The sequence below is a fragment of the Streptomyces sp. NPDC021225 genome, from assembly GCF_044332865.1.
Classification (GTDB): Bacteria; Actinomycetota; Actinomycetes; order Streptomycetales; family Streptomycetaceae; genus Streptomyces.
Genome location: NZ_JBIRPV010000008.1, coordinates 173015 through 230685, shown reverse-complemented (window position 1 = coordinate 230685; position 57671 = coordinate 173015). Strand labels below are relative to the sequence as shown.

Here is a 57671-nt window from a genome sequence, read left to right as displayed (position 1 = left end):
CAACAGCAGCGGACGATCCACGTCCCGGTCCCGGCCGTACGTCGCCAGCAGCGCCTGCGCCTCAATCGGGTCGCCCAGCCTTGTGCCCGTTCCGTGCGCCTCCACCGCGTCCACGTCCACCACAGACAGGCCCGCGCTCGCCAGCGCCTGCCTGATCACCCGCTGCTGCGACGGACCATTCGGTGCAGTCAGGCCGTTGGACGCACCGTCCTGGTTCACCGCCGAACCCCGCACCACCGCCAGCACCTCGTGCCCGTTCCGACGCGCGTCCGACAACCGCTCCAACACCACCACACCCACACCCTCGGACCAGCCCACACCATCAGCCGCATCCGAAAACGCCTTGCACCGACCATCCGGCGACAGCCCCCGCTGCCGCGAAAACTCCACAAACGCGGCAGGAGTCGACATCACGGTCACACCCCCCGCCAACGCCAACGAACACTCACCCGACCGCAACGCCTGCCCCGCCAGATGCATCGCCACCAAAGACGACGAACATGCCGTGTCGACCGTGAGCGCCGGGCCCTCGAAACCCAGGGTGTAGGACACGCGGCCCGATGCCATGCTCCCCGCGCTGCCATTCCCCTGATAGCCCTCGAACTCGCCACCATCGAGAAGATCGGCGTAGTCGTTGTACATCACCCCGGCGAACACGCCCGTCCGGCTGCCCCGCAGCGACACCGGATCGATTCCGGCCCGCTCGAACGCCTCCCACGACGCCTCCAGCAGCAGGCGTTGCTGCGCATCCGTCGCCATGGCCTCACGCGGACTCAACCCGAAGAACGCCGCATCGAATTCCCCCGCATCATGCAGGAACCCACCCTGCCGCGTGTAGGAAGTGCCCAGGTGGTCCGGGTCCGGATCGTACAACCCCTCCACATCCCAGCCCCGGTCGGCCGGGAAGCCCGACACCACATCCGCCCCCTCGACCACCACCCGCCACAGATCCTCCGGAGAACGCACCCCACCCGGATAACGGCAGGCCATCCCCACGACCACCACCGGGTCATCGGATGCCGCAGGGACGGTGTGCGTCGGTGCCGAGCCCTCGGTTTCGGCTCCGAACAGTTCGTCGAGGAGGTGATCGGCGAGCGTGGTGGGCCTGGGGTAGTCGAAGACGAGGGTGGCGGGCAGTCGGAGCCCGGTCGCGGCGTTGAGGCGGTTGCGCAGCTCCACAGCCGTCAACGAGTCGAAGCCCAGATCCTGGAACGACCGAGCGGCCTCGACGGAGTCAACTCCTGCGTGGCCCAGGACGAGCGCCACCTGACCGCGCACCAGGCGCAGCAGGGCGTCACGCCGCTCTTCCCGATGGGTCAGCGTGCTCAACCGCTGGATGAGCGAGGCGGCTGCCCCCGAGCCGGTGACGGCGGCACGGCGGGCCTTGGCCCGGATGAGTCCGCGCAGCAGCGAGGGGACGTCGTCCTGGGTGCGCAGCGCGGACAGGTCGAGCCGGACGGGCACAACGGCGGCCTCGCCGCTCGCCAGGGCCGCGTCGAACAGCGCCAATCCCTGTTCGGCCGACAACGCGCGCATGCCCGAGCGCGCCATCCGCCTCGTGTCGGCCTCGCTCAGCGCACTGGTCATCCCTCCGGTCGGCTCCCAGGGGCCCCAGGCCAGCGACACCGCCCGCAGCCCGGCGTCCCGGCGGTGTCCGGCCAGAGCGTCCAGGAAGGCGTTGCCCGCCGCGTAGTTGGCCTGTCCCGCGGCGCCGAACACGCCTGCCACCGAGGAGAAGAGGGCGAAGACGGAGAGATCCATGTCCCGGGTCAGCTCATGCAGATGCCAGGCCGCGTCCACCTTCGGCCGCAGTACGGCCTCCAACCGCTCGGGCGACAGCGACTCCACCACTCCGTCGTCGAGCACACCTGCCGTATGGACGACGCCGCGCAGCGGATGCGCCTCGGGCACCCCGGCCAACACCTGTGCGAGCTGGTCGCGGTCGGCGGTGTCGCACGCTTCCAAGGTGACATCCGCGCCGTGAGCCGTCAGCTCGGCAACGAGTTCCCCGGCGCCGTCGGCCGCCGGGCCGCTGCGGCTGACCAGCACCAGATGGCGTACGCCGCACTCGAACACCAGGTGGCGGGCCACCAGTCGGCCCAGTCCTCCCGTGCCCCCGGTGATGAGTACGGTGCCGTCGCTGTCCCACGCGAGGGCCGACCCGCCGGGTGCGGGGACGCGGGCGAGCCGGCCCGCCCGGATCGCGCCGTCGCGTGCGGCCAGTTGCGGCTCCGCGGAGGCGAGGGCCTCCAGCAACAGCGATCCCGGTGTCCTCTCGCCGTCGACGGCACGGTCGTCGGTGGTAGGGCCGGGTGTGGAGTCGAGGTCGATCAGGCCGAACCGGCCGGGATGCTCGGTCTGGGCCGAGCGCACCAGGCCCCACACCGACGCGGCGGCGAGGTCGTCGGCGGTCGTCGCGCCACGAGTGACGAACACCAGCCGGGAATTTGCCCACCGCTCCTCAGCCAGCCAGGTCCCGAGGCGTGCCAGCACGCTGGTCGTCGTGGTCCGGACGCGTTCCACCACGGGCGGCCCGGAGTCGGCGTCGGCCACGGGCACCAGGACGACGCCCGGTGCCACGTCCCCCGACACGGCCGCCAGGGAGGCGAGGTCGGCGTGCGATTCCACCGTAGCGCCGCCCTCCCCGACCAGTGCGGCCAGACCCAACGGGTCCGGGCCGACCACCGCGATACGTTCGTCGACGGGGGCCGCCGCAGGGGTCGGCGCCCAGTCCAGGCGGAACATCGCTGTACGCGCCACGTCCGGGACACCGTCACCGCCCTCCCCATGCTCGGCCGGGAGCTCGGCCACCACCAGGGAGTCCACGGTGGCCACCGGGGCACCGGACGGATCGGCGAGCGCGATCGACAAGGCGCCGTCCGCGCGGCGCGACAACCTCACCCGTACCGAGGCGGCGCCCACGGCCCGCAGCGAGACTCCCGACCAGGAGAACGGCACGGCACTCGAGCCCGTGTCGGGGCCGGCCAGGACGGCCACGTGCAGGGCGGCGTCGAGGAGCGCGGGGTGCAGCCCGTAGGCGGCCGCTTCGGTTTCCATGCGCTCCGGCAGTTCCACCTCGGCGAAGAGATCCTCGCCCGACTGCCAGGCGGCTCGCAGGCCTTGGAACACCGGGCCGTAGCCGAAGCCCTCGGCCGCCCGGCGCTCGTAGAAGCCGTCCAGGTCCAGCGCCGCCGCCCCGGCCGGCGGCCACACCCCCGCTTCCGGCGCGGCGTCGCCGGGTTCCGCGTCGGACGGCGTCGCGGTGGAAGTGGCGAGGGTGCCGGTGGCGTGCCGCAACCACGGTGTGTCCTCCGCGCCCTCGGGCCGGGAGTGGACGCTGAGCGGGCGGCGGCGGCCCGTCTCATCCGGCTCGCCCACGGTCAGCTGGAGCTGTGTGGCGCCCTGTTCGACGAGCACCAGCGGCGCCGCCAGGGTGAGTTCCTCCACCCGGTCGCAACCGACCTGGTCACCCGCCCGGAGCGCCAGCTCCACCAGCGCCGTCCCCGGCACCACCAACCGGCCCATCACGCGGTGGTCGGCCAGCCACGGGTGCGACCGCGCCGACAGAAGGCTCGTGAACAGATGTCCTCCGGCCCCCGCGAGCTCGACGGCGGCGCCCAGGAGCGGGTGATCCGCCGTCCCGAGGCCCGCCGCGCGCACATCACCCGCACGGCTCGCCGTACCCGTCGGCCAGAACCTCTCGCGCTGGAAGGCGTAGGTGGGCAGGGCCACTCGCCGTGCGCCCGCGAACAGTGCGGACCAGTCCACCTCCACACCGTTGACGTGCAGCCGGGCCAGGGCGGTCAGGGCCGACCGCTCCTCCCCCCGGTCCTTGCGCAACACCGGCACCAGCACCGACTCCTCCGGCGCCGACTCCCGCGCCAGGGCGGAGAGCACCCCATCCGGCCCGAGCTCCACAAAGACGGTGGCGCCGTCGTCGGCCAAGGTCCGTATCCCGTCCGCGAACCGCACGGCCTGACGGACGTGATCCACCCAGTAGTCGGCGGAGCACAGCTGCTCCTCCGTCGCAAGGCCGCCCGTCAGGTTGGAGACCACCGGAATGGCCGGGGACCGGTAGGACAACCCCTCGGCCACGGTACGGAACTCGTCCAGCATCGGATCCATCAATGGGGAATGGAACGCATGCGACACCCGCAACCGACTCGTCTTCCGCCCCTCCGCGGCGAACCGCTCCGCGATCTCCAGCACCTGCCGCTCCGCCCCGGACACCACCACCGAACCAGGACCGTTGACCGCGGCAATCGACACCTCATCTGACAGCAGCGGCACCACCTCATCCTCGCCGGCCTGCACCGCCACCATCGCCCCACCCTCAGGCAACCCCTCCATCAACCGACCCCGGGCCACTACCAACGCACACGCATCCGCCAGCGAAAACACCCCCGCCACATACGCAGCAGCAATCTCCCCGACCGAATGCCCCACCAGATAATCCGGAACAACCCCCCAGGACTCCAGCAGCCGGAACAACGCCACCTCAACCGCGAACAAGGCGGGCTGGGTGAACTCGGTACGGCTCAGCGCGACTTCATCCTCGCCCCAGACCACATCCCCCAACGCCACGTCCAGCGCCGACACCACCTCGTCCCACGCCTCGGCGAACACCGGGAAGCGCTCATACAGCTCACGCCCCATCCCCAACCGCTGCGCCCCCTGCCCCGCGAACAGGAACGCCGTCCTCCCACCATCAGCCACCGAGCCCTCGACCACACTCCCATCGGACTCACCCGCGGCCAGGGCCGCCACACCCCGTAGCAGGCTCTCCTGGTCCTCCCCCAGCACCACAGCCCGCTGGTCGAACGCCGACCGGCCTGCCGCCAGCGACAGACCCACATCCCGCAGCCCCAGCTCGGCACCTGCCGTCACGTGCGACAGCAGTTGCCTGGCCTGAGCACGCAACGCCGCCTCCGACGCGCCCGACACCACCCACGGCACCAGACCGGTGCCCTCAGAGGACTCCTCAGGCACGGTTCCCACCGCATCAGGAAGTTCCGGCTGCTCGACGATCAGGTGGGCGTTCGTGCCGCTGATCCCGAAGGACGAGACGCCGGCGCGGCGCGGGCGCTGCCCGGTCCCCGGCCACTCCACCGCCTGCGTGAGCAGTTCGACCGCGCCCGCCTCCCAGTCCACCTCGGACGACGGGGCGTCCACATGCAGCGTCTGCGGCAGCACCCCGTGCCGCATGGCCATCACCATCTTGATCACACCCGCGACACCCGCCGCCGCCTGGGTGTGGCCGATGTTCGACTTCACCGAGCCCAGCAACAGCGGACGATCCCCGTCCCGGTCCCGGCCGTACGTCGCCAGCAGCGCCTGCGCCTCGATCGGGTCCCCGAGCCTCGTTCCCGTACCGTGCCCCTCCACCACATCCACATCCGAAACAGACAGCCCACCACTCGCCAGCGCCTGCCTGATCACCCGCTGCTGCGACGGACCGTTCGGCGCGGTCAGGCCGTTGGACGCGCCGTCCTGGTTCACCGCCGAGCCCCGCACCACCGCGAGCACCTCGTGCCCGTTGCGCCGTGCGTCCGACAGCCGCTCCAGCACCACCACGCCCACGCCCTCGGACCAGCCCACACCATCAGCCGCATCCGAAAACGCCTTGCACCGACCATCCGGCGACAGCCCCCGCTGCCGCGAAAACTCCACAAAGGCGGTAGGAGTCGACATCACCGTGACGCCGCCGGCGAGCGCGAGCGAGCACTCCCCCGCCCGCAATGCCTGCGCCGCCAGATGCATGGCCACCAGCGAGGACGAACACGCGGTATCCACGGTCACCGCCGGGCCCTCCAGGCCCAGGGTGTACGACACCCGACCCGAGGCCACGCTCCCCGCGCTGCCGCTGGTCTGATAGCCCTCGAACTCCGGACCCCGCAGCAAGGTGCCGTAGTCGTGGTACATCACCCCGGCGAACACGCCCGTCCGACTGCCCCGCAACGACACCGGATCAATCCCGGCCCGCTCGAACGCCTCCCACGACGCCTCCAGCAACAACCGCTGCTGCACATCCGTAGCCACCGCCTCACGCGGACTCAACCCGAAAAACGCCGCATCAAACTCCCCCGCATCATGCAGGAACCCACCCTGCCGCGTGTAGGAAGTGCCCAGGTGCTCCGGGTCCGGGTCGTACAACCCCTCCACATCCCAGCCCCGGTCGGCCGGGAAGCCCGACACCACATCCGCCCCCTCGACCACCACCCGCCACAGATCCTCCGGAGAACGCAGCCCACCCGGATAACGGCAGGCCATCCCCACGACCACCACCGGGTCATCGGACACGACCGGCAGTGCCTGGGCGGGGACCGAACCGTCGGTCCGGGTACCGAACAGCTCGTCGTGCAGGTAGTCGGACAGCGCGACGACCGTCGGGTAGTCGAAGACCAGAGTGGCGGGCAGCCGGAGCCCGGTGGCGGTGTTCAGACGGTTGCGCAGGTCCACCGCCGTCAGTGAGTCGAAGCCCAGTTCCTTGAAGGAACGGGAGACACCGACCTCGCCGGAGCCCGTGTGCCCCAGCACCAGCGCGACCTGGCCGCGTACCAGGTCGATCAGCGCCTCCCGCCGGTCGGCGTCGATCCGACCGCCGAGGCGCTGGACGAGGGTGGCGGCTTCGCCCGAGGTCGGCAGGGCATTGCGGCGGGTGCGGGTCCGGATCAGGGAGCGCAGCAGCGGCGGAACCTCTCCACGCGCGCGCAGCGCGGACAGGTCGAGCCGGACGGGGACGACGGCGGCCTCGCCGCTCGCCAGCGCCGCGTCGAACAGCGCCACGCCTTCTTCGGCGGACAAGGGCGGCATGCCCGCACGCGCCATGCGTTCCATGTCCGCGTCGGTCAAGCCACTGGTCATTCCGCCCGTCCGGGACCACGGGCCCCAGGCCAGCGACACCGCCGGAAGCCCGGCCGCACGTCGATGCTCCGCCAATGCGTCCAGGAACGCGTTGGCCGCGGCGTAGTTCGCCTGTCCTGCCGAGCCGAACGTGCCCGCCACCGAGGAGAACGTCACGAAGGCCGTCAGATCCAGCGCGCGGGTCGCCTCGTGCAGCGCCCACGCCGCGTCGACCTTGGGCCGTGCCACCTTGGCAAGCCGCTCCGGCGTCAGCAACTCGAGTACGCCGTCGTCCAGGACGCCCGCCGTGTGGAGCACGGCCCGCACCGGTCGGTCCGGCGGCACGTCTTCCAGCAGGGCCGCCACCGCAGCGCGATCCGACACATCACACGTCACTACGCGCGCATCGGCGCCATGCCCGGTCAGTTCCGCGACGAGTTCGGCCGCCCCGGCGGCCGTGCCGCCGCTGCGGCTGGCCAACAGCAGATGGCGGACGCCGTGCTCGACGACCAGGTGCCGGGCCAGCACACCGCCCAGTCCCCCCGTGCCACCCGTGATCAGCACCGTGGCCTCGGGGTCCCACTCCACGGCCGTGGACGTGGACGTGGCCGGGTCGACGGCAGGGGTACGCACCAAGCGGCCCGCCAGGACGGCGCCGCCCCGGACGGCCGTCTGCGGCTCGTCCGCCCCAAAGGCCGCGGCCACCGCGGTGGCGGACAGCTGCCCGCCGTCGAGGTCCACCAGGGCGAACCGGTCCGGGTGCTCCGTCTGCGCCACTCGGACCAGGCCCCATACGGACGCGGCCGCGAGATCCTCTCCCGTGGTCGCGCCGCGCGTGACGAACACCAGACGGGACGGCGCCCACCGCTCGTCCGCCAGCCACGCCTTCAGTACGCCCAGAATCCTGGACGTCACCTCGCGCGTGGAGCCCACCACATCGCCCTCGGACCCGGTCACCGGCATCAACACCACGGCCGGCGGTGCGTTATCCGCGGCCGCGAGGGCGGCGAGGTCTTCACAACCGACGACGGCCAGCCCGGTCGTCCGCAGTCCCTCGACGAGTCCGCCGTCATCGCGCCCGACGACGGCCACGGAGGCGGGTGGCACGACCGAGGCGTGCACCGGTGTCCAGTCGAGGCGGAAGAGCGAATCCGCCGCGGACCTGCCGCCTCCGCCGGTTGGTTCGGCCGACATCACGCGCAGGGCGAGCGACTCCACCGAAAGTACCGGGCGCCCGGACGGATCGGTGGCTTCCAGGGACAGGGTGTCCGGACCGGCCGACGACAGCCGCACCCGTAGCGCGGACGCTCCCGCCCCGTACAGACGTGCTCCCGACCACGAGAAGGGCAGCACACCGGGCCGGACCCCGGTCCCCGCCCAGGTGGCCGCGTGCAGCGCGGAGTCGAGCAGTGCGGGATGCAACCCGAAGGCAGCGGCGTCCGTATCGGGATCGTCCGGCAGCGCTACCTCGGCGAAGACGTCGGCACCGCGCCGCCAGGCGGCCCGCAGGCCCTGGAACAGCGGCCCGTAGTCGAAACCGCGCTCGGCGAAGCGCTCGTAGCAACCGGTCAGGTCCACCCGCTCGGCACCCTCCGGCGGCCACACCGGCCAGGCTGGCCCGCCGCTCGAGTGACCGGACGGCCCGGCCACCGAGAGCACCCCGTCGGCGTGCAGCACCCACTCGTCCGACCGGCCCTCCGGCCGGGAGTACACGCTCACCGGGCGACGGCCCGCCTCGTCCGGCTCGCCGACAGCCAGCTGCACCTGCACAGCGCCCTGCTCCGGCAGCACGAGCGGCGCCGCCAGCGTGAGTTCCTCCACCCGGTCGCAACCGACCTCGTCGCCCGCGCGGACCGCCAACTCCAACAAGGCGGTGCCCGGCACCAGCACTCGCCCCGACACCCTGTGATCGGCCAGCCACTCATGCGACCGCTGCGGCAGCGACAGCCGTCCGGTGAACAGCCGCCCTTCGGAACCTGCCAACTCCACGGCCCCGTTGAGCAGCGGATGCTCCGCCGCGGTGAGGCCGAACGCCACGGCATCTCCGACCGACGGTGCCGTGCGCGGCCAGAACCACCGGCGCTGGAAGGCGTAAGTGGGCAGCTCCACCCGCCGGGCGCCCGCGTACAAGGATGCCCAGTCGGCCTCCACGCCGTCGACGTACAGCTGCGCCAGCGCGGTGGCCACCGCGCTCTCCTCACCCCGGTCCTTGCGCAGCGCCGAGACCAGCACCGCGCCGTCCGACGCCGTCTCGGCCGCCAGCACCGTCAGTGCGGAGTCCGGTCCGACCTCGAGGAATCTGCGTACGCCCGCCTCGTTCAATACCGTGATGGCATCGGCGAACCGTACGGTCGCCCGCACATGCTCGACCCAGTAGTCCGCCGAGCACATATCCACGTCCCCGGCAGGCTCACCCGTCACCGTGGACACCACCGAAATCACCGGAGGCCGGTAGGACAGCCCCTCGGCCACGGTACGGAACTCGTCCAGCATCGGATCCATCAACGGGGAATGGAACGCATGCGACACCCCCAACCGACTCGTCTTCCGCCCCTCCGCGGCGAACCGCTCCGCGATCTCCAGCACCTGCCGCTCCGCCCCGGACACCACCACCGAACCAGGACCGTTGACCGCGGCAATCGACACCTCATCTGACAGCAGCGGCACCACCTCATCCTCACCCGCCTGCACCGCCACCATCGCCCCACCCTCAGGCAACCCCTCCATCAACCGACCCCGCGCCACCACCAACGCACACGCATCCGCCAGCGAAAACACCCCAGCCACATACGCAGCAGCAATCTCCCCAACCGAATGCCCCACCAGATAATCCGGAACAACCCCCCAGGACTCCAGCAGCCGGAACAACGCCACCTCAACCGCGAACAGAGCGGGCTGGGTGAACTCGGTACGGTCGAGCAGCTCTGCTTCAGGGGTATCGGCCTCGGCGAACAGAAGCTCACGCAGAGGACGGCCCAGACGCCCGTCCAACTCCTCAACAACGGCGTCGAGCGCATCCGCGAAAACCGGATACCGGTCGGCCAGTTCACGCCCCATACCAGGGCGCTGGCTGCCCTGACCAGTGAAAAGGAATGCAGTGGCGCCCGGCCGCGGAGCCACCGAACCGTACACCACATCGGCCCTGGGCTCCCCTCCTGCCACAGCCGCGAGACCCTGCAACGCACCGTCCCGATCATGGGTCAGCAGCACGGCACGGTGCTCGAAACCCGACCGAGACGACGCCAACGACAGCGCCACATCAGCCCTGCCCCACCCGGACCGATCAACCAGATGGGACCGCAGACGCTCCGCCTGGGCACGCAACGCCAGCTCCGTCTTGCCCGAAACCAGCAGCGGAACGACAACAGGCCGGCGCGGCTCCTCGAGGGCCGGAGCGACCGGCTCGGACGGGACGTGCTCCAGGATCACATGCGCGTTCGTGCCGCTGATGCCGAACGAGGAGACACCAGCCCGGCGCGCCCGCGCCACCTCGGGCCAAGCCCTGTGTGCGGTCACCAACTCCACAGCGCCGGCTGACCAGTCCACATGAGTGGACGGCGCCTCCAGATGAAGCGTCCTGGGCACCTCCCCATGACGCATCGCCATCACCATCTTGATGATGCCCGCAGCCCCCGCCGCCGCCTGCGTATGACCGATGTTCGACTTCACCGACCCCAGCAGCAGCGGACGATCCCCGTCCCGATCACGACCATAGGTGGCCAGCAGCGCCTGCGCCTCGATCGGGTCCCCGAGCCTCGTTCCCGTACCGTGCCCCTCCACCACATCCACATCCGAAACAGACAGCCCACCACTCGCCAGCGCCTGCCTGATCACCCGCTGCTGCGACGGACCGTTCGGCGCGGTCAGGCCGTTCGACGCGCCGTCCTGGTTCACCGCCGAACCCCGCACCACCGCGAGCACCTCGTGCCCGTTGCGCCGTGCGTCCGACAACCGCTCCAGCACCACCACGCCCACGCCCTCGGACCAGCCCACACCATCAGCCGCATCCGAAAACGCCTTGCACCGGCCATCCCCCGACAACCCCCGCTGCCGCGAAAACTCCACAAACGCGGCAGGAGTCGACATCACCGTCACACCCCCCGCCAACGCCAACGAACACTCACCCGACCGCAACGCCTGCCCCGCCAGATGCATCGCCACCAAAGACGACGAGCACGCCGTATCCACCGTGACCGCCGGGCCCTCCAGGCCCAGGGTGTACGACACCCGGCCCGACACCACACTGCCCGCGCTGCCGCTGGTCTGATAGCCCTCGAGTTCCGGACCCCGCAGCAAGGTGCCGTAGTCGTGGTACATCACCCCGGCGAACACGCCCGTCCGACTGCCCCGCAACGAAACCGGATCAATCCCAGCCCGCTCGAACGCCTCCCACGACGCCTCCAGCAACAACCGCTGCTGCACATCCGTAGCCACCGCCTCACGCGGACTCAACCCGAAAAACGCCGCATCAAACTCCCCCGCATCATGCAGAAACCCACCCTGCCGCGTATACGACGTGCCCACGTGGTCCGGATCCGGGTCGTACAGCCCCTCCAAGTCCCAGCCCCGGTTGGTCGGGAAGCCCGAGACGGCGTCCTCGCCGCCGACCACCAGCCGCCACAGGTCCTCCGGGGAGCGCACCCCACGCGGGTAGCGACAGGCCATCCCCACGACCACCACCGGGTCATCGGCGACAGGGACGGGGACGAGCGTGGCGTGGGCCGTGTTCCCCTCCTCCGTCGTGTCCGTCGCCTCCGGGCCGAGCAGTTCCTCCAGCAGGTAGCCAGCGAGTGCCTCGGCGGTCGGGTAGTCGAAGACGACGGTCGCGGGCAGCCGGAGGCCGGAGGCGGCGCCGAGCCGGTTGCGCAGTTCCACCGCCGTCAGGGAGTCGAAGCCCAGGTCCTGGAAGGCGCGTGTCGGGGCCACGATGTCCGCCGTCGCGTGTCCCAGCACCAGCGCCACCTGCGTACGGACCAGGTCGAGCGCCGCCTCCGAGCGCTCCGCCCGAGGCAGGGCGGCCAGTCGGTGCGCGAGGGAGGCGGAGGCGCCAGGCCCAGAGGCCGCCGAGCGGCGGAGGGGGGTACGGATGAGCCCTCGCAGCAGCGGCGGCACTTGGCCGCGGGCCCGCAGCGCGGGCAGGTCGAGCGGCACGGGCAGCAGGACGGGCTCCGACGCGGCGAGGGCGGCGTCGAACAGCGCCACGCCCCGCTCGGCCGGCAATGCGGGCATGCCCTCCCGGGCCAGGCGGCGCATGTCCGCCTCGGTCAGGGTGCTGGTCATCCCTCCCGCCCGGGTCCACGGCCCCCAGGCCAGCGACAGCGCGGGCAGCCCCGTGGCGTGCCGGTGTTCCGCCAGCGCGTCGAGGAAGGCGTTGCCGGCCGCGTAGTTGGCCTGGCCCGCGCCGCCGAAGGTGCCCACCACCGACGAGAACATGATGAACGCGGCCAGGTCCAGGTCGCGGGTCAGTTCGTGCAGGTGCCAGGCGGCGTCCGCTTTCGGGCGCAGTACGGCGGTCATGCGCCGCGGGGTGAGGGTCTCGATGACGCCGTCGTCCAGTACGCCCGCGGTGTGCACCACGGCCGTCAGCGGGTGGCTCAGCTCCACACCGGCGAGCAGCTCGGCCAGGGCGTCGCGGTCCGCGATGTCGCAAGAGGCCACGGTCACCTGGGCGCCGAAGGCGGTGAGTTCGGTGGCCAGTTGGTCGGCGCCCTCTGCGGCGCGGCCGCGGCGGCTGGCCAGGAGGAGGTGCCTGACCTGGTGTTCAGTGACGAGATGACGAGCCAGTACGCCGCCCAGCCCCCCGGTCCCGCCGGTGATGAGCACGGTACCTTCGGGGTCCCAGTCGGCGCCGGGCCCGCCGGGTACGGACACCCGGGCCAGCCGGCCGACACGGACCGCGCCGTCGCGGATCACCAGCTGCGGCTCGGCGCTGCCGAGGGCCCCAGGCAGCGCCGCTGCCGACTCAGGTATGTCGTCGAGGTCGACGAGGACGAAGCGGTCGGGGTGTTCCGCCTGCGCCGAGCGCACCAGGCCCCACGCCGTCGCGGCCGCCACGTCGTGGGCGCCTGGCGGGTCCCCGGCGACCCCTCGGGTGATGAACACGAGCCGGGCCCCGGCCAGGCGTTCCGCCTCGGCCAGCCAGGTCTGCACATGCGTCAGCACCTGGGCGCTGAGGTCGTGAGCAGTGGCAACGACGTCGTCGGCCGCGTCGGGCGCTCCGGCGAGCGGGATGAGTACGGCACCCGGTACGGCGGACTCGTCCCCGGCCTCCCTGGCCGCCTCGGCAGCCGGGGCCACCTGGGCGAGGTCGGCGTACGGGCGTACGGCGTGGCCCGCGGCCTCAAGCGCTTCGGCGAGCCCGAGGGGGTCGGGGCCGACCACGGCCAGCGGCCCGGGGCCGGTGGGGGGATCGGCATGGTCGGCGGTGGCGGCCGTCCAGTCGAGCCGGAACAGGGAGTCGCGCTCCGCCGCGCCTGCCGCGGTGTTCAGTTGCCCGGCGGACAGGGACCGCAGCGCCAGGGAGCCGACGGTGGCCACCGGGGCGCCGGAGGTGTCGGCGAGGTCGACGGACACCGCGTGAGGACCGACTGGGGCGAGCCGGATCCGGACGGCCCTGGCGCCGCTCGCGTGCAGGGTGACGTTCTCCCACGAGAAGGGCAGGGCTGTGGGCGGTATGTCCCCGTCGAGCAGCGCCACCGCGCGCAGACTGGAGTCGAGCAGCGCCGGATGCAGCCCGAAGCCGTCGGCGTCCTCCGCTTCCGCCCCCAGCGTGGCGCCGTCCCCGGCGTCGGGGAGTCCGACCTCCGCGAAGACCTCCGCGCCGCGCCGCCATGCCGCGGTGAGCCCCTGGAAGAGGGGGCCGTAGCCGAAGCCGTCCTCCTCGAGCCGGTCGTACAGGCCGTCCAGCGCGATGGGCACCGCCCCCGTCGGTGGCCACTGAGCCGCCTCAAATGCGGTGTCGGGCGCGGTGGCGTGCGTACCGGTGGTGTGCGTACCGGTGGTGTGCGTACCGGTGGCGAGCACGCCGTCGGCGTGCCGGGCCCACTCCTGGCCGACCGCTCCATCAGGCCGCGCGGATACCGTCACCGGGCGGCGGCCGGCCTCGTCAGCGGCGCCGACCCTCAGCTGCACCTGGATCGCGCCGTGCTCGGGGAGCGCCAATGGCGTGGCGAGGGTCAGCTCCTCCACCCGGTCGCAGCCGACCTCGTCACCGGCGCGGATCGCCAGTTCGAGGAACGCGGTGCCGGGCAGCAGCACGGCGCCCGCGACGGCGTGCTGTGCCAGCCATGGGTGTGTCCGCAATGAGAGCCTGCTGGTGAACAGCGCTCCTTCGCCATCGGCCAGTTCCACGGCGGCCCCGAGCAGCGGATGGTCCGCGGAGCCCAGCCCGGCAGCGGTGATGTCGCGCGCCGGGCTCGACAACGCGGACGGCCAGTAGCGCTCGTGCTGGAAGGCGTACGTCGGCAGCTCGACGCGGTGCGCGCCGCGTCCGTCGGCGCTCCCCGCCAGGAACGCGGCCCAGTCGGGGGACGTGCCGCGCACATGCAGCCGGGCGAGCGCGGTGGCCGCTGACAGCTCCTCTGGGTGGTTGCGGCGCAGCAGCGGTATGAGGGCCGCGTCGGTGGTCAGGGACTCCCTGGCCATGGCGGAGAGTACGCCGTCGGGGCCGACTTCGAGGAAGGTGTCGACGCCCGCGCTTTCGAGTGCCCGGACACCGTCGGCGAAGCGTACGGCGGCCCGGGCGTGGCGTACCCAGTAGTCCGCGGACGCCGGCTCGTCGTCGGTGACGGGTGTTCCGGTCACCATGGACACCATGGCGATCCGCGGCGCGTGGTAGGTCAGTCCCTCGGCCACCGCCCGGAACTCGTCCAGCATGGGGTCCATCAGCGGGGAGTGGAAGGCGTGCGAGACCGCCAGCCGCTTGGTCCTGCGCCCGCGCGCGGCAAGTTGGTCCGCCACGTCCCGTACGGAGTTCTCGTCACCGGCGACGACCACGGCTTCGGGGCCGTTGACGGCGGCGATGCCGATCAGGTGTTCGCGGCCCGCCAGCAGCGGAGCGACCTCGCCCTCGGTGGCCTGGAGCGCCACCATGGCGCCGGCCACGGGCAGGGCCTGCATCAGCCGGGCGCGTGCCGCCACCAGGGCGCAGGCGTCCGGCAGGGTGAGCACGCCCGCCGCGTGTGCCGCCGCGAGCTCCCCGATCGAGTGTCCGGACACGAAGCGGGGTGTGACGCCCCAGGACTCCACGAGCCGGAACAGCGCCACCTCGACCGCGAACAGAGCGGGCTGGGTGAACTCGGTACGGTCGAGCAACTCTGCTTCAGGGGTATCGGCCTCGGCGAACAGAAGCTCACGCAGAGGACGGCCCAAATGCCCGTCCAACTCCTCAACAACGGCATCGAGCGCATCCGCGAAAACCGGATACCGGTCGGCCAGCTCACGCCCCATACCAGGGCGCTGGCTGCCCTGACCAGTGAAAAGGAATGCAGTGGCGCCCGGCCGCGGAGCCACCGAACCGTACACCACATCGGCCCTGGGCTCCCCTCCTGCCACAGCCGCGAGACCCTGCAACGCACCGTCCCGATCATGGGTCAGCAGCACGGCACGGTGCTCGAAACCCGACCGAGACGACGCCAACGACAGCGCCACATCAGCCCTGCCCCACCCGGACCGATCAACCAGATGGGACCGCAGACGCTCCGCCTGGGCACGCAACGCCGACTCCGTCTTACCCGAAACCACCAACGGCACCACACCAGGCCCAGGCGGCTCCTCGACGGCCGGGGCAACCGGCTCGGACGCGACGTGCTCCAGAATCACATGCGCATTGGTCCCGCTGATGCCGAACGAGGAAACACCGGCCCGGCGCGCCCGCGCCACCTCGGGCCACATCGTACGCTCGGTGATCAGCTCCACGGCACCCGCAGACCAGTCCACATGAGTGGACGGCGCCTCCAGATGAAGCGTCCTGGGCACCTCCCCATGACGCATCGCCATCACCATCTTGATGATGCCCGCAGCCCCCGCCGCCGCCTGCGTATGACCGATATTGGACTTCACCGACCCCAGCAACAACGGCCGCTCACGCCCCTGCCCATACGTGGCCAGCAGCGCCTGCGCCTCGATCGGGTCGCCCAGCCTCGTCCCCGTGCCATGCGCCTCCACCACATCCACATCCGCCACGGACAAACCGGCACTCGCCAACGCCTGGCGGATCACCCGCTGCTGCGACGGACCATTCGGCGCCGTCAAACCATTCGACGCGCCGTCCTGATTCACCGCCGAACCCCGCACCACGGCCATCACCTCATGACCGTTCCGCCGCGCATCCGACAGCCGCTCCAACACCAGCATGCCGACGCCCTCCGACCAGCCGGTGCCGTCGGCGGCGTCGGAGAAGGACTTGCAGCGTCCGTCGGAGGCCAGGCCGCCCTGGCGGGCGAAGTCGACGAAGGTCTCCGGGGTCGCCATCACGGTGACACCGCCCGCGAGCGCCAGCGAGCACTCCCCCGAACGCAGCGCCTGCGCGGCCATGTGCACGGCGACCAGCGAGGACGAGCACGCGGTGTCAACGGTGACGGCCGGGCCCTCGAGACCCAGGGTGTAGGCCACCCGGCCCGAGGCCACGCTGCCTGACGTGCCGTTGACCACGAAGCCGCGCAGGGCCTCGGGCAGGCCGTCCCCGGCCGTCGGGTAGTCGTGATACATCACTCCGGCGAACACACCGGTGGCGCTTCCCTTGAGCGTCAGCGGGTCCACCCCGGCGCGCTCCACGGCCTCCCACGAGGTCTCCAGCAGGAGACGTTGCTGCGGGTCGATGGCGAGCGCCTCGCGTGGGGAGATCCCGAAGAAACCCGCGTCGAAGTCGCCCGCGTCGTGGAGGAACCCTCCGACGTGGGCGAAGGACGCGTCCGGCAGTCTCCAGCCCCGGTCGTCGGGGAAGTCGGAGATGCCGTCGCGGCCTTGTGCCGTCAGCTCCCACAGCTCCTCGGGGGAGTTCACTCCGCCCGGATAGCGGCAGGCCATTCCCACGATGACGATCGGATCCCCGGTCACGGCGGGGGCGGTGGCCACCGGCCGGGTGGCGGTGGTGCCCTGCCCGCGCTCGCAGAGGAAGTCCGCGACGGCCGCGGGGGTGGGGTGGTCGAAGATGAGCGTGGTGGGCAGCCGTACGCCCGTGGTCTCGGTGAGCCGGTTGCGCAACTCCACCGAGGTCAGCGAGTCAAGTCCGAGGTCCTGGAAGGTCAGGGACGGGTCCACTGCCTCGTCGGAGGGATGGCCGAGCACCGCGGCGACCTCGGTCCGCACCAGCCGGGACACCGCGTCGGCGAGGTCAGCCCCAGTCAGCCCCGCCAGCCCGGCCAGCGGGCCGGACCCCGGGTCCGGCGCACCGGCCGCCACCGCGCGCCGTACCGGGGCGGGCACCAGAGTGCGGAAGGCGGCCGGCACGGTGCCCCGGGCGCGCAGCGCCGCGCGGTCCACCCGGGCCGCGACCACGGCCGTCTCGCCCGCGGTCCGCGCGGCGTCGAACCAGGCCAGTCCCTGGTCGACGGCGAGCGGGGGCAGGCCGGCCCGCGCCATGCGGCGCATCTCGGCGTCCGTGAGGGTGCTCGTCATGCCGGTGCTCCGGGGCCACGGACCCCAGGCGATGGCCAGGCCCGGCAGCCCCTGGGCAGCCCGCTGCCGGGCGAGGGCGTCGAGGAACGCGTTCGCCGCGGTGTAGTTGCCCTGGCCGGCGTTTCCCAGGACGCCGAACACAGAGGAGAACACGATGAACGCGGTGAGGTCATGGTTCCGGGTGAGCTCGTGCAGATGCCACGCACCGGCCGCCTTCGGCCAGAACACGGTGTCCAGTCGCTCCGCGGTCAGCGCCTCGATCAGCCCGTCGTCGAGCACACCGGCGGCGTGCACCACACCGGTCAGCGGGTGTGCCGCCGGGATGTCGTCGATCAGCCGGGCGACGGCGGCGCGGTCCGCGACATCGCAGGTGGCGACGGTGACCTCGGCGCCCAGCCGCGTCAGTTCCGCCACCAGGTCGTCGGCGCCTTCGGTGGCGCGGCCCCGGCGTCCGGCCAGGACGAGGTGGCGCACGCCATGGGCCCCGGCCAGGTGCCGGGCCACCTGTGCGCCCAGCCCGCTCAGCCCGCCGGTGACGAGGACGGTGCCCTCGGTGTCCCAGACGGCCTCCGGGCGGGGCTCGGCGGTCGGCTCCGAGGGGCGCACGGGGGCCAGCCGGGGCGTCAGCAGGCGGCCTTCGCGTACGGCGAGCTGCGGTTCGTCCAGCTCCAGCGCCGCGCGCAGTGGCCCAGCTGCGGGCGGGACATCCGTGCCGTCCAGGTCCAAGAGGACGAAGCGGCCGGGGCTCTCGTGCTGGGCCGAGCGGACCAGCCCCCACACCGCCGCGCCCACCAGGTCGGGCGAGGCGTCGGCGTCCGTCGCGACCGCGCCCCGCGTCACCAACACCACCGCAGGAGTGTTCTCGGGCCCGTCCGGGTCCCTCAGGTGCTGCTGCAACCGGTCGAGCACCGCCGAGGTGGCGGCGCGCACCGCGTCGAGCACGTCGTCCTCGGGCACGGTCCCGGCCGGTGCGGCGACCGGGACCAGGACCACATCGGCCGGTGCCGTCGCCTCGTCGACCACGTTCTCGCCCGCGGCTCGCAGCGCGTCGGCCAGCCCCCAGGCGTCCGGCCCGGCCACCGCCCACCGCAGGGCGCGGTCGTCCGGGGCCGGTGGCGCGGCGTCCACCCAGTCCAGGCGCAGGAGAGGTTGCCCGCCCCGGCCGCCGCCGTCGGGCGTGAACGGAAGGAGGGCCAGCGAGCGTACGGAGGCCACCAGCCGGCCCTCCGCATCGGCGACGGTCAACGTGATCGCGTCGTCGCCCGCGCGGCTCATCCGGACCCGCAGCACCGAGGCACCCGAGGCGTGCAGCGACACCTCGGTCCAGGCGAACGGCAGCCGCGCGCCCGCGGAATCGTCGAGCCCGGTGTACGAGACGATGTGCAGCGCGGCGTCGAGCAGGGCCGGGTGCACTCCGAACGCGGTGGCGTCGCCCGCGATGTGCTCGGGCAGGGCCACCTCGGCCAGCACGGCGTCCTCGGTGTGCCAGAGCGCGCGTACGCCCCGGAAGGCCGGGCCGTAGTCGAATCCGGCCGCGCTTCGCCGCTCGTAGAAGCCGTCGAGGTCGAGCGGCGTGGCGTCGGCCGGTGGCCATGCTCGGCCGTAGGGCCATCGATCGGCCGCGCCGGGCCCGTCGGCCGTGTCCGGACGGTCCGGCTCGCCCGGCCACCCGGGTGTGTCAGGCGGTGCGAGCACGCCGGTGGCGTGCTGAACCCACGGCGAGTCGGGTGCGTCGTCGGGGCGGGAGTAGACGCCCAGGGTCCGGCAGCCGGTGTCGTCGGTCGGGCCGAGGGCCACCTGGACGGGGACGCCACCGTGTGCGGGCAACACCAGGGGCGCGGTCAGGGTGAGTTCACGTACCCGGCCACAGCCGGCCTCGTCCCCCGCCCGGACCGCCAGCTCCACGAACCCGGTGCCGGGGAAGAGCACCTGTCCGGCCACCACATGGTCGGCCAGCCAGGGTTGGGCCGTCGTGGACAGGACGCCCGTGCACAGCAGCCCTCCGGTGTCCGGGAGCGCCACGACCGCGCCCAGCAGCGGGTGTTCCGGCCGGTCGAGGCCGGCCGACACGACGTCGGCCGTTCCGGTCGGCCGCCCGGCCCAGTAGCGCTCGCGCTGGAACGCGTACGTCGGCAGCTCCGCCCGCCGCGCTCCGGCCCCGGCGAACAGGGCGGGCCACTGCACGGGGACGCCGTGCGCGTACAGGCGGGCCATGGCGGACACGGCAGCGAGTTCGTCGCCGTCCTCGCCACGGTCCGTGCGGAGCATCGGCACCGCGATGACACCGGGTAGCTCGGCGAGGTTCTCCCCGGTCAGGGCCGCGAGCGTCGCGTCCGGGCCCAGTTCCAGGAAGGCCCGGGATCCGGCGGCGGCCGCCGCGCCGATCGCCTCGGCGAACCGCACCGGGCGTACGACATGGTCCACCCAGTAGTCAGGTGTGCTGATCCGTGTCGCGTCGACCGGCTCGCCGGTGACCGTCGAGACGATGGGGATGCGCGGCTCCTGGAAGGTCAGGCGCTCGACGGCCACCCGGAAGTCCGCCAGCATCGGGGCCATCAGCGGGGAGTGGAACGCATGGCTGACCCGCAGCCGCTTGGCCTTCCGGCCCCGCGCCTCGAAGTGGGCCGCGATATCCCCCACCGTCTCTTCGTCGCCGGAGAGGACCACCGAGGACGGGCCGTTGACCGCCGCGAGCCGCGCCCGGTCGGCGCGGCCCGCCAGCAGCGGCTCCACCTCGTCCTCGCCCGCCCGCAGCGCCACCATGGCCCCGCCCGCCGGCAGCGCCTGCATCAGGCGGCCACGCGCGGCCACCAGGGCACACGCGTCGCCGAGTGACAGCACTCCGGCCACATGCGCGGCGGCGATCTCGCCGATCGAGTGGCCGACGAGGAGCTCGGGGACGATCCCCCACGACTCGGCCAGCCGGAACAGCGCCACTTCGAGGGCGAACAGCGCGGGCTGCGCGTACTCGGTACGGTCGAGCGCCTCGGCGTCCTGGCCGAACATCACCTCGCGCAGCGGCCGGCCCAGCTCGCCGTCCAGCAGCGCGCACACCTCGTCCAGGGCGCGGGCGAACACGGGGAAGCGGTGGGCCAACTCGCGGCCCATCCCGACGCGCTGTGCGCCCTGGCCGGCGAACAGCAGCGTCAGGGGGCGCGCGGCCGCGGCGACGCCCCGTGCCGCCTCCACCACGCCGTCCGGTGTGGACAGCAGCACCGCGCGGTGCTCCAGCTGCGCGCGGGTCGTGGCGAGGGAGTAGCCGATGTCGAGCGCCGAGGCGTCGGTGTCCGCCACGAAGGAGCGCAGCCGGTCGAGCTGGGCGCCCAGCGCGGCGTCGGTCCGTCCCGACACCGGCCAGGGAACGACGCGGGGGGTGGCCTCGGGTGTCGTCCTCGGGGGCGCGGGTTCCGCGGTGGCGGCCGGTGGCGGCTCGTGCGGTGCCTGCTCGACGATGACGTGGGCGTTGGTGCCGCTGATGCCGAACGAGGACACTCCGGCGCGGCGCGGGCGCTCCGCTTCCGGCCACGGTGTCGGCTCGGTCAGCAGCTCCACCGCGCCCACCGTCCAGTCCACGTGTGACGAGGGGGCGTCCACGTGCAGTGTTCTGGGGAGTGTGCCGTGGCGCATGGCCATGACCATCTTGATGACGCCCGCGACGCCCGCCGCGGCCTGGGTGTGGCCGATGTTGGACTTGACGGACCCGAGCAGCAGCGGACGGTCCTGTACCCGGCCCTGGCCGTAGGTGGCCAGGATCGCCTGGGCCTCGATGGGGTCGCCCAGCCTGGTGCCGGTGCCGTGGGCCTCTACGGCGTCGACGTCCGCGGGGACGAGTCCCGCTCCGGCCAGCGCCTGGCCGATGACCTGCTGCTGGGATACGCCGCTCGGCGCGGTCAGCCCGTTCGACGCGCCGTCGGAGTTGACCGCCGAGCCGCGCAGCACCGCCAGGATCCGGTGGCCGTTGCGGCGCGCGTCCGACAGCCGCTCCAGCACCAGCATGCCCACGCCCTCGGACCAGCCCGTGCCGTCGGCGGCCTCCGCGAACGCCTTGCACCGGCCGTCCTCGGACAGCCCGCCCTGCTTGGCGAACTCCACGAAGATGCCGGGCTCGGACATCACGGTGACGCCACCGGCCAGGGCCAGCGAGCACTCGCCGCTGCGCAGTGCCTGGGCCGCCAGGTGGAGGGCCACCAGCGACGAGGAGCACGCGGTGTCGACCGTGAGCGCCGGTCCGCGCAGTCCGAGCGTGTAGGCGACCCGGCCGGAGAGGACGCTGGGCGAGGTGCCGGTCAGCACATAGCCCTCGGCGTCGCCGGTCGCCTCGTGCAGCCGCGGGCCGTAGTCCTGGGCCATCGCGCCGACGAACACTCCGGTGCGGCTGCCGTGCAGGGACGAGGGCGCGATCCCCGACCGCTCGATCGCCTCCCAGGTCACTTCGAGCGCCAGCCGCTGCTGGGGGTCCATGGCGAGGGCTTCCCGGGGCGCGATCCCGAAGAGCGCCGCGTCGAACCGGTCGGCGTCGTACAGGAAGCCGCCCGGCCGTTCCGTGGCCAGCACCTCGGACGGCCATCCGCGGTCGGCGGGCATCGCGGACACGGCGTCCACGTCGTGGGCCACCAGGTCCCACAGCGCCTCGGGGGAGTCGGCCCCGCCCGGGTAGCGGCAGCCCATGCCCACGATGACCACCGGTTCGTCGGCCGGGGCGGCGGTGGCCCGGGGCGGGGCCCCGCGGGTGCCGGTGGCACCGCCGGGTGTGGCATCGCCGGGGTCGGTGGCCAGCCGGGCGGCGATCCGGTCCGGCGTGGGGTGGTCGAACAGCACGGTGTCGGGCAGTCGCAGACCGGTGGCGGACCTCAGCCGGGCCACGAGTTCCACGGTCATCGTGGAGTCGAACCCGAGTTGCTTGAACGTCAGGCTCGTGTCGATCCGCTCCGGTTCGGCGTAGCCGAGCACCATGGCGGTCTCGGCCCGCACCAGGCGCGCCATGTCGGCGCGAGGCTCGCGGGCGGCCGGCTCCGGCTCCGCGGTGGCGGGTGCCGTACCAGGTACGGGCTCAGGCGCGCCCGGGGCCTCCGTGGGCGCGGTGGCCGGGCCCGCCGGTTCTTCCAGCCAGTGACGTTCCCGCTGGAAGGCGTACGTGGGCAGCGGCACACGCCTGCCGCCCCTCTGGGCGAAGTACGCGTCCCAGGCCACCGGGGCGCCGTGGACATGCAGTTCGGCCATGGCGGTCAGGACCGTCAGCGATTCGTCGCTGCCGGGGCGCAGCGTCCTGACGACCGCGGCGGGCGCACCCGTCTCTCCCGTGTCCGCGGTGTTCCAGGCGGGGTGGTCGAGGCATTCCCGGGTCATCCCGGTGAGCACCCCGTCCGGGCCCAGCTCCAGGAACGCGCCGACGCCCCGGTCCCGCAGGGTGCGTACGGTGTCAGCGAAGCGGACGGTCTCGCGGGCGTGCCGCGCCCAGTACTCGGCGGAGCACAGCTGCTCGGCGGTCGCGAGTTCGCCGGTGAGGTCGGACACCACGGGAATCCGGGGCGCCGCGAGGGACAGCCCGGCCACGACCCGGCGGAAGTCGTCGAGCATGGCGTCCATGCGGGGCGAGTGGAACGCGTGCGAGACCCGGAGGCGCTTGGTCCTGCTCCCCAGCGCGGCGAAGTGTGCGACGACGTCCTCGACCGCCCCCTCGTCGCCGGCGACGACCACGGACTCGGGGCCGTTGACCGCGGCGAGGGAGATCTCGTGCTCGCGGCCGGCCAGCAGCGGACGCACCTCGTCCTCCGGGGCCCGGACCGAGGCCATCGCGCCACCGGTGGGCAGCGCCTGCATCAGCCGACCGCGCGCGGCCACCAGGGCGCAGGCGTCGGCGAGGGACAGCACACCGGCCACATGAGCGGCGGCGACGGCCCCGATCGAGTGCCCGGCCACGTAGTCCGCGGCGGTGCCCCAGGATTCCAGCAGCCGGAAGAGGGCCATCTGGAGGGCGAACAGCGCGGGCTGGGTGTAGGCGGTCCGGTCCAGCAGTTCGGCGTCGTGGGTGCTCGCCGGCCCGAACATCACCTCGCGCAGCGGCCGTTCGAGGTGTTCGTCCATCCGGGCGCAGACGGCGTCCAGCGCCTGTGCGAACACCGGGTACCGACGGTACAGCTCCTGGCCGGCTCCGGCTCGCTGAGAGCCCTGGCCGGAGAACAGGAACGCGGTCGTGGCCGTGGCCGTGGAGCGCGCCGAGCCCTGGATCGCGCCACTGCCGGGGGCGCCTTCGGCGAGCGCGGTCAGGGTGCGCAGTGCGCCGTCCGCGCGCCGGGCGAGGACCACGGCGCGGTGGTCGAACGTGGCCCGCGTCGTGGCCAGGGAGAAGCCCACGTCCACCAGGGCCGGGCCGCCCTGTCGGGTCACCTGGGCCGCGAGCCGGGCCGCCTGCGCGCGCAGCGCGTCCGGTGTCCTGCCCGACAGCAGCCACGGCACGGCGCCGGGCTCGGTGCTCTCGCCCGTCCCGTCCTCCGGGAGGTCCGCGGGCGGTCCCGCCACGGCGGGCGTGGTGGACCCGATGGGCGCGGCGTCCGATACGACGAGGTGGCAGTTGGTGCCGCCCATGCCGAACGAGGACACCCCGGCGAGGATCGGCCCGTCGTGGCCGGGCCAGGGGCGCGCCTCAGACACCACGTCGAGGCGCCACTCGTCGAAGCGGATCCGCGGGTTGGGCCGCTCGAAGTTCAGGCTCGCGGGCAGTGTCCCGTGGTGGAGCGAGAGGGCGACCTTCAGCAGCCCGACGATGCCCGCCGCGCCCTCCAGGTGGCCGACGTTGGTCTTCGCGGAGCCGACCAGCAGCGGCTCGTCGGCGGGGCGGCCGTCCCCGTACACCGCGCCGAGGGCCTCGGCCTCGACGGGGTCGCCGACGCGGGTGCCCGTGCCGTGCAGCTCCACGTACCGTACGGCGGTCGGGTCGGCGCCAGCGCGGCGGCAGGCCGCGCGCAGCACGGCCTGCTGTGCCCGCGGGTCGGGGATGGTCAGGGCCTCGCCGCCGCCGTCGTTGTTGACCGCGCCGCCTTCGATGACGCAGTAGATCTCATCGCCGTCGGCCACGGCCCGCGCCAGTGGCTTGAGCAGGACGAGCCCGCCGCCCTCGCCGCGGACATAGCCGCCTGCGCGCTCGTCGAAGGTGAAACACCGGCCGTCCGGGGACAGTCCGCCGAACCGCGCCGCGGCCTGTGTGCTGTCGGGCGTGAGGTTCAGCTGGACGCCGCCGGCCAGCGCGGCGCGGGACTCGCCGCGGCGCAGGCTTTCGCAGGCGAGGTGGACGGCGACGAGGGACGACGACTGGCCGGTGTCGACCACCAGACTGGGGCCGCGCAGGCCGAGGAAGTAGGAGACGCGGTTGGCGATGATGCCGCGGTTCAGTCCGGTGAGAGTGTGGTGGCCGATGCCCTCGATGCCCCGGCGCCGGTCCAGGGTGCTGTAGTCGTCGGCGGTCACGCCGACGAACACGCCGATGTCGCCGCCGTGGACGGAGTCCGGTGGCAGTCCGGCGTCCTCGAGCACCTCCCAGCCCAGCTCCAGCATGAGGCGCTGTTGCGGGTCCATCGCCCGGGCCTCCCGTGGGGAGATCCCGAAGAACTCGGCGTCGAATCGGTCGACGTCCTCCAGATAGCCGCCGTGGCCGCGGTGGCCACCGTGGCGGCCGCGGGGTGGCTCGGACACCGCGCTCACCCCGTCGCGGAGCAGCTCCCAGAACCGCGCGGGGTCCGGCGCGGACGGCAGTCGGCAGGACAGCCCGATCACCGCGATGGCGTGTTCCCGGTGCGTACCGGGGCGGTCGGCAGGACTGGACTCGGATGGACTCAACGCTCCGCTCCCCACGCACAAGTTGTCTCGTCCGGCCCGGTGCCGGCGCGGTGCCGACCCCGTGTCGGCCCGGTGTGCCCGGCAGGCCGGGTCAGCGCCCGTAGAACTCCACGACCTTGCCGATGATGTAGTCCTGGTCCGCTTCGGTCAGTCCGGTGTGGGTGGGCAGACACAGCCCGTCCGCGGTGAAGCGGCCGGCGTTCAGGGAGGCCCAGTCCGGATCGAAGTAGAGGGGCTGCCTGCTCATCGGCTGGAAGAACCGCCTGGTCTCAATGGACTCTTCGGCCAGAAACGCGCACAGTTCATCGCGGCGTTCGGCCCGTAGGTCGTACATCCACAGCACATCCCGCGGCGGCATGCGGGTGATTTCCCGGATATCCCGGAGTCCGGCGTCGTAATACGCCTCGATCTTCCTGCGCTGGGCCAGGAATTCATCTATCTGCTCCAGCTGCCCGAGGGCGACCGCGGCCTGTAGATTGGTCATGCGGAAGTTGTAGGCCAGCTTTTTGTGCAGGAAGTCGTGCTCGGGGCCGATGGCCATCCCGCGCAGATGCGCCATCTGCTCGGCGAGCCTGCGGTCGTCGGTCAGACAGACGCCGCCCTCACCGGAGGTGATGATCTTGTTGGCGAACAGGGAGAAGCACGCCACGTCGCCGACCGGCCGGATGCCGTGCGCCTCGGCGCAGTCCTCGACCACCCGCAGGTTGTAGTCGAACGCGATCCTCGTGATCACGTCCATGTCGCAGCGACGCCCGTGCACATGGACGGGCATGACGGCCTTGGTGCGCGGCGTGATCCTGGACTCGATGAGAGCCGTGTCGATGTTGAGGTCGTCGCCGCAGTCGACGAATACGGGCGTCGCGCCCGTGTAGGTGACCGCCCACGCGGACGCGACGAAGGTGAATTCGGGGACCAGCACCTCGTCGCCGGGGCCCACGCCGAGGGCGCGCAGCGCCAGGGTGAGCGCGGCCGTACCCGAGGAGCAGGACACTCCGTGCGCCACGCCGTTGTAGCGCGCGAATTCGGCTTCGAACTGCCGGACATAGGGCCCCGCGGCCGATATCCACCCGGAACTGATGGCCTCGGTGACGTACTTCAATTCCGCGCCCACCAGATTTGGTTTCGCGGCCTGATATCTGAAGGTCATGCCATTCCTCATTCAGCCGGGGGCCGAGGGCACGGTCGCTCACTTCACTGTATCGGCGCCCCAATTCAGAATCACTAAGGGAAGTACCAGAGCCCTTCGGCCCGGGGTCCGCTTCACTCCCCCGTGGCGATCCAGTCCTCGATGGCACGCGCGGTGTCCGCCGCCTTTTCCTCGATCACCGAGAAGTGATTGGCCGCTATGGGCCGTACGGTGTGCGAGGGGTCGAGCGGGGAACTGCGCCAGCGGTCGAACTCGGCCTCGCCACCGGGGAACGCCTCCGCGCACTGGAGGAACAGGACGGGCACCGGCACCGGGTCGTACTCCAGGTGTGCGGCGATCTCGAACCAGTGGGCCATGCCGGACAGCCTCGCGCTGTGGAACACCCCGAACTCCGACTCGGACCGGAAGATCTGGTCCAGCAGCCCGCCGACGAGAGTGCCCTGCGACTCCACACCGGTGGGCCGGAAGGTGTCCATCATGACGACCGACTCCGGCAGGCGTGCGCCGGTCCGTGCGAGATGGCCCGTGACGGAGTAGGCGAGCGCGCCCGCCGAGGAGTGGCCGACCAGGACGAAGGGGTCGTGGTCGGCGGCCTGCTCGATGCTCGCCGCCAGCGTACGGAGGGCGACCTCGGCCGTGGCGGGCAGGCTCTCCCCCGCGGCGTAGCCGGGCAGCGGGATCGCCGACACGGGGCGGGTGCCGCGGAAGTGGGCGGCCAGCCGGGCGTACTGGTGCACACCGCCGTTGACGACCGTCGAGCTGAGGCAGATCAGTCGGGGTGTGGCGGGCCCGTCGGCGAGGGACACCGGCCGGGCCATGTGCCGGGGGTCGTCCGGCAGGTCGTAGGTGGGCCGGATTTTGGCGATCGCCTGAAGCATATGGAATCCGTCGCCCACCTTGTCCGCGATGACCGCGGCGCGGAACATCGCGCTGACGGTGTCCTGCCCGCCGGGCGCCTCCTCCCGAGTGGCCGGCTGGGGGCCGGTTCCGCCGTGACCGGCGAACTCGTGCCGCACCCAGCGGGCGAGTTCGGCGGGTGTCTTCTTGTCGAACACCAGCATCGGGGACAGCCGCAGCCCGGTCAGCTCGGTGAGCCTGTTGCGCAGCTCTATCGCACTGAGCGAGTCGAATCCCAGCTCCAGGAAGTCGCGTTCGGGGTGGACGGCCGCGGCCTCGCCGTGGCCCAGGAGCGCGGCCGCGTGGCCGCGCACCAGTTCCTGTACGGCGGTGTCCTGCTCGTCCTCGCTGAGCCCGGCGAGGTGCCTGCGCAGCCAGTCCGGGCCGGTGTTCTCCGCGCCGGCGGCGGTGGCGGTACGGCGCACCGGTGGCACCAGTCCGCGCATCAGCGGCGGCAGTTTGTCGGCGTGGGCGCGCAGGGTCGCCATGTCCATCCGGACGGGCACCGGGTTGGCGTGCCGCAGCGGGATCGCGGCGTCGAACAGGGCCAGGCCCTGTGCCACGGACAGCGGTGGCAGGCCCGTCCGCGCGCTGCGCCGCAGCTCCGTGCCGGCCAGGGTGCCGGTCATCCCGGCGCTCTCCTCCCACGCGCCCCACGCCAGGGAGGTCGCGGCCTGGCCGCGCGCGGCGCGGTGTGCGGCCAGGGCGTCCAGGAAGGCGTTCGCCGCCGCGTAGTTGCCCTGCCCGGCCGCGCCGCTGACCCCGGCCAGTGAGGAGAACAGGACGAAGGCGGCCAGGTCGAGGTCGCGGGTCAGCTCGTGCAGATGCCACGCCGCGTCCACCTTCGGCCGCAGCACGGCGCTCAGCCGCTCGGGCGTCAGCGCCCCCACCACACCGTCATCGAGCACACCCGCCGCGTGCACCACCGCCGTGAGCGGATGCTCCGCCGGGATCGACGCCAGCACCCCCGCCACCGCGTCACGATCCGACACATCACACGCCACCACCGACACCTCGGCGCCCAGCGCCGACAGCTCCGACCGCAGCTCCCCCGCACCCGGAGCGTCCGGCCCGCGACGGCTCGTCAGCAGGAGTCGGCTCACTCCGTGTCCGGTCACCAGGTGGCGGGCCAGTTCGCTGCCCAGGCCGCCGGTCCCGCCGGTGATCAGTACCGTGCCCGAGCCGTCCCACGGGTGGGTGGCGTCCTCCTCCGGGGCCGGCCGGGCGAGGCGCCCGACGCGCAGCACGCCGTCCCGCACGACGGCCTGCGGCTCGCCCGACGCCAGCAGGACGGGCAGGTGGGCGGAGAGCGTTCGAGGGTCCTCCGCCGATGTGCCGTGTGCCGCGCCGAGGTCGAGCAGGACGAACCGGCCGGGGTTCTCCGACTGGGCCGAGCGCACCAGCCCCCACACCGCGGCCGCGGCGAGGTCCGCCACGGGTGCTCCGTCGTCGGCGGCGACCGCGCCCCGGCTCACGAACACCAGCCGGGAGTCGGCGAACCGGTCCTCGGCCAGCCAGGCCTGGATCAGTTCGAGGGCCTGCGCGACGGCTCGGTGGACCTCGGCAACATCCATGGGCCCGGACGGGCCGACCGCGACCGACACCACGTCCGGTACCGGCTCGAGCGACGTGAGCCCCGCCGCCGTGGCGTCCGTCAGCTCGACGACGCCCGTGGCGCCCTCCGCGGCCTCGCCGTGCGGGACGGCAGCCCACTCCAGTCGGAACAGGTCGCGTGCCACCGCGGCGTCGCCGCCCCCGGCCATCGCGTCCGGGGACACCGGGCGCAGCACCAGTGAGTCCACCGAGAGCACCGGAGCACCGGCCGGATCGTTCGCCGTGAGCGCCACCGTGTCGGTGCCGACCGCGGCGAGCCGGACGCGCAGTATGGAGGCGCCACCGGCGTGCAGCGACACTCCGTTCCAGGAGAACGGAAGCCGGCCGGCCCCGCCCGCCCCCAGGTCCACGAAGGACACCGCGTGCAGGGCGGCGTCCAGCAGCGCCGGATGCAGTCCGAACGAGGCCGCGTCCTGCGCCTCCTCCGGCAGGGCGGCCTCCGCGAACACCTCGTCGCCGCGCCGCCACACCGCCCGCAGCCCCTGGAAGACCGGCCCGTATCCGAATCCCTCCGCGGCGGTGCGCTCGTAGAAGCCGTCCACCTCGACGGGCTCGGCGCCCGGCGGGGGCCACGCCGCGCTGTCCGGCCCGCCATCCGGGGCGGCGTACGGCTCCTCCGGGGCCAAAGTGCCGGTGGCGTGCCGGGTCCACGGCTGGTCGGGCGCCTCCGCAGGGCGCGAGTACAGGCTCAGCTCCCGGCGGCCCGACGCGTCGGGTGCGCCCGCCCACAGCTGTACGACGGCCGTGTCCCGCTCCCCGAGGGCCAGCGGTGCGGCCAGGGTGAGCTCCTCGACCCGGGAGCAGCCGACCTGGTCGCCCGCGCGGGTGGCGAGCTCCAGGAAGCCGGTGCCCGGGAAGAGCGCCGTGCCGCCCACCACATGGTCGGCCAGCCACGGGTGGGTGCGCACCGACAGGCGGCCGGTGAAGAGGACGCCCTGCGAGTCGGCGAGTTCCACCTCGGCGCCGAGCAGGGGGTGCCGGGCGGCCGTCAGGCCGAGACCGGAGACGTCGTGGGCCCCGGGGAGCGCCGCCGACCAGTAGCGCTCGCGCTGGAAGGCGTACGTCGGCAGCTCCACGCGGCGCGCGCCGGTGCCCTGGAAGTACGCCTCCCACCGCACATCGGCGCCCGCGGCGTGCAGCCCGGCCAGCGCCGCGACGACCGTGGCCGTCTCGCCGCGGTCCTTGCGGCAGACGGGCACCACGACCGCCTCCGAGGTCCGCTCGCCCAGGATCTCCCGGGCCAGCGCGGACAGGACCGCGTCCGGACCGATCTCGACGAAGATGCCCACCCCCTGATCGCCGAGTCGGCGCACGGCGTCGTCGAACCGCACGGCCTCCCGTGCGTGCCGCGCCCAGTGGCCGGGCGAGCACAGCTCCTCCGCCGTGGCCGGGTGGCCGGTCAGGGTGGACACGAGCGGGATCCGCGGGGCCTGGTAGTCGAGGGATTCGGCGACCCGCCGGAACTCCTCCAGCATCGGCTCCATGAGGGGCGAGTGGAAGGCGTGGCTGACCGACAGCCGCCGGGTCTTGCGGCCCTCGGCGGTGAACCGCGCGGCGAGTTCCAGCACCACGTCCTCGGCTCCGGCGATCACCACCGAGCGCGGGCCGTTGACGGCGGCGACGGACACGCGGTCGGCGCGGTCGGCCAGCAGGGGCATCACCTCCTCCTCGGTGGCCTGGAGCGACACCATCGCGCCGCCGGTGGGCAGCGCCTGCATCAGCCGGCCACGCGCGGCCACCAGGGCGCAGGCGTCGGCGAGGGACAGCACACCCGCGGCATGGGCGGCCGCGATCTCGCCGATGGAGTGGCCCGCCACCTGGTCCGGGGTGACACCCCAGGACTCCAGCAGCCGGAACAGCGCGACTTCGAGGGCGAAAAGGGCGGGCTGGGTGTACGCGGTCCGGTCGAGCTCGGCCGCCTCGGGGGTGTCCGGCTCGGCGAACACCACCTCCCGCAGCGGCCGGTCCAGAAGGGTGTCCAGATGCGCGAACACCGCGTCCAGGGCCCGCGCGAACTCGGGGAAGCGGTCGTACAGCTCCCGGCCCATGCCGGGCCGCTGTGAGCCCTGGCCGGCGAACAGGAACGCGGTCCTGCCGCCGCCGCGGGCCGTGCCCCGGGCCAGCTCCGCCACACCGTCGCCGGTGGCCAGCAGGGCCACGCGGTGTTCGAGCGCCGAGCGGCTCGTCACCAGCGAGTACGCCACGTCCAGCGGCCGGAGGCCGGGGTGGTGTTCCAGGTGTCGCAACAGCCGGTCGGTCTGGACGCGCAGGGCCTCCTCGGTGGCGCCGGAGACGAACCAGGGCGCCGGCCGGTCGGACGCCGTGGTGACGTCGCCGGGTCCGCGCTCCAGGGTCGGGGCCGGTGCCGGGGCCTCTTCGAGGATCACATGCGCGTTGGTGCCGCTGATCCCGAACGACGAGATGCCCGCCCTGCGGGACCTGTCGCCCCCCGGCCAGGGCACCGGTTCGGTGAGCAGCCGCACCGCCCCCGTCGACCAGTCCACGTGCGAGGACGGCGCGTCCACGTGCAGGGTCCTGGGCAGCATGCCGTGCCGGAGCGCCATCGCCATCTTGATGACCCCGGCGATGCCTGCGGCCGCCTGGGCGTGGCCGAAGTTGGACTTGACCGATCCCAGCCACACCGGCGGCGCCTCGGCGGGCCGGCGGCCATATGTCGCGAGCAGGGCCTGGGCCTCGATCGGGTCGCCCAGGGGTGTTCCCGTGCCGTGCCCCTCCACGGCGTCCACATCCGCGGCCGACAGCCCGGCGTCGGCCAGCGCCTGGCGGATCACCCGCTGCTGGGACGGGCCGTTCGGCGCCGTCAGGCCGTTCGACGCGCCGTCCTGGTTGACGGCCGAGCCGCGCAGAACGGCCACCACCTCATGCCCGTTGCGCCGGGCGTCCGACAGCCGCTCCAGGGCGATCAGCCCCGCCCCCTCGGCCCAGCCGGTGCCGTCCGCGGACTCCGAGAACGCCTTGCAGCGGCCGTCGGCGGCCAGCCCGCCCTGCGCGTTGAAGGCCAGGAACGGCCCGGGGTTGGCCATCACCGCCACGCCACCGGCCAGGGCCAGGGAACACTCGCCCGAGCGCAGCGCCCGCGCGGCCCAGTGCAGTGCCACCAGCGAGGCCGAGCAGGCCGTGTCCACCGTCACCGCGGGGCCTTCCAGGCCGAGGGTGTACGACAGCCGGCCGGAGATCACGCTGGTGGCCTCGCCCGTGAGATAGCGGCCCTGAAGCTCCGGGGGCGGGGTGTAGCCGCTCCCGGCGGCGCCGATGAACACGCCGGTGTCGCTGCCGCGCAGACCGGCAGGGTCGATGCCCGCCCGCTCCAGGGCCTCCCAGGCGACTTCCAGCAGCAGGCGCTGCTGCGGATCGGTGGCCAGCGCCTCGCGCGGGGAAATGCCGAAGAAGCCCGCGTCGAAGTGGCCCGCGCCGGTGAGGAATCCGCCCTCCCGCACATGGTCCCCCTCCAGGGGCCACCCGCGGTCCGCGGGGAACGGGGACAGCGCGTCCCGGCCGTCGGCCACCAGCCGCCACAGGTCCTCCGGCGAGGCGACGTCCCCGGGGTAGCGGCAGCCCATGCCCACGACCACGATCGGGTCGTCGGCCGTGTCGCGGGGGTCCGCGCGATGGTGGCCCGCGGGCGCGGACGTCTCCTCCTCGCCGCCGAACAGCTCGGCGAGCAGGTGGTCCGTGAGGACGAGCGGAGTGGGGTAGTCGAAGACGAGGGTGGACGGCAGGCTCAGGCCGGTGACGGCGTCCAGCACGTTGCGCAGCTCCACCGCGGTCAAGGAGTCGAACCCGAGCTCCCGGAAGGCGCGGTCGGCGCCGATCGCGTCCGCGTCGGCGTGTCCCAGCACGGCCGCGGCCTGATCGCGGACCAGGCCGAGCAGCAACTCGGTGCGCCCGGCGTCCGGCAGGCTCTCCAACTCCTCCCGGAACGCGGCGACGGCCGACCGCTCCCCCTGCCGCGCCGCCAGGGCCCGTTCGACGACGCCCCGGACCTCGGGCAGACCGGACAGCAGGGGGCTGGGCCGGGCCGACAGGAAGGAGGGGGCGAAGCGCTCCCAGTCGACATCGGCCACGGTCACGGCCGCGTCCTGCCCGGTCACCGCGTCCCGCAGCGCGCTGATGGCCAGGTCGGGCGCGAGAAGGCCGAGCCCGCGGCGCAGCAGATACTCGGACATCGCGTCCTCGGTGGCCATTCCGGCCCCGGCCCAGGCGCCCCAGGCCACCGAGGTGGCGGTGGCGCCGCGAGCCCGCCTGGCCTCGGCCAGGGCGTCCAGGTACGCATTGGCCGCCCCGTACGCGCTCTGCCCACCGCTCCCCCATACCCCGGCGATGGAGGAGAACAGCACGAACAGATCCAGGGGCCGGTCGCCGAGCAGCGCGTCGAGGTTGGCGGCGCCCGCCACCTTGGCGGACAGGATGTCGGCCACATCCGCGGGGACCGTCTCCGCCACCGGGACCGACCTGCCGACACCGGCCGTGTGGACGACACCGGTCAGCGGGGTGTCGGCGGGGATGTCGGCCAACACGGCGGCAAGCGCCGGGCGGTCCGCCACATCGCAGGCCACGACCGAGACCTGGCAGCCCGCCTCCTCCAGCTCCGCCGCCAGCCGGGCCGCGCCCGGCGCGTCCGCCCCGCGACGGCTCGTCAGCACCAGACGCTCGGCCCCGCTGCGGGCCAGCCAGCGCGCCACTTCCGCGCCCAGCGCCCCGGTGCCGCCGGTCACCAGCACGGTTCCCGTCACAGAGAAGCCCGGCTCCTCGCGCTCGGTACGGCCGGGTGCCAGCCTGCGGCCGAACAGGCCGGACGCACGGATCGCCACCTGGTCCTCGCCGGGCCCGTCGCCGTCACCATCGCCGACGGGCCCGGCGGCCAGCACCCCGGCCAGCCGCCGGGCGGCCCGCGGGTCGATCTCCTCGGGCAGGTCGACCAGGCCGCCCCAGCGTCGCGGGTGCTCCAGCGCGGCCACCCGGCCGAAGCCCCACACCTGGGCCTGGACGGGGCAGGCCACCCGGTCCGAACGGCCGATCGACACCGCGCCCCGGGTCACACACCACAGCGGCGCCTCGATCCCGGCGTCGCCGAGTGCCTGCGTCAGGGCCACGGTCAGCGCCAGGCCGACGGGCACGGCGGGGTGGTCCGCGAGCGGCGACTCGTCCAGCGCGAGCAGGGAGAGCACCCCCGCGACGGGCGCCCCGTCCGTCGCCGACCGGGCCAGCCGCCCGGCCAGGGCCGTACGGTCCGCCTCGCTCGCTTCGAGGACAACAGCATCTGTTCCGAGGGCGGCGAGGACGGAGATCACCCACGCGTCCTCGGCACACCCCGCGGGTACCACCGCCAGCCAGATCCCGGAGGCGGCGTCCACCGCGGTATCGGCCAGTGGCGTCCACGCCACCCGGTAGCGCCAGCTGTCGACCAGCGAACGCTCCCGTCGCTGTCGGCGCCAGGACGACAGCGCGGGGACGACGGGGGTCAGCGCCGCGCCGTCGACGCGCAGGCTCGACGCCAGGGCTTCGACGTCCTCGCGCTCCACGGCGGTCCAGAACTCCGCGTCGGCCGGGTCCGCATGCGTCGCGCTCCGTGTGTCGGCTTCCTCCTCACCGGCGGCCTCGGGCCAGAAGCGCTCGCGCTGGAAGGCGTAGGTGGGCAGCTCGGCCCGGCGTGCCCCGGTGTTCGCGAAGAACGCAGGCCAGTCCACCGCGACCCCGGCGACATGCAGCCGCGCCACCGCGGTGAGCAGGGCGGTGTCCTCGTCCCGGCCCGCGCGGAGCGCCGGAACCACGACCGTGGCGCCGGACCGCTCCGGCAGGTTGTCCTGCACCATGGCGGAGAGCACGCCGTCGGGGCCGATTTCGAGGAAGGCGGTCACTCCCGCCGCGCCCATCGCGGCCACCCCGTCGGCGAACCGAACGCTCTCCCGCACATGCCGCACCCAGTACTCGGGCGAACACACCGATTCCGCCTGCGCGGGCGCGCCGGTGACATTGGAGATGAGCGGGATGCGCGGCGCCTGGAAGGACATCCCCGCCACCACCCGCCGGAACTCCTCCAGCATGGGCTCCATCAGCAGGGAGTGAAACGCATGGCTGACCGCCAGTCGTCTGGTCTTACGGCCGTCCTTCGCGAACCGCGCCGCGACCTCCGACACGGCGGAAGCGTCACCGGAAACGACGACCGAACGGGGCCCGTTCAGCGCCGCGATCGACACCCGCTCGCCCAGATACGGGATCACCTCGTCCTCGGTGGCCTGGAGCGACACCATCGCACCGCCCGCCGGCAGCGCCTGCATCAGCCGCGCCCGCGCCGCCACCAGCGTGCACGCCTCCTCCAGCGACAGCACACCGGCCACATGAGCGGCGGCCACCTCGCCCACCGAATGTCCCGCCAGGTGGTCGGGGCGCACGCCCCACGACTCCACCAGCCGGAACAGCGCCACCTCCAGGGCGAACAACGCGGGCTGCGCCCATCCCGTCTCGTCCAGCAGCGCGGCCTCGGCCGACCCGGTCTGCGCGAACATCACCTGGCGCAACGGACGGTCCAGGTGTGCGTCGAGGTGACCGAACACCTCGTCCAGGGCCTTCGCGAACACCGGGAACCGCTCGTACAGCTCCCGGCCCGTCCCCGCCCGCTGACTGCCCTGGCCTGAGAACAGCATGCCGAGCCCGCCGCCCGGCCGCGCCACGCCCCGGGCCGTCCGCGCCACACCGTCCGGGCCGGCCAGCAGCACGGCACGGTGCTCGAACGCCGGCCGGCCCGTCGCCAGCGAGAAGCCGACGTCCAGCGGGTCGGGGCCGGTGTCCGCCATGAGCGCTGTGACGCGCTCGATCTGACCGTCCAGCGCCTCCTCGGTCTTCGCCGACACCGGCCACGGGACGACGCGGGGCACATGGGTGCCCGGGTCCGGCTCCCGCTCGGCCGGTGGCGCCTGTTCGACGATGACATGCGCGTTGGTGCCGCTCATCCCGAACGACGAGATCCCCGCCCGACGCGGACGCCCGGTCTCCGGCCACTCGACCGGCTCGGTCAGCAGCTCCACCGCCCCCGCCGACCAGTCCACATGTGACGACGGCCGGTCGATGTGCAGCGTCCTGGGCAGTCTGCCGCACCGCAGCGCCATGACCATCTTGATGACGCCGGCCACCCCCGCCGCGGCCTGGGAGTGTCCGATGTTCGACTTGATCGACCCCAGCCACAGCGGGCGCTCGGCGTCCCGGTCCTGGCCGTAGGTGGCGAGGATCGCCTGGGCCTCGATGGGGTCGCCCAGTGTGGTGCCGGTGCCGTGCGCCTCCACCGCGTCCACGTCCGATGTCGTCAGCCGGGCGTTGTCGAGGGCCTGCCGGATGACGCGCTGCTGCGACGGGCCGTTGGGCGCCGTGAGCCCGTTGGAGGCCCCGTCCTGGTTCACCGCGGAGCCGCGTATGACCGCCAGCACCTGGTGGCCGTTGCGCTGTGCGTCGGACAGCCGCTCCAGTACGAGGATGCCGACGCCCTCCGACAGGCCGGTGCCGTCCGCGGCCTCGGCGAACGCCTTGCACCGGCCGTCCTCGGACAGCCCCCGCTGGGCGCTGAAGTCGATGATCACCCCGGGGGTGGACATCACCGTGACGCCGCCGGCCAGCGCCAGCGAGCACTCGCCCGTCCGCAGCGACTGCGCTGCCCAGTGCAGGGCGACCAGCGACGACGAGCACGCGGTGTCAAGGGTGACGGCGGGCCCCTCCAGCCCGTAGAAGTAGGACAGCCGCCCGGAGGCGATGGAGCCCGAGGCCCCGTCGACGCCGTAGTCGTGGTACATCAGCCCCATGAAGACGCCGGTCCGGCTGCCCTTCAGCGAGGCCGGGTCGATCGCCGCCCGCTCGACCGCCTCCCACGACGTCTCCAGCAGCAGCCGCTGCTGCGGATCCATCCGCAGGGCTTCGCGAGGCGAGATCCCGAAGAAGCCGGGGTCGAAGTCGGCCGCGTCGTAGAGGAAACCTCCCGAGCGCGTATACGACTTGCCCGGTACGCCCGGCTCCGGATCGTACAGCTCGGACAGGTCCCACCCCCGGCCCACCGGGAAGCCGGAGGGCCGGCCGCGGTCCGTGGGAAACGCCGAAATGGCATCGGTGCCCTCGGCGACCAACCGCCAGAGATCCTCCGGCGACATCACCCCGCCCGGGTAACGGCAGCTCATCCCGACGATCGCGACCGGCTCCTGCTCTCCCGCCTCCAGCGCGAGCACCCGCTGACGGGTCTGGTGCAGGTCCGTCGTCACCTTCCGGAGATATTCGAGAAGCTTTTCGTCGTCCATAAGAAGCCTTCACCCGTCTTCGGTCAGATGGTCGCCGGTCGTCGGCTCAGTGGAGGTCGAGCTCGTTGTCGATGAAGGCGAAGATCTCTTCCGCCGAGGACGAGCCGATCCGGGATTCCACGGAGACCGAATCGGGTTCGCCACCGGTCCACTTGAGCAGCAGGGATTGCAGTCGCACGGTGACGGCGCGGCGTCGGTCGTCGTCGGACACCGAAGACAGCAGCTGTTCCAGCCTGTCGATCTCGGTCAGGGTCGGATCCGCGGTGTCGGTGTCGTCGGTCAGCTGCGCCGCCAGGTACCCCGCGGCGGCCTGGGCGGTGGGGTAGTCGAAAATCAAGGTGGCGGGGAGCCGGAGCCCGGTCGCGGCGTTGAGCTGATTGCGCAGCTCCACGGCGGTCAGCGAGTCGAACCCGAGCTCGTTGAAGTTGCGGTCCGCCTCGACCGTGTCAGCTGACGCGTGGCCCAGAACGACGGCGACGTGGCCGCGCACCATGTCGATCAGCAGGTCCAGCCGCTCCTCGGGGCCGAGTCCGGCGAGCCGTCGTTTGAGTCCTTCGGCGTCGCCGCCGCCCGCGGCCTCCCGGCTCAGCCTGCGCGACATCGGGACCAACCCGCGCAACAACGCCGGGATCTCGCCCCTGCGGGTCCGCAGGGCGGCGGTGTCCACGGGTGAGGCCGTCACGGTCGCCGCACCGGAGACGAGCGCGGCGTCGAACGCCCGCAGCCCCTCCGCGGCCGACAGCGGCAGCAGGCCCTGACGCCGCAGCCGGGCACGGTCCACCTCGCCCAGCATGACGCCCATGCCGGTCTCCGACCACAGGCCGAAGGCCACCGAGGTGGCGGGCAGGCCCTCCGCCCGGCGGTGCTGGGCGAGCGCGTCGAGGAACACATTCGCGGCCGCGTAATTCGCCTGACCCGCCGCCGCCACCGAACCACCGATCGACGAGAACATCACAAACGCCGACAACGGCAGACCCCGCGTCAGCTCATGCAGATGCCAGGCTCCATCCGCCTTCGGCCGCAACACCATGTCCCACTGCTCCGGCGTCAACGACCCCACCAGGCCGCTGTCGCCGACACCCGCCGCGTGGATAACGGCGGTCAGCGGATGCCCGGAGGGGACGGAGGCCAGCAGCTCCTCGACCGCCGCCCGGTCCGCGACGTCACAGCCCGCCACGGTGACCGACGCACCCAACTCCACCAGCTCATCCCGCAGCGCCTCCGCACCCTCCGCCGCCAACCCCCGGCGCGAAACCAGCAACAGCTGCCGCACACCGTGCTCCACCACCAGATGACGGGCCACCACCGCACCGATCCCACCGGTACCGCCCGTCACCAACACCGTTCCCTCGCCGTCCAAAGGTGCGAGGCCCGGCTCCTCGACCGGCTCCATACGCCTCAGCCGGGGAACCAACACCTCGCCCTCGCGCCAGGCGACCTCCGGCTCACCGCACCCCAACACCGACGGCAACACCCCCGCCACATCCTGGTCCTGTGCCACATCCAGCAGCACAAAACGCCCCGGATTCTCCGCCTCCGCCGCACGCACCAACCCCCACACCGGAGCCTGCGACACCTCCACACACTCCCCCGACGACACCGCAACCCCACCCCGCGTCACCACCACCAACCGCCCACCACCCGCCAACACACCCCGCACCGCACCCAACACCCGGTCCACCACCGACCGCACCACCAACGGCACCCCACCCTGCACCGGACCACCACAGTCCAGCACCACCACCCCGCCGGCACCCTCGGCGTCCTCAGCCACCGCATCCCAGCCGACCCACGTCACCTCGCCACCCGGTTCCACCGCAACCGGACGCCACTCCACCTCCAACAACCCACCACCACCAGCCGCCGAACCCAACCGCTCGGCCGTCACCGGACGACTCACCATCGACCCCACCGACAACACCGGCCGACCACCCTCATCAGCCACCTCCAACCCCAAGCCATCCTTCACCGGATGCGTCAACCGCACCCGCAACCGCGTCGCACCCGACGCATGCAACGCCACCCGATTCCATACGAACGGGAGCAGCACCCCACCGGCTCCCTCGCCGCCGCCCACGGCCGCGCCGTCCTCACCCGTCGCCGCGGCGAGACTGTTCGCGTGCATGGCGGCGTCCAGGAGGGCGGGGTGCAGACCAAAGCGGCGCGCGTCCGCATGAGCCCCCTCTTCCAACGCCACCTCGGCAAAGATCTCGTCCCCACGCCGCCACGCCGCCCGCAACCCCCGGAACGCCGGGCCGTAGTGGTAGCCGGCGCCGTCGAGGAAGTCGTAGACACCCTCGACGTCCAGCTCGGTGGCTTCGGCGGGCGGCCATTGTGTGAGGTCGGCGGCCGGTGACAGCGACCCAGGAGCCACCGTCCCCTCCGCATGCATCACCCACTCCTCACCCTCACCCACCCGCGAAAACACCCGCACCGAACGCCGACCCCCGTCCCCCTCATCACCCACCACCACCTGCACCTGCACCCCACCCCGCTCCGGCACCACCAACGGAGCCCCCAACAACAACTCCTCCACCACCCCACAACCCACCTCATCCCCAGCCCGCACCACCAACTCCACAAACCCCGTACCAGGCAACAACACCGAACCCAACACATCATGATCAACCACCCACCGCTGCCCCTCCCGAGACAACCGACCCGTCAACACCACACCACCCGAACCCGCACACACCACCACCGCACCCAACACCGGATGCCCCACCCCACCCAACCCCAACGCCACCGGATCGCCGGAACCGGTCTCGCTGTCGAGCCAGTACCGCTGCCGCTGGAAGGCGTAGGTGGGCAGGTCCACGCGGCGCGCACCGGTGTCCGCGAACACGGCCGGCCAGTCCACGGCCACCCCGCCCATATGCGCGGTGGCCAGCGAAAGCACCATCCGGTCCCAGCCGCCCGCGTCGCGGCGCAGCGAGCCGGTGGCCACCGCTCGTACCTCGGCGCGGTCGATCGACTCCTGCACTCCGACCGTGAGCACCGGGTGGGCGCTGATCTCGACGAAGCCGCGGAACCCGTTGTCCAGCAAGGCCCGCACCGCGGGTTCGAACCGCACCGGCCGGCGCAGATTGCGGTACCAGTACCCGGCGTCCAGCCCGGCCGTGTCCTGCCATCCGTCGTCCACGGTGGAGTAGAAGGGGATGTCCGAGGACCGGGGGCGGATCGGTGCGAGGGCCTCGGCGAGCCGGCCGGCGATCTGTTCCACCTGTGCGGAGTGCGAGGCGTAGTCCACCTCGATGAGCCGGGCGCGGACACCGTCCTCCACCAGGGCCGCGTGCAGCTCCTCGACCGCCCCGCTCTCGCCGGAGACCACCACGGACGACGGTCCGTTCGCCGCCGCGATCGACACGGCGTCCGCGGAGTCGGCGGCCGAATCCGCGAGTCGCCGCTCGACCTCGTCCAGCGACAGGGGAACCGACATCATCCGCCCCTGTCCGGCCAGTTCCTCGGCGATGATCCTGCTGCGCAGGGCCACCACCCGCGCGCCGTCCTCGAGTGACAGCGCGCCCGCCACACAGGCGGCGGCGATCTCGCCCTGGGAGTGGCCCACCACCGCGCCCGGCTCGACACCACAGGAGCGCCACACCGCGGCCAGCGACACCATCACGGCCCACAACGCCGGCTGCACCACGTCCACCCGGTCGAGCGCGTCCTGATCGTCCAGGACTTCCGGCAACGACCAGTCCACGACCGTGGAGAGTGCCTTCTCGCACGCGAGCATCGTCTGTTGGAAGACGGCGGAGGTCTCCAGCAGATCCTTCGCCATGCCGGTCCACTGCGCGCCCTGGCCCGGGAACACGAACACGACCCTCGGTGCCTCGCGGGCGGCCCCGGCCACCAGCCCGGTGGCGGGTGCGCCGGCGGCCAGTGCGCCGAGCCCCTGTACGAACTCCTCCCGGTCCCGGCCGACCACGGCGGCGCGGTGCTCGAACCTGGTCCGGCCGGTGGCCAGCGAAAGCCCGACATCGGCGGGGGCGGGCCCGTCGCTCCCCGACACGGTGGCCAGCAGCCGGGCGGCCTGGGCGCGCAGCGCGTCCGGTGTCTTGCCGGAGAGCACCCAGGGCACCGCCACAGGCCGCTCCGGACGGGGGCTTACGTGTTCCTCCGCGGGCGGGCTCTGCTCCAGGATCACATGCACATTGGTGCCGCTCGCGCCGAACGCGGAGACACCCGCGCGGCGCAGATGTCCCGTCTCCGGCCAGACCACCGGCTCGGTCAGCAGCCTCACATCCCCGGCCGACCAGTCGACCTGCGTGGAGGGCGCGTCCACATGCAGCGTTCGGGGCAGCGTTCCGTGGCGCATGGCCATGACCATTTTGATCACCCCGGCGACCCCGGCGGCCGCCTGGGAGTGCCCGATGTTCGACTTGATGGACCCCAGCCACAGCGGGTGTTGGCCTTCCCGGTCCCGCCCATACGTCGCGAGCAGGGCCTGGGCCTCGATCGGATCGCCCAGTGTCGTGCCGGTGCCGTGTGCCTCCACCGCGTCGACGTCGGCGGCGGACAGGCCCGCGTTCGCCAGGGTCTGGCGGATCAGCCGCTGCTGCGCCGGGCCGTTCGGCGCGGTCTGTCCGCTGCTGCGGCCGTCCTGGTTGACGGCGCTGCCGCGGATCACGGCGAGCACCGGGTGGCCGTTGCGGCGCGCGTCGGACAGCCGCTCCAGGAGCAGCATTCCCGCGCCCTCGCTCCAGCCGGTGCCGTCGGCGGCGTCCGAGAAGGACTTGCAGCGGCCGTCGGGCGACAGTCCACGCTGCTGGGAGAAGACCATGAAGAGCTGGGGGGTCGCCATCACCGTGACGCCACCGACGAGCGCGAGACCGCACTCCTCCCGGCGCAGCGCCTGACAGGCCAGGTGGACGGCGGCGAGCGAGGACGAACACGCGGTGTCGATCGTGACGGAGGGACCCTCGAGACCGAGCGTGTAGGAGATCCCGCCGCTGAGCAGGCTGCCCCCCGAGGTGGTGCTGACGGCTTGGCCGAGTGCGTAGTCGTGGTGCATGGCACCGGTGAACACCCCGGTGGTGCCGCCTTTCAGGGACAGCGGATCGATACCGGCGCGCTCGAGCGCTTCCCAGGAGCACTCCAGCAGCAGCCGCTGCTGCGGGTCCATGTGCAGGGCCTCGACCGGGCTGATACCGAACGGGCCCGGGTCGAACTCCCCGCCGTCGTGCAGAAAGCCGCCCTCACGGGCGTAGAACTTCCCTGCCTTGCCCGGTTCCGGGTCATAGCCGCCGTCGATGTCCCAGCCGCGGTCGTCCGGGAAGTCCGACACCGCGTCGACGCCGTCGGCCACCAGCTGCCACAGCTCCTCGGGTGAGGTGATGCCGCCGGGGTAGCGGCAGCTCATCGCCACGATGGCCACGGGCTCCCGCGTCGCGCCGGAAAGCTTGGCGTTCTGCACCCGCAGCCGCTCGTTCTCCTTCAGCGACAGGCGAAGCGCACTGACCAGCTTCTCATCGGAGTCGGTCATGTCAGTTACCCTCTTCCCAGGTGGCACCCTCAAGGCCAAGGCTGTTGAACGCCATGTCGATCAGATCGTTCTTGTCCATCGCGTCGATCGAGTCGGGCTGGTCGGACCGCTCCGCGTCCTCGGCCCCGTCCCGCGGCGCGGCGGGGGCTCCGCCGAGTTCCAGCAGGGTCTCCAGCAGGCCGGCGTCGCGCAGCCTGCTGAGCGGGATGCCGTTCAGTACGCGGCGCACCCGCTCCTCGTGTCCCGCACCGTCGGTGTCGGCCGTCTCGGGTACGAGCTCCGAGCCCACGAACGCGGCGACGTCCTGTGCGGTGGGGTAGTCGAAGATCAAGGTGGCGGGGAGCCGGAGTCCGGTCGCGGCGTTGAGCTGATTGCGCAGCTCCACGGCGGTCAGCGAGTCGAACCCGAGTTCACCGAAGCCGCGGTCCGGCTCGATCATCTCGGCGGACCCGTGTCCGAGCACCATGGCGACGTGGCCACGCACCATGTCGGTCAGCACGCGCGCCCGCTCCGGTGCGTCCAGCCCGGCCAGCTGTCGCTTGAGGCCTTCGGCGTCGCCGCCGCCCGCGGCCTCCCGGCTCAGCCTGCGCGACACCGGGACCAACCCGCGCAACAACGCCGGGATCTCACCCTTGCGGGTCCGCAGGGCGGCGGTGTCCACACGTACGGCCGTCACGGCCGCCGCACCGGAGGCAAGCGCGGTATCGAACGCCCGCAGCCCCTCCGCGACCGACAGCGGCGGCAGACCCTGACGCCGCAGCCGGGCGATGTCCACCTCACTGAGTGCCTGCCCGGCACCCGCGCCGGACCACAGGCCGAAGGCCACCGAGGTGGCGGGCAGGCCCTCCGCCCGGCGGTGCTGGGCAAGCGCGTCGAGGAACACGTTCGCGGCCGCGTAGTTCGCCTGACCCGCCGCCGCCACCGAACCACCGATCGACGAGAACATCACAAACGCCGAGAGCGGCAGACCCCGCGTCAGCTCATGCAGATGCCACGCCCCGTCCGCCTTCGGCCGCAACACCATGTCCCACTGCTCCGGCGTCAACGACCCGACCAGACCGCTGTCGCCGACACCCGCCGCATGGACCACGACGGTCAGCGGATGCCCGGAGGGGACGGAGGCCAGCAGCTCCTCGACCGCCGCCCGGTCCGCGACGTCACAGCCCGCCACGGTGACCGACGCACCCAACTCCACCAGCTCATCCCGCAGCGCCTCCGCACCCTCCGCCGCCAACCCCCGGCGCGAAACCAGCAACAGCTGCCGCACACCGTGCTCCACCACCAGATGACGAGCCACCACCGCACCGATCCCACCGGTACCACCCGTCACCAACACCGTCCCCTCAGCGTCGCCGAACGACGGCACGCCTGCTTCCGCCGCCTCCCGACGCCTGAACCGAGGCACCAGCGCCGTGCCCTCGCGCCAGGCGACCTCCGGCTCACCGCACCCCAACACCGACGGCAACACCCCCGCCACATCCTGGTCCTCCGCCGCATCCAGCAGCACAAAACGCCCCGGATTCTCAGCCTCCGCCGCACGCACCAACCCCCACACCGGAGCCTGCGACACCTCCACACACTCCCCCGACGTCACCGCAACCCCACCCCGCGTCACCACCACCAACCGCCCACCGCCCGTCAACACACCCCGCACCGCACCCAACACCCGATCCACCACCGACCGCACCACCAACGGCACGTCCTCATCCCCCACGTCGGCACCACAATCCAGCACCACCACCTCGCCCTCGGCCACCTCATCACCCGGCTCCGCCCCCACCGGACGCCACTCCACCTCCAACAACCCACCACCACCAGCCATCGAACCCAACCGCTCGGCCGTCACCGGACGACTCACCATCGACCCCACCGACAACACCGGCCGACCACCCTCATCAGCCACCTCCAGCCCCAAGCCATCCTTCACCGGATGCGTCAACCGCACCCGCAACCGCGTCGCACCCGACGCATGCAACGCCACCCGATTCCACACGAAGGGCAGGTGTGTGCCGTCGCTGCTGCCACTTCGGTCGGCGAGCACCATGGGTGCGTGCATGGCGGCGTCCAGGAGCGCGGGGTGCAGACCAAAACGGCGCGCGTCCGCATGAGCCCCTTCCTCCAACGCCACCTCCGCAAAGATCTCGTCACCACGCCGCCACGCCGCCCGCAACCCCCGGAACACCGGGCCGTAGTGGAAGCCGAGGTCCCGGAGCCGGTCGTACGCGCCCGCCACATCGGCCTCGACCGCGCCGGCGGGCGGCCATTGTGTGAGGTCGGCGGCCGGTGACAGCGAGCCAGGAGCCACCGTCCCCTCCGCATGCATCACCCACTCCTCACCCTCACCCACCCGCGAAAACACCCGCACCGAACGCCGACCACCATCCCCCTCATCACCCACCACCACCTGCACCTGCACCCCACCCCGCTCCGGCACCACCAACGGAGCCCCCAACAACAACTCCTCCACCACCCCACAACCCACCTCATCCCCAGCCCGCACCACCAACTCCACAAACCCCGTACCAGGCAACAACACCGAACCCAACACATCATGATCAACCACCCACCGCTGCCCCTCCCGAGACAACCGACCCGTCAACACCACACCACCCGAACCCGCACACACCACCACCGCACCCAACACCGGATGCCCCACCCCACCCAACCCCAACGCCACCGGGTTGGCCGCGCCGCCGCGCCTCTTGGCCCAGTAGCGCTCGTGCTGGAACGGATAGGTGGGGAGGTCGATCCGCCGGGCGCCGCTGTCCGCGAAGAAGGCGGTCCAGTCCACCGGTGTGCCGTGGACATGCAGACGGCCGAGCGCGGTGAGCGCCGCGGCGGGCTCCGGCCGGTCCTTGCGTACGAGGGGGACGAACACCGCCGTATCGGAGGTCACCGACTCCTGGGCCACCCCGCTCAGCGACCCGTCCGGGCCCAGCTCCACGAAGCGCGAGACGCCCTGGTCCGCCAGGAAGCGGACGGTGTCGGCGAACCGTACGGTGGCCCGGACATGCCGCACCCAGTACTCGGCGGAGCACATGTCCTCCGGGCCCGCGGCCGCGCCGGTGACACTCGAGACGAGCGGGATCGTGGGCGTGTTGTACGTCAGGCTCTCGGCAACGGCCCGGAACCCCGCGAGCATCGGCTCCATCAGCACTGAGTGGAAGGCGTGCGACACCCGCAGCATGCGGGTCCTGCGCCCCTCGGCGCCGAATCGCGCGGCGATCTCCTCGACCACGCCCTGGTCTCCGGACATCACGACCGACCGGGGCCCGTTGACCGCGGCGATGCTCACCCGATCGCTGACCAGGGAGGACACCTCGTCCTCTGCCGCCTGGAGAGCCACCATCGTGCCGCCGAAGGGCAGTTCGGCCATCAGCCTGCCGCGCGCGGCCACCAGGGCACAGGCGTCCGCGAGGGACAGCACACCGGCCACATGCGCGGCGGCGATCTCCCCGATCGAGTGCCCCGCCACGTAGTCCGGTCGAAGCCCCCACGACTCCGCCAGCCGGAACTGGGCCACCTCGACGGCGAAGAGCGCGGCCTGGGCGAAGTCCGTGCGATCGAGCAGCTGGTCGTCCGAGCCCCACAGCACTTCCCGGAGCGGCCGGGGAAGGTGGCGGTCCAGCTCGTCGAGCACCGGTTCCAGCGCGGTGGCGAACGCCGGGTACCGGTCGGCCAGTTCCCGCCCCATCCCGAGCCGCTGGGAGCCCTGCCCGGCGAAGAGAAACGCGGTCGCGCCCCCCGTGCGCGTGTCGCCCACGAGCAGTCCTGCCGCGGTCTCGCCGTGGGACAGCGCGGTCAGCGCCCGCACGGCCTCCTCGGGATCCTCGGCGAGGACCACCGCGCGATGTTCGAACGCCGCGCGCGAGGTCGCCAGCGCGTACCCGATGTCCAGTGCGCGCGGGCCCGGGTCGGCCGAGCCGGCCACGAGGGGCAGCAGCCCGGCGGCCTGTGCCCGCAGCGCCTGCAGTGTCTTGGCCGACAGCAGCCACGGTACGACAACGGGGTCCGGCCGCTCTGCCGCGTCATGCCGCACGTCCGCGTCATGGCGTGGTGCGGGCTCATGTGCGGGCAGCGCCTGTTCCAGGATGACGTGTGCGTTCGTTCCGCTGATCCCGAAGGACGACACCGCCGCGCGGCGCGGTCCGCCGGTCTCCGGCCACGGCGTGGGATCGGTGAGCAGCGCCACGTCCCCGGCGGCCCAGTCCACATGGGTGGACGGCTGGTCCACGTGCAGGGTGCGCGGCAGCAGGCCGTGGTGCATCGCCTGCACCATCTTGACCACCCCGGCCACCCCGGCGGCCGCCTGGGTGTGGCCGATGTTCGACTTGATCGAGCCCAGCAGCAGCGGCCGGTCGGGGGCGCGGCCCTGCCCGTAGGTGGCGAGCAGGGCCTGGGCCTCGATCGGGTCGCCCAGGGTGGTGCCGGTGCCGTGTCCTTCCACGGCGTCGATGTCGGCGGGCGACAGCCCGGCGCTCGCGAGGGCCTGTCGGATGACCCGCCGCTGGGCCGGGCCGTTGGGCGCGGTCAGGCCGTTGGACGCGCCGTCCTGGTTGACGGCGGAGCCGCGGACCAGGGCGAGCACCGGGTGGCCGTTGCGGCGCGCGTCGGACAGCCGCTCCAGGACCAGGACGCCGACCCCCTCGGCCCAGCTCACCCCGTCGGCCGCGTCCGCGAAGGACTTGCACCGGCCGTTGGCGGCCAGGCCGCCCTGCGTTCCGAAGTCGAGGAAGGTCTCGGGGCCCGCCATCACCGTCACGCCGCCGGCCAGCGCCATGGAGCACTCGCCCTGCCGCAGCGCCTGGGCGGCCAGATGGAGGGTGACCAGCGACGAGGAGCAGGCGGTGTCCACCGTCAGCGCCGGTCCCTGGAAGCCGAAGGTGTAGGAGATCCGGCCGGAGAGCACGCTCCCCGAGGATCCGGTGCCGAGGAAACCCAGGGATTCCGGGGGGAAATCGGCGTCGCCGCTCGCGTAGTCGTGGTACATGATCCCGGCGAAGACACCGGTGTCGCTGCCGCGCAGGGACACCGGGTCGAGCCCGGCCCGTTCCAGTGCCTCCCAGGAGGTTTCCAGCAGCAGCCGCTGCTGGGGGTCCATGGCCAGGGCCTCGCGGGGCGAGATGCCGAAGAAGCCCGCGTCGAAGGCGCCCGCGTCCTCGAGGAAGCCGCCCTCCCGGGTGTAGGTGGTGCCCCGGTGTTCCGGGTCTGGGTCGTAGAGGGACTCCAGGTCCCAGCCCCGGTCCTCGGGGAACCCGGAGATCCCTTCCCGGTCCGCGGTGACGAGGTCCCACAGGTCGGCTGGCGACCGTACGCCGCCGGGATAGCGGCAGCTCATCGAGACGATGGCGATCGGGTCGTCGTCCGCGGGCGCGGCGGTGCGCAGCGGCCCGGCGCCCCCGGCGGTGTGCACCGCGCTGCCGGGCGCCACCAGCTCGTCGTGCAGATGCCCGGCGAGCTCGCGGATCGTCGGATAGTCGAAGATGAGGGTGGCGGACAGCCGCAGCCCGGTGGCCGCGTTGAGGGCGTTGCGCAGTTCGAGTGCGGTGAGCGAGTCGAAGCCGAGGTCCTTGAACGCCTGGTCCTCCTCGATCTGGGAGGTGGCCGCGTATCCGAGGACCGCGGCCACCTGGCCGCGCACCAGCTCGACCAGGATGCGGGGCCGTTCGCCCTCGGCCGCGCCGGCGAGCCGGGCCGCGAGCTCCGTCGGTTGGGGCGCGCCGCGGTGTGCCGCGCGGCGGGCCGGGCCCCGTACGAGATGGCGCAGGATCGGCGGGACGTCGGACAGGTGCTCCAGCATCGCGGTGTCGAGCCGGAACGGCGCCACCACGGCGCGGTCGGTGGCCATCGCGGCGTCGAGGAGTGCCATCCCCTGCTCGGCGGTGATCATCCGGGTGCCGAGGCGGCTCATCCGGTCGAGGTCGGTGTCGGTGAGGGTGGCGGTCATGCCGTCCTGGGGCGCCCAGGCGCCCCAGGCGAGGGAGACGGCGGGCAGTCCGCGGGCCCTGCGGTGCTGGGCGAGCGCGTCGAGGAAGGTGTTGGCGGCCGCGTAGTTCCCCTGGCCGAGTCCTCCGAGGAGGCCGGCGGCCGCGGAGAAGAGGACGAAGGCGGACAGCTCCCCGGTGAGCTCGTGCAGATTCCAGGCGGCGTCGACCTTGGGCCGCAGCACGGTGTCCATCCGCTCCGGGGTGAGCGATTCAATGGTCGCGTCGTCGAGCACTCCGGCCGTGTGCACCACGGCCGTGAGGGGGTGGTCGGCGGGTACGGAGTCGAGCAGGTCCGCGAGTGCGGCCCGGTCGGACACGTCGCACGCGGCGACGGTGACCTGTGCGCCCTCGGCGGCCAGCTCGTCACGCAGCCTGGTGGCGCCGGGCACATCGAGGCCGCGCCGACTCGTCAGCAGCAGATGGCGCACGCCGTGTCGGGTCACCAGGTGGCGCGCCACCAGGCTGCCGAGGCCGCCGGTGCCGCCGGTGATGAGTACGGTGCCCGCGGTATCGGCCCAGGGCGCCGCCGCCCCGCGCGGGGCGGCGAGCCGGGTCAGCCGTGCGGCGTGGAGCTCGCCGCCGCGCACGGCGATACGGGGTTCGCCGGACGCGAGCGCGCCGCGGAGCGCGGCGAGGCCGGCCGGGCCGTCCTCGGCGGCGGGCAGGTCGGCCAGGACGATCCGGCCCGGGTGTTCGGCCTGCGCCGAGGCCAGCAGACCCCACACCGGGGCGAGCGCGGGTGCCGGGATGTCCTCGTCGGGCAGGGCGGAGACGGCCTCGCGGGTGACCACCACGAGCCGGGAGGCGGTGAACCGTTCATCGGCGAGCCACCCCTTGACCAGCTCCAGCGTGTCGTACAGCGCCTCGCGCACCGCCGTCGGCAGGGCGAGGTCGCCGGGCGGCGTGGAGCGGTCGACGACGACGTGTTCGGGGGGCGGCGCTCCCCGGTCGACCGCCTCGGCGAGTTCGGCCAGGGTCGGGTAGCGGGTATCGGCGGCGCCGGCCAGCGTGGTTCCCTCCGGGCCGATCACCGCCCAGCCCTCGGCGGTCGGCGTCTGACCGGCGCCGACGGGTGTGGTGGTCACGGGCAGCCAGTCGACGCCGAACAGCGCGTCGCGGAGCGCGGGGTGCGACACGCCGTCCGCCGGGGACGCGGGCCGCAGCACCAGCGAACCGATGGTGGCGACCGGTTGGCCCGTCGCGTCGGCGGCCAGCACCGACACGCCGTCGGAGCCGTTGGGGGTCAGCCGTACCCGCAGCGCCGACGCGCCGACCGCGTGCAGCGCCACGTTCTGCCAGGCGAACGGGAGCCTGGCGCCCGGGCCCTGGTTCTGGCGCAGCCCGCCCACGGCGTGCAGGGCGGCGTCCAACAGCGCCGGGTGCACCCCGAAGGACTCGGCCGCGGCGTGGTGTTCCTGGTCCAGCTCGATATCGGCGAACACCTGGTCGCCCAGGCGCCACGCGGCGCGCAGGCCCCGGAACGCCGGACCGTAGTCGGAGCCGGATTCCGCGAGCCGGTCGTAGTAGCCGTCGAGGTCGATGGGGTCGGCGCCGGCCGGTGGCCACGCCGTGAGCGGTTCGGTCACGACCTGCCCGCCCGGCGCGAGCGTTCCCTCGGCGTGCCGGATCCACTCGGCGCCGTGGGGCGCGTCGTCGGGCCCGTCGTCCGGGCGCGCGTACACGGCCAGCGGCCTGCGGCCGGTCTCGTCCGGACCGCTCACCAGGATCTGTAGCCGGACGCCGCCGCCCTCGGGCAGCGGTACGGGCGCCTGGATGGTGAGCTCTTCCAGCAGCGAGCAGCCGACCTGGTGTCCGGCGTGCAGGGCCAGTTCGACGAAGGCCGTGCCCGGGAACAGCACCGAGCCCGTGATCACGTGGTCGGCCAGCCAGGGGGTGGAGCGTGTCGACAGGTGGCATGTGAAGACGTGGCCGTCGCCGTCGGCGAGGGCCAGTTGGGCGCCGAGGAGCGGGTGTAGCGCCGGGGTGAGCCCCAGCCTGTCCGCTCCGGGCTCCTCGGGCGGCAGGTCCAGCCAGTAGCGCTCGTGTCGGAAGGCGTAGGTGGGCAGGTCGACTTGTTGTGCGCCGGACCCGGCGAAGACCGCGGCCCAGTCGGGTGACAGGCCGTTCACATGGAGCCGGGCCACGGCGGTGAGCAGGGTGCGCGGCTCGGGGCGGCCCTCGCGCAGCAGGGGGACGCAGAGCGCGTTCTCGCGGCCGACGGCCTCCTGCGCCATCGCCGAGAGCGTCCCGTCCGGGCCCAGCTCGACGTACCTGGTGACGTCCCGGTCGGCCAGCCAGCGGACGGCGTCGTGGAACCGCACGGTGTGGCGTACATGGGAGACCCAGTACGCGGGGTCGCCGAGTTGCTCGGCGCCCGCCGCCTCGCCGGTGACATCGGAGATCACGGTGATGGCCGGTGGCGCATACGACAGGCCGCGGGCGACCTTCTCGAACTCGGCCAGCATCGGCTCCATCAGCGGGGAGTGGAAGGCGTGGCTGACCTGGAGCCGCTTGGTCTTGCGGCCCAGGTCGCGGAAGTGGTCGGCGAGCCGGTCGACCGCCTCGGCGTCACCGGAGACCACCACGGACTCGGGCCCGTTGACGGCGGCGATCGCCACCCGCTTGTCCAGCAGCGGCAGCACCTCGTTCTCGCGGGCGCGCACCGCCAGCATCGCCCCGTTCTCGGGCAGTGCCTGCATCAGCCGGCCGCGCGCGGCCACCAGTGCGCAGGCGTCGGGAAGGTCGAACACGCCCGCCACGTGTGCCGCCGCGATCTCGCCGATCGAATGGCCCACGAGGTAGTCGGGGCGCACCCCCCAGGACTCCAGCAGCCGGAACAGCGTCACTTCGAGGGCGAACAGGCCCGCTTGGGCGTATGCGGTCCGGTCGAGAAGGCTCTGGTCCGCCCCGTGTACGACGCTGTTCAGGGGGTGGTCGAGATGCTTGTCCAGCTCGGCGGCCACGGCGTCCCACGCCTCGGCGAACACGGGGTGGCTGCCGTGGAGTTCCAGACCCATGCCGACGCGCTGCGCGCCCTGCCCGGTGAACAGGAAGGCGAGGTGGCCGTCGCCCGCGACGTCCTGGACCACGCCGGGGGCGGGTGTGCCGTCGGCGAGGGCGGTGAGGGCGGTGCGCAGTCCGTCCCGGTCGGCGGCGACCACGGCCGCCCGGTGCTGGAGGGCGGCCCGGGTCGTCGCCAGGGACAGTCCGAGGTCGGCGGCGGCCGTCTCGGGGTGGGCGTCCAGGTGTGCCAGCAGCCGGCCGGCCTGTGCCCGCAGGGCCTGGCCGGTGCGCGCCGACAGCGGCCAGGCGAGCACGGGCGGGGCAGCGGTGGCGGCCACCGGGGGCTCCGCGGACACGGACGGCTCGCCGGACCCGAGCGGTTCAGCGGGCGCGGGCTCCGGTGCCTGCTCGACGATGAGGTGGGCGTTGGTGCCGCTGACCCCGAAGGACGACACCCCCGCACGGCGGGGCCGGCCGGTCGGCGGCCACGGCCGCGCGTCCGTCAGCAGCGACACCGCTCCGCCGGCCCAGTCGACGGCGGGCGTCGGCTCGTCGATGTGCAGCGTCTTCGGCAGCAGTCCGTGCTCGATGGCCAGCACCATCTTCATGACCCCGACCACCCCCGCGGCGGCCTGGGTGTGGCCCATGTTGGACTTGACCGAGCCGAGCCACAGCGGGTCGGCGGTGCGGCCCTGCCCGTACGTGGCCAGCAGCGCCTCGGCCTCGATCGGGTCGCCCAGCGGGGTGGCGGTGCCGTGCGCCTCGACCGCGTCCACATCGTCGGTGGTCAGCCCCGCACTCGCCAGGGCGGCACGGATGGCCCGCTCCTGCGAGGGCCCGTTGGGCGCGGTCAGGCCGTTCGACGCGCCGTCCTGGTTCACCGCGCTGCCGCTGACCACGGCGAGCACGCGATGCCCGTTGGCGCGGGCGTCGGCCAGCCGCTCCAGCACCAGCATCCCGGCGCCCTCGCCCCACGCGGTGCCGGTCGCCCCGGCCGCGAAGGTACGGCAGCGGCCGTCCGCGGCCAGCCCGCCCTGCCGGCTGAACCCGATGAACAGGCCGGGGTCCGCCATCACCGTCGCCCCGCCGGCCAGGGCGATCGAGCACTCGCCCTGGCGCAGCGCCTGCGCGGCCAGGTGCAGCGAGACCAGCGACGACGAACACGCGGTGTCCACCGTGAGCGCCGGGCCTTCGAGGCCCAGCACATACGACACCCGCCCGGACAGCGCGCTGGAGGTGGCGGCGGTGGTCATGTAGTCCACGGCGCCCTCGCTGCGGGCCGCGAGCCGGCCGTATCCCTGGCCGTTGCTGCCGACGAACACGCCGGTGCGGCTGCCACGCAGCGACAGGGGGTCGATGCGGGCTCTTTCCAGGGCCTCCCAGGACACTTCGAGCAGCAGCCGCTGCTGCGGGTCCATCACCAGCGCCTCGCGTGGGGAGATCCCGAAGAACGCGGGGTCGAAGCCGCCCACGTCGGTGAGGAACCCGCCCTCCCGGACGTAGGAGGTGCCTCGCTGTCCCTGCTCCGGGTCGTACACCCCGTCGGTGTCCCAGCCTCGGTCGGCCGGGAAGGGCGAGATGGCGTCCCGCCCCTCGGCCAGCAGCTCCCACAGCGATTCGGGGCCGTCCACGCCACCGGGGAACCGGCATCCCATGCCCACGATCGCGACCGGCTCATGCCGCCCGGACTCGGCGTCCCGCAGGCGCTGCCGGGTCTCATGAAGGTCGGCGGTCACCCTCTTGAGAAAGTAACGGAGCTTGTCTTCGTTTTCCATCTGAATCTCTCTCAATCCCAATGGCCGCGGAACCTGGTGCCGACTGTCAGGAGATGCCGAACTCCTTGCCGATGAAGTCGAACACCTCCTCGTCGGAGGCCTGGAGCAGTTGCTCGTCGACTCCGCCCGGGCCGTCGTGCAGGTCCTCGTCGTCCCACTGGGCGAGCAGCTTGGTCAGTCGTTCGCGGACCTGTAGACGGGTCTCCCGCCGGGTGGTGGCGGCGGCCAGCGTCGCCTCCAGCCGGTCGATCTCGGCGAGCACCTGGCCCTGGCCGCCCGCGCCACCGGCCGTGCCCGGCTCGTCGGTGCCGTCCGGCAGCAGCTGCTCCAGCAGGTGCTGCGAGAGCGCGGTCGGGCTCGGGTAGTCGAACACCAGCGCCCGCTTCAGCCGCAGTTGTGTGGCGGCGGCCAGCCGGTTGCTGAACTCCACCGCGGTCAGCGAGTCGAACCCGAGGTCGCGGAACGGCTTGCCGGACTCGACCGCCTCGGCCGAGTCGTACCCGAGCACGGCCGCGGCCGTCTTGCGTACGAGCCCCACGACGGCCGAGACGCGCTCCGGCTCGGGCATCTTCGCCAGCCGCTCACGCAGCGACTCGCCGGTCCCCTCGGCGCCGTCGTCCGCCCCGGCCCGCATGGCGCGCCGGGCCTCCGGGATCTCGCTCAGCAGCGGACTCGGCCGGACGGCGCTGAAGGTCAGCGCGAACCGTTCCCAGGCGAGGGCCGAGACGAAGGCGGTCGGCTCGGTGTCGGCGACCAGCCCGGCCAGCGCCGTCACCGCCAGTTCCGGGTCCATCGCCACCACACCGGCCCGCCGGGACACCGCCTCCACCGGTGTGTCGGCGGCCATTCCGGCGCCGGCCCACAGCCCCCAGGCCACCGAGGTGGCGGCGAGACCCTGGGCGCGGCGCCGCTCGGCCAGGGCGTCCAGTACGGCGTTGGCCGCCGCGTAGTTCGCCTGGCCACGGCTCCCGATCGCGCCGGAGGACGACGCGTACAGGGCGAACACCGTCAGGTTCAGATCACGGGTCAGCTCGTCCAGCAGCAGCGCCGAGGCCACCTTCGAGCGGAAGACCTGCTCGTAGCGTTCGGGGGCGAGCCCTTCGATCAGGCCGTCGTCGAGCACACCCGCGGTGTGGACGACACCGGTCAGCGGATGCTCGGCCGGGACGGCGGCCAGGAGGGCCGTCAGCGCGTCCCGGTCGGCCACGTCGCACGCGGCGATGGTGACCTGTGTGCCCAGGGCGCTCAGCTCGGCGCGCAGCTCCTCCGCGCCGGGGGCGTCGGGGCCACGGCGGCTGGTCAGCAGCAGGTGTTCGGCACCGTGGCAGGCCAGCCACCGGGCGACATGTCCGCCCAGCGCCCCCGTGCCACCGGTGATGAGCACCGTGCCGCTCGGCTGCCACTGTTGGTCCGGGGCCTGGGCCGGGGCCTGCACCAGCCGCCTGCCGAACACGCCGGTGGCGCGGACCGCGATCTGGTCCTCGCCCGTGGGGGCGGTCAGCGCGCCGGCGAAGCGTGCGGTGATCCGGTCGTCCAGCTCGGCGGGCAGGTCGATGAGACCGCCCCAGCCGCGCGGGTACTCCAGCGCGGCGACCCGGCCGAAGCCCCAGACGGCGTTCTGGAGCGGGGCCGTCGCCGGGTCCGAACCGCCCAGCGACACCGCGCCCCTGGTGACCGCCCACACCGGCGCCTCGATCCCCGCGTCGCCCAGGGCCTGCATCAGGGTCGCGGTCAGCACCACTCCGGCCGGAACCGACGGGTACTCGGGAAGGGCGTTCTCGCTCAGCGCCAGCAGGGACACCACGCCCGCGAACTCCCGGCTGTCCGCGCCACCGGCGCGATCCGCGGCGCATGACGCGAGGCGGTCGGCCAGCTCGGCGCGATCGGCGGCCCCGACCTCCAGCGGCACCGAACCGGTGCCCACCGCGTCCACCAGGGCGGACACCCACGCGTCAGCGGCCAGGCCCTGCGGTACGACCACCAGCCAGGTTCCCGACGGGGCGGTGGCGTCCGCGGTCACGGGCTTCCATGTGGTCCGGTAGCGCCAGCCGTCGACCGTGGAACGCTCGCGCCGCTGCCGCCGCCATGACGACAGCGCGGGCAGCACGGCGCCGAGCGAGTCGGCGTCCACCTCCAGCCGCGAGGCCAGGGAGTCCAGTTCCTCTCCTTCGACGGCGGCCCAGAACTCCGTGTCCACCGTGTCCTGGTCACCGGGCAGCGCCTCGGTCTCGGCCGCCTCGGGCCAGAACCGCTGCCGCTGGAAGGCATAGGTGGGCAGCTCCACCCGGCGGGCGCCGGTCGCGGTGAAGAACCCGGCCCAGCCGGTGGGAACACCACGGACGAAGAGCTCGGCCAACGACTGGGCGAAGCGGTCGAGTCCCCCCTGGTCGCGGCGCAGCGTGCCCGCGACCACGGCGACCTCGTCGGCGTCGTCGATGGCCTCCTGGACCGCGACGGACAGCACGGGGTGCGCGCTGACCTCGACGAACGCGCGGTGGCGGCGGGCCAGCAGCTCGCGGACGGCCGGTTCGAAGGCCACCGTCCGACGAAGGTTGCGGTACCAGTACTCGGCGTCCAGTTCCCCACCGTCGAGCCACTCACCGGTCACTGTCGACAGGAACGGCACCTGCACCCCGCGCGGGGTGACCGGCGCGAGCTCCGCCAGCAACTCCTCGTGGACCTCCTCGACGTGGGCGGAGTGGGAGGCGTAGTCCACGGCGATCCGCCGCACCCGCACATCCTCGCGCGTCAGTTCCTCGATCAGCTCGTCCAGTGCCTCGGGGTCGCCGGAGACCACGACCGACCGCGGGCCGTTGACCGCCGCGACCGACACCCGGCCGCTCCACTGCTCCAGCCGGACCTCGACCTCATCGACCGGCAACGGAATCGACGCCATGCCTCCGGCACCGGCCAGCCGTCGCGCGATCGCCTGGCTCCGCAGCGCCACGACCCGGGCACCGTCCTCCAGCGACAGCCCGCCCGCCACACAGGCGGCGGCGATCTCGCCCTGGGAGTGCCCGACGACAGCGTCCGGAATCACACCGTGGGCCCGCCACAGCGCCGCGAGCGACACCATCAGCGCCCACGACACCGGCTGCACCACATCGACCCGCTCCAGCGACACGGCACCCTCGTTCTGCCGCACCACATCCACCAACGACCAGTCGATGTAAGGCGCCAGAGCCATCGCGCACTCAGCCAGCCGCTCGGCGAACACCGGAGACTCGTCCAGGAGCCGGGCACCCATGCCCGCCCACTGAGAGCCCTGTCCCGGGAAGACGAACACCGACTTCCCCTCCACGTCGGCAACGCCACGCACCACGCCGGGCGCGGGATCGTCATCGCCCAGGGCGCGCAGACCTGACAGCAGCGCCTCACGGTCCCCGCCGACCACCACCGCCCGGTGCTCCAGCACCGACCGCGTGGACAGCAACGAGTAGCCGACGTCCACGGGACTCAGCTCCGGGGCGCCCTCCAGCTGGGACAGCAGACCGGCCGCCTGACCGCGCAGCGCCGCGGCCGACTTCGCCGACACCATCCACGGCACCGTCACCGCGTCGACCGTGGGCGTGTCCGACACGCTCTCGGCGTCCACCGCGTCCTCGGGGGCCTGCTCGATGATGGCGTGGGCGTTGGTGCCGCTCATGCCGAAGGAGGAGATGCCGGCCCGGCGCGGGCGCCCGGTCTCCGGCCATTCGGCGGCCTCGGCCAACAGCTCCACCGCACCGGTCGCCCAGTCCACATGCGTGGTCGGCGCGTCCACGTGCAGCGTCTTGGGCAGCACACCGTGGCGCAGCGCCATCACCATCTTGATCACACCGGCGACGCCCGAGGCGGACTGGGTGTGCCCCATGTTGGACTTGATGGAGCCGAGCCGCAGCGGCAGCTCCCGGTCCCGTCCATAGGTGGCCAGCAGCGCCTGCGCCTCGATCGGGTCGCCCAGCGTGGTCCCGGTGCCGTGCGCCTCGACCGCGTCCACCTCCGCCGGAGCCAGACCCGCGTTCGCCAGCGCCTGACGGATCACCCGCTGCTGCGACGGACCATTCGGCGCCGTCAGACCATTCGACGCACCATCCTGATTCACCGCCGAACCCCGCACCACCGCCAGCACCTCATGACCGTTGCGCCGCGCATCCGACAGCCGCTCCAGCACCACCAGACCCACGCCCT

Annotated in this window: 5 protein-coding genes and 2 pseudogenes (2 of these 7 running past the window's edge); all 7 read right to left on the bottom strand. The window is 73.0% G+C overall.

The window, feature by feature from the left end:
• Positions 1-25230: the 5' portion of an SDR family NAD(P)-dependent oxidoreductase gene (locus ACH4S9_RS31740; protein ID WP_398375211.1), read on the bottom strand. It extends 4470 nt beyond the left edge of the window; only the first 25230 of its 29700 coding nucleotides appear in the window; the start codon lies at positions 25228-25230; its stop codon lies beyond the left edge, outside the window.
• A 154-nt stretch (positions 25231-25384) separates the two neighbouring features.
• Positions 25385-26440 (bottom strand): DegT/DnrJ/EryC1/StrS family aminotransferase, encoded by a 1056-nt coding sequence (locus tag ACH4S9_RS31735; RefSeq protein ID WP_358849045.1) that lies wholly within the window; start codon positions 26438-26440, stop codon positions 25385-25387.
• Between the two features lie 113 nt (positions 26441-26553).
• Positions 26554-28455 (bottom strand): annotated as a pseudogene (locus ACH4S9_RS31730) (KR domain-containing protein); the annotation flags it as partial.
• A 171-nt stretch (positions 28456-28626) separates the two neighbouring features.
• Positions 28627-37209: pseudogene (locus ACH4S9_RS31725) on the bottom strand (type I polyketide synthase); the annotation flags it as partial.
• Positions 37210-37294: 85 nt separating this feature from the next.
• A complete protein-coding gene (locus ACH4S9_RS31720; protein WP_398374977.1) occupies positions 37295-42736 on the bottom strand; it encodes a type I polyketide synthase in 5442 nt (1813 codons plus the stop codon).
• Position 42737: 1 nt separating this feature from the next.
• Complete coding sequence (locus tag ACH4S9_RS31715; RefSeq protein ID WP_398374975.1) at positions 42738-53501, bottom strand: type I polyketide synthase; 10764 nt, start codon at positions 53499-53501, stop codon at positions 42738-42740.
• A gap of 46 nt (positions 53502-53547) precedes the next feature.
• On the bottom strand, positions 53548-57671 hold the 3' portion of the coding sequence (locus ACH4S9_RS31710) for a type I polyketide synthase (RefSeq protein WP_398374973.1). 28474 nt of this gene lie beyond the right edge of the window; only the last 4124 of its 32598 coding nucleotides appear in the window; its start codon lies beyond the right edge, outside the window — the gene reads right to left on this strand; the stop codon is at positions 53548-53550.

Bases quoted from the DNA above. Each gene is read 5' to 3' on its own strand.
- ACH4S9_RS31715 (WP_398374975.1), bottom strand. From the start codon at position 53,501: ATGGAAAACGAAGACAAGCTCCGTTACTTTCTCAAGAGGGTGACCGCC.
- ACH4S9_RS31720 (WP_398374977.1), bottom strand. From the start codon at position 42,736: ATGACCGACTCCGATGAGAAGCTGGTCAGTGCGCTTCGCCTGTCGCTG.
- ACH4S9_RS31735 (WP_358849045.1), bottom strand. From the start codon at position 26,440: ATGACCTTCAGATATCAGGCCGCGAAACCAAATCTGGTGGGCGCGGAA.